This is a genomic window from Thiobacillus denitrificans (assembly GCF_001530125.1).
GTDB lineage: Bacteria > Pseudomonadota > Gammaproteobacteria > Burkholderiales > Thiobacillaceae > Thiobacillus > Thiobacillus denitrificans_C.
This window is the reverse complement of the sequence record NZ_LDUG01000036.1, coordinates 165094-219159: the sequence shown is the minus strand read 5'-3', so window position 1 is coordinate 219159 and position 54066 is coordinate 165094. Positions and strand designations below refer to the sequence as shown.

At 62.3% G+C, this 54066-nt stretch carries 50 protein-coding genes and 2 tRNA genes (1 of these 52 only partly in view); 30 read left to right on the top strand and 22 right to left on the bottom strand.

All coding sequences use genetic code 11. The annotated features are described in order from the left end of the window. The 3 genes from lpxK to ABW22_RS13435 form a co-directional block, all read right to left on the bottom strand. The coding region (lpxK, locus tag ABW22_RS13445; protein ID WP_082708830.1) for a tetraacyldisaccharide 4'-kinase at positions 1–465 on the bottom strand (465 nt) is incomplete at its 3' end. 47 nt (positions 466–512) lie between these two features. Next, entirely contained in the window at positions 513–929 is a 417-nt protein-coding gene (locus ABW22_RS13440) for an ExbD/TolR family protein (protein ID WP_059757629.1), read from the bottom strand. Between the two features lie 7 nt (positions 930–936). Beyond that, entirely contained in the window at positions 937–1542 is a 606-nt protein-coding gene (locus tag ABW22_RS13435; protein WP_059757626.1) for a MotA/TolQ/ExbB proton channel family protein, read from the bottom strand. Between the two features lie 339 nt (positions 1543–1881). On the opposite strand from ABW22_RS13435, the gene xseA reads away from it, so the two are divergent. Continuing rightward, positions 1882–3237, top strand: a complete 1356-nt coding sequence (xseA, locus tag ABW22_RS13430; protein WP_059757623.1) for an exodeoxyribonuclease VII large subunit — start codon at positions 1882–1884, stop codon at positions 3235–3237. 91 nt (positions 3238–3328) lie between these two features. Here the strand turns inward: xseA and miaA are convergent, their stop codons facing one another. Beyond that, positions 3329–4270, bottom strand: a complete 942-nt coding sequence (miaA, locus tag ABW22_RS13425) for a tRNA (adenosine(37)-N6)-dimethylallyltransferase MiaA (RefSeq protein WP_059757620.1) — start codon at positions 4268–4270, stop codon at positions 3329–3331. Between the two features lie 243 nt (positions 4271–4513). Further along, complete coding sequence (locus ABW22_RS13420) at positions 4514–6853, bottom strand: EAL domain-containing protein (RefSeq protein ID WP_059757617.1); 2340 nt, start codon at positions 6851–6853, stop codon at positions 4514–4516. A 447-nt stretch (positions 6854–7300) separates the two neighbouring features. Here ABW22_RS13420 and ABW22_RS13415 point away from each other — a divergent pair, with 447 nt between their 5' ends. Beyond that, positions 7301–8323, top strand: coding sequence for a class I fructose-bisphosphate aldolase (locus ABW22_RS13415; RefSeq protein WP_059757615.1), 1023 nt, complete (start codon positions 7301–7303; stop codon positions 8321–8323). Between the two features lie 82 nt (positions 8324–8405). Continuing rightward, positions 8406–8984, top strand: a complete 579-nt coding sequence (locus ABW22_RS13410; protein ID WP_059757612.1) for an acyloxyacyl hydrolase — start codon at positions 8406–8408, stop codon at positions 8982–8984. 78 nt (positions 8985–9062) lie between these two features. On the opposite strand, the gene ABW22_RS13405 is transcribed toward ABW22_RS13410, so the two are convergent. From ABW22_RS13405 to tsaE, 6 genes are all read right to left on the bottom strand, one after another. After that, positions 9063–9518: a hypothetical protein gene (locus ABW22_RS13405; protein ID WP_059757609.1), complete on the bottom strand. Its 456-nt coding sequence runs from the start codon at positions 9516–9518 to the stop codon at positions 9063–9065. Positions 9519–9689: 171 nt separating this feature from the next. Then, positions 9690–10052 (bottom strand): S24 family peptidase, encoded by a 363-nt coding sequence (locus ABW22_RS13400; RefSeq protein ID WP_059757606.1) that lies wholly within the window; start codon positions 10050–10052, stop codon positions 9690–9692. Positions 10053–10117: 65 nt separating this feature from the next. Further along, positions 10118–11905: a DNA mismatch repair endonuclease MutL gene (gene mutL / locus ABW22_RS13395; RefSeq protein ID WP_059757603.1), complete on the bottom strand. Its 1788-nt coding sequence runs from the start codon at positions 11903–11905 to the stop codon at positions 10118–10120. A gap of 1 nt (position 11906) precedes the next feature. After that, a complete protein-coding gene (locus ABW22_RS13390; RefSeq protein ID WP_059757600.1) occupies positions 11907–12440 on the bottom strand; it encodes a hemerythrin domain-containing protein in 534 nt (177 codons plus the stop codon). Further along, entirely contained in the window at positions 12437–13651 is a 1215-nt protein-coding gene (locus tag ABW22_RS13385; protein WP_059757597.1) for an N-acetylmuramoyl-L-alanine amidase, read from the bottom strand. Before ABW22_RS13385 ends, ABW22_RS13390 begins: the two co-directional genes overlap by 4 nt. Beyond that, positions 13633–14118 carry a tRNA (adenosine(37)-N6)-threonylcarbamoyltransferase complex ATPase subunit type 1 TsaE gene (gene tsaE / locus ABW22_RS13380; protein ID WP_059757594.1) on the bottom strand — a complete coding sequence of 162 codons (486 nt, stop codon included), beginning with the start codon at positions 14116–14118 and terminating at the stop codon, positions 13633–13635. The genes ABW22_RS13385 and tsaE overlap by 19 nt, the downstream gene beginning before the upstream one ends. Between tsaE and queG the strand changes: the two genes are divergently transcribed. Next, positions 14113–15174, top strand: coding sequence for a tRNA epoxyqueuosine(34) reductase QueG (gene queG / locus ABW22_RS13375; protein ID WP_059757591.1), 1062 nt, complete (start codon positions 14113–14115; stop codon positions 15172–15174). The genes tsaE and queG overlap by 6 nt on opposite strands. A 99-nt stretch (positions 15175–15273) precedes the next feature. Here queG and ABW22_RS13370 read toward each other — a convergent pair whose 3' ends face one another. Then, positions 15274–15894, bottom strand: a complete 621-nt coding sequence (locus ABW22_RS13370) for a cation transporter (protein WP_059757588.1) — start codon at positions 15892–15894, stop codon at positions 15274–15276. A 140-nt stretch (positions 15895–16034) separates the two neighbouring features. On the opposite strand from ABW22_RS13370, the gene murI reads away from it, so the two are divergent. Next, positions 16035–16829 (top strand): glutamate racemase, encoded by a 795-nt coding sequence (gene murI, locus ABW22_RS13365; RefSeq protein ID WP_059757585.1) that lies wholly within the window; start codon positions 16035–16037, stop codon positions 16827–16829. Positions 16830–16845: 16 nt separating this feature from the next. Then, positions 16846–17268: an alternative ribosome rescue aminoacyl-tRNA hydrolase ArfB gene (arfB, locus tag ABW22_RS13360; protein WP_059757582.1), complete on the top strand. Its 423-nt coding sequence runs from the start codon at positions 16846–16848 to the stop codon at positions 17266–17268. Between the two features lie 229 nt (positions 17269–17497). Here arfB and ABW22_RS13355 read toward each other — a convergent pair whose 3' ends face one another. Beyond that, positions 17498–19483 carry an ATP-dependent DNA helicase gene (locus ABW22_RS13355; protein WP_059757579.1) on the bottom strand — a complete coding sequence of 662 codons (1986 nt, stop codon included), beginning with the start codon at positions 19481–19483 and terminating at the stop codon, positions 17498–17500. A gap of 121 nt (positions 19484–19604) precedes the next feature. Here ABW22_RS13355 and ABW22_RS13350 point away from each other — a divergent pair, with 121 nt between their 5' ends. Both ABW22_RS13350 and ABW22_RS13345 read left to right on the top strand, forming a co-directional pair. Then, entirely contained in the window at positions 19605–20459 is an 855-nt protein-coding gene (locus ABW22_RS13350) for an alpha/beta fold hydrolase (protein WP_059757575.1), read from the top strand. Further along, positions 20456–22729 carry a putative bifunctional diguanylate cyclase/phosphodiesterase gene (locus ABW22_RS13345; RefSeq protein ID WP_059757572.1) on the top strand — a complete coding sequence of 758 codons (2274 nt, stop codon included), beginning with the start codon at positions 20456–20458 and terminating at the stop codon, positions 22727–22729. Before ABW22_RS13350 ends, ABW22_RS13345 begins: the two co-directional genes overlap by 4 nt. A 9-nt stretch (positions 22730–22738) precedes the next feature. Here the strand turns inward: ABW22_RS13345 and ABW22_RS13340 are convergent, their stop codons facing one another. Then, positions 22739–24418, bottom strand: coding sequence for an ABC1 kinase family protein (locus ABW22_RS13340; protein ID WP_059757569.1), 1680 nt, complete (start codon positions 24416–24418; stop codon positions 22739–22741). Between the two features lie 224 nt (positions 24419–24642). Then, positions 24643–25329: a DUF6781 family protein gene (locus ABW22_RS13335; protein ID WP_059757565.1), complete on the bottom strand. Its 687-nt coding sequence runs from the start codon at positions 25327–25329 to the stop codon at positions 24643–24645. 74 nt (positions 25330–25403) lie between these two features. Here ABW22_RS13335 and ABW22_RS13330 point away from each other — a divergent pair, with 74 nt between their 5' ends. From ABW22_RS13330 to ABW22_RS13305, 6 genes are all read left to right on the top strand, one after another. Next, positions 25404–25883, top strand: coding sequence for a C40 family peptidase (locus tag ABW22_RS13330; protein ID WP_059757562.1), 480 nt, complete (start codon positions 25404–25406; stop codon positions 25881–25883). Positions 25884–25941: 58 nt separating this feature from the next. Then, on the top strand, positions 25942–26532 hold the full coding sequence (locus ABW22_RS13325) for a hypothetical protein (RefSeq protein WP_237763348.1): 591 nt from the start codon (positions 25942–25944) through the stop codon (positions 26530–26532). Positions 26533–26629: 97 nt separating this feature from the next. Continuing rightward, positions 26630–27637 (top strand): extracellular solute-binding protein, encoded by a 1008-nt coding sequence (locus ABW22_RS13320; RefSeq protein WP_059757559.1) that lies wholly within the window; start codon positions 26630–26632, stop codon positions 27635–27637. 144 nt (positions 27638–27781) lie between these two features. Then, the gene (locus tag ABW22_RS13315) at positions 27782–29371 is read left to right on the top strand and encodes an ABC transporter permease (protein WP_059757556.1); all 1590 of its coding nucleotides are present in this window, start codon (positions 27782–27784) and stop codon (positions 29369–29371) included. A 6-nt stretch (positions 29372–29377) separates the two neighbouring features. Beyond that, positions 29378–30445, top strand: a complete 1068-nt coding sequence (locus ABW22_RS13310; protein ID WP_059757554.1) for an ABC transporter ATP-binding protein — start codon at positions 29378–29380, stop codon at positions 30443–30445. Positions 30446–30449: 4 nt separating this feature from the next. Next, positions 30450–33068, top strand: a complete 2619-nt coding sequence (locus ABW22_RS13305; protein ID WP_237763347.1) for an ATP-binding protein — start codon at positions 30450–30452, stop codon at positions 33066–33068. Here ABW22_RS13305 and ABW22_RS13300 read toward each other — a convergent pair. From ABW22_RS13300 to ABW22_RS13285, 4 genes are read right to left on the bottom strand one after another with little or no spacing between them, the layout of a single operon-like run. Further along, on the bottom strand, positions 33065–33829 hold the full coding sequence (locus tag ABW22_RS13300; RefSeq protein ID WP_059757551.1) for a 3',5'-cyclic-nucleotide phosphodiesterase: 765 nt from the start codon (positions 33827–33829) through the stop codon (positions 33065–33067). The two genes, ABW22_RS13305 and ABW22_RS13300, sit on opposite strands and share 4 nt — an antisense overlap. Positions 33830–33846: 17 nt before the next feature. Then, positions 33847–36063 carry a CHASE2 domain-containing protein gene (locus ABW22_RS13295; protein WP_059757548.1) on the bottom strand — a complete coding sequence of 739 codons (2217 nt, stop codon included), beginning with the start codon at positions 36061–36063 and terminating at the stop codon, positions 33847–33849. Next, positions 36060–37001: a M48 family metalloprotease gene (locus ABW22_RS13290; protein WP_059757546.1), complete on the bottom strand. Its 942-nt coding sequence runs from the start codon at positions 36999–37001 to the stop codon at positions 36060–36062. Before ABW22_RS13290 ends, ABW22_RS13295 begins: the two co-directional genes overlap by 4 nt. Continuing rightward, positions 37001–37531, bottom strand: a complete 531-nt coding sequence (locus ABW22_RS13285; protein WP_059757543.1) for an SH3 domain-containing protein — start codon at positions 37529–37531, stop codon at positions 37001–37003. Before ABW22_RS13285 ends, ABW22_RS13290 begins: the two co-directional genes overlap by 1 nt. 66 nt (positions 37532–37597) lie before the next feature. Here ABW22_RS13285 and ABW22_RS13280 point away from each other — a divergent pair, with 66 nt between their 5' ends. The 5 genes from ABW22_RS13280 to ABW22_RS13260 all read left to right on the top strand — a co-directional run bounded on the left by ABW22_RS13280 (position 37598) and on the right by ABW22_RS13260 (position 41260). After that, on the top strand, positions 37598–38392 hold the full coding sequence (locus ABW22_RS13280; protein WP_059757541.1) for an MlaE family ABC transporter permease: 795 nt from the start codon (positions 37598–37600) through the stop codon (positions 38390–38392). A 26-nt stretch (positions 38393–38418) separates the two neighbouring features. Next, on the top strand, positions 38419–38841 hold the full coding sequence (locus ABW22_RS13275) for a hypothetical protein (RefSeq protein ID WP_059757538.1): 423 nt from the start codon (positions 38419–38421) through the stop codon (positions 38839–38841). Continuing rightward, positions 38838–39785: an MlaD family protein gene (locus ABW22_RS13270; protein ID WP_059757536.1), complete on the top strand. Its 948-nt coding sequence runs from the start codon at positions 38838–38840 to the stop codon at positions 39783–39785. The genes ABW22_RS13275 and ABW22_RS13270 overlap by 4 nt, the downstream gene beginning before the upstream one ends. After that, entirely contained in the window at positions 39782–40456 is a 675-nt protein-coding gene (locus ABW22_RS13265; protein ID WP_059757533.1) for a hypothetical protein, read from the top strand. Before ABW22_RS13270 ends, ABW22_RS13265 begins: the two co-directional genes overlap by 4 nt. A 294-nt stretch (positions 40457–40750) precedes the next feature. After that, entirely contained in the window at positions 40751–41260 is a 510-nt protein-coding gene (locus ABW22_RS13260) for an SCP2 sterol-binding domain-containing protein (RefSeq protein ID WP_059757530.1), read from the top strand. A 379-nt stretch (positions 41261–41639) separates the two neighbouring features. On the opposite strand, the gene ABW22_RS13255 is transcribed toward ABW22_RS13260, so the two are convergent. Both ABW22_RS13255 and ABW22_RS13250 read right to left on the bottom strand, forming a co-directional pair. Beyond that, positions 41640–42125 (bottom strand): FKBP-type peptidyl-prolyl cis-trans isomerase, encoded by a 486-nt coding sequence (locus ABW22_RS13255; RefSeq protein WP_059757527.1) that lies wholly within the window; start codon positions 42123–42125, stop codon positions 41640–41642. A 132-nt stretch (positions 42126–42257) separates the two neighbouring features. Then, positions 42258–43700 (bottom strand): DUF4139 domain-containing protein, encoded by a 1443-nt coding sequence (locus ABW22_RS13250; protein WP_059757725.1) that lies wholly within the window; start codon positions 43698–43700, stop codon positions 42258–42260. A 103-nt stretch (positions 43701–43803) separates the two neighbouring features. Here ABW22_RS13250 and ABW22_RS13245 point away from each other — a divergent pair, with 103 nt between their 5' ends. From ABW22_RS13245 to ABW22_RS18270, 9 genes are all read left to right on the top strand, one after another. Beyond that, the gene (locus tag ABW22_RS13245) at positions 43804–45096 is read left to right on the top strand and encodes an EAL and HDOD domain-containing protein (protein ID WP_059757524.1); all 1293 of its coding nucleotides are present in this window, start codon (positions 43804–43806) and stop codon (positions 45094–45096) included. A gap of 142 nt (positions 45097–45238) precedes the next feature. Beyond that, a complete protein-coding gene (locus ABW22_RS13240) occupies positions 45239–46030 on the top strand; it encodes a 3'-5' exonuclease (RefSeq protein WP_059757521.1) in 792 nt (263 codons plus the stop codon). 81 nt (positions 46031–46111) lie between these two features. Continuing rightward, positions 46112–47410: a 23S rRNA (uracil(1939)-C(5))-methyltransferase RlmD gene (rlmD, locus tag ABW22_RS13235; protein ID WP_059757518.1), complete on the top strand. Its 1299-nt coding sequence runs from the start codon at positions 46112–46114 to the stop codon at positions 47408–47410. A gap of 48 nt (positions 47411–47458) precedes the next feature. Next, positions 47459–48688, top strand: a complete 1230-nt coding sequence (locus ABW22_RS13230; RefSeq protein WP_059757515.1) for an aspartate kinase — start codon at positions 47459–47461, stop codon at positions 48686–48688. Between the two features lie 55 nt (positions 48689–48743). After that, positions 48744–48837, top strand: a tRNA-Ser gene (locus ABW22_RS13225). 72 nt (positions 48838–48909) lie between these two features. Next, positions 48910–48986 (top strand) — tRNA-Arg (locus ABW22_RS13220). A gap of 111 nt (positions 48987–49097) precedes the next feature. Beyond that, positions 49098–52292 carry a type ISP restriction/modification enzyme gene (locus ABW22_RS13215; RefSeq protein ID WP_059757513.1) on the top strand — a complete coding sequence of 1065 codons (3195 nt, stop codon included), beginning with the start codon at positions 49098–49100 and terminating at the stop codon, positions 52290–52292. Beyond that, a complete protein-coding gene (locus tag ABW22_RS18275; protein ID WP_157648647.1) occupies positions 52289–52711 on the top strand; it encodes a Fic family protein in 423 nt (140 codons plus the stop codon). Before ABW22_RS13215 ends, ABW22_RS18275 begins: the two co-directional genes overlap by 4 nt. Then, positions 52702–52917 carry a Fic family protein gene (locus tag ABW22_RS18270; RefSeq protein ID WP_059757507.1) on the top strand — a complete coding sequence of 72 codons (216 nt, stop codon included), beginning with the start codon at positions 52702–52704 and terminating at the stop codon, positions 52915–52917. The genes ABW22_RS18275 and ABW22_RS18270 overlap by 10 nt, the downstream gene beginning before the upstream one ends. Here the strand turns inward: ABW22_RS18270 and ABW22_RS17415 are convergent. Beyond that, positions 52914–53084, bottom strand: a complete 171-nt coding sequence (locus ABW22_RS17415) for a hypothetical protein (RefSeq protein ID WP_157648646.1) — start codon at positions 53082–53084, stop codon at positions 52914–52916. The two genes, ABW22_RS18270 and ABW22_RS17415, sit on opposite strands and share 4 nt — an antisense overlap. A 339-nt stretch (positions 53085–53423) precedes the next feature. On the opposite strand from ABW22_RS17415, the gene ABW22_RS16885 reads away from it, so the two are divergent. After that, the gene (locus ABW22_RS16885) at positions 53424–53735 is read left to right on the top strand and encodes a DUF4258 domain-containing protein (RefSeq protein WP_082708819.1); all 312 of its coding nucleotides are present in this window, start codon (positions 53424–53426) and stop codon (positions 53733–53735) included. Beyond that, a protein-coding gene (locus tag ABW22_RS17410) for a hypothetical protein (RefSeq protein ID WP_157648645.1) crosses the window boundary here: on the top strand, positions 53736–54066 show its 5' portion. It continues 383 nt past the right edge of the window; the window shows 331 of its 714 coding nt (coding positions 1–331); its start codon is at positions 53736–53738; the stop codon falls past the right edge of the window.

The following is a 54066-nucleotide window of genomic DNA, read 5'->3' as shown; positions in this document are numbered from 1 at the left end:
CGCGTCGATCACCGCCAGTTCGATGGCGCGCTGCAGGCGGTAATGCTGCAGGCCGTCGTCGGACACGATCACGTCCACCCCCGGATGGCGCGCCAGCAGGGTGCGCGCCGCGGCCACCCGGTCGCGTCCGACCACCACCGGGGCAGCCGTTTTGAGATGGATCAGCAAAGGCTCGTCGCCCACTACGGCCGGCGGACTGTCCGGCTGCACCTCGACGCAGCCGCGCGCCACGCCGCCGTAGCCGCGGCTGACCACACCCGGACGATAGCCCTGGGCGCGCAGCCAGTTCACCAGCCAGATCACCAGCGGGGTTTTGCCGCTGCCGCCGGCGGTAATGTTGCCGACGATGATCACCGGCACCCCGACGGAAACAGCCGCCAGCCAGCCGCGCCGGTACGCCAGACGGCGCAGACCGGACACGACAGCAAACAGCAAGGCAAGGGGTGAAAGCAGCAACGTGAGCACGCCTGTGCGTGCCCAGAGATGCTGTAGGAAAACCACGAAACGCCCGCTTAGGGGGCGGTCTGGGTGACGAAAGTGATGCGGGTGAGCCCGACCCGGCGCGCTGCTTCCATCACGTTCACCACCGACTGATGCGCGGCCCGCGCATCGGCGTTGATCACGACCACCGGCTCGATCTGGTCGCCAGCGGCTTTTTTCAGCGCGGCGGCCAGTTCGTCGACCGAGACTTCGCCGACCGCGATATCGTCAACCTGGTAGCGGCCGCTTTCGGCCACTGCCACCTCGATCTGCTTGGGCAGGGTCGGCGTCTGCTCGGCGCTGCTGGTAGGCAGATTGATCTTGAGTTCGGCAAAGCGCGCATAGGTAGTGGTCACCGCCAGGAAAATCACGATGACGAGCAGGATGTCGATAAACGGAATCAGGTTGATTTCCGGATAGTCCTCGCGGCGGCCTCTACGAAAATTCATGACAGGCTTACTTCCTTTCGCCGTGGACGATTTCCACCAGTTTGATCGCCTGCTGCTCCATGTCGACCACCAGCGATTCCACCTTGTTGCGGAAGTAGCGATAGAAAATCATCGCCGGGATCGCCACGATCAGGCCGAACGCCGTGTTGTACAGTGCGATCGAAATGCCGTGCGCCAGTTGGCCGGGGTTGGTGCCGCCGCCGGTCTGGGCGCCGAAGATCTCGATCATGCCGATGACCGTGCCCAGCAGACCCAGCAGCGGCGCCATGCTGGCGATGGTGCCGAGCGAGGTGAGGAATCGGTCGAGATCGTGGGTGACGGCGCGACCGGCTTCCTCGATCGACTCCTTCATGATCTCGCGCGAGTTGTGGGCGTTCTTCAACGCAGTCGCAAAAACCCGCCCCATCGCCGAACCGTCGGCCAGCCGCGTGACGAGTTCCGGCGTCACGCCGCGTTCCTGATAGCTCTTGATCGTTTCCAGCAGCAGACTGGGGGGCGCGACTTCCTGGGTGCGCAGGCTGTAAACGCGCTCGATGATGATGGCTACGGCAACAACCGACGCCAGGATCAACGGCCAGATCGGCCAACCGGCCGCCTCGATGATGGCAAACACTGAATACCACTCCACAATGAAAACACCAGGCGAAATGTAGCCCCCGCATGCGGGTTTCGGCAAGCACCAATTGCGCGGACGGCGATTTTGCCGGCTCCCCCGCGAGTTCTCCACAATTGGTGTGGATAAGTCTGTTAAGAACTGCCTGCCAGCCTCCCTAAACGCCCGCCCACAAAGGGAAACGCGTTTTGGCACAAAAAGTAGCCACCTCACTTAGTTCATGAATATCAAAGAGTTACATAAACCCATCCACCGTCAATAGGCTTATCAAGTTTTTTTTGTGAAAGCCTGATGACTGTGCATGAACCGTGCCGGCTGTAAGCCGTTATCCTTCACCCCATGGACCTTCTGGACGATATTCCCGACAGCACGCCCGGTCTGCCCGTGCTCACCGTGAGCGAGCTCAACCGCATGGCACGCCGCGCGCTTGAATCGCAATTGCCGCTGTTGTGGGTGGAAGGCGAAGTCTCCAACTTCATGCGCGCCGCCTCCGGCCACTGGTATTTTTCGCTCAAGGACGCCAGCGCGCAGGTGCGCTGCGTGATGTTCCGCGGGCGCAACCAGTTTGCCGACTTCACCCCGGCCAATGGCGACCACGTCGAAATCCGCGCCCTGCCCTCGCTGTACGAGGCGCGCGGCGAGTTCCAGTTGGGTGCCGAAGCGATCCGCCGCGCCGGTGCCGGGCGTCTGTACGAAACTTTTCTGAAACTGAAGGCGAAGCTGGATGCCGAGGGACTGTTCGACCCGGTGAAAAAGCGCGCCCTGCCGCGCTTTCCGCGCGTCCTCGGCATCGTCACCTCGCCGCAGGCCGCGGCCCTGCACGACGTGCTAACCGCACTTTCGCGCCGCATGCCAGGCCTGCCGGTGATCCTCTACCCCACCCCGGTGCAGGGCGCCGGCGCCGGCGCGCAGATCGCCGCCGCGATCCGCACAGCCGGCGCGCGCGCCGAATGCGACGTGCTGCTGGTGTGCCGCGGCGGCGGCTCGCTGGAGGACCTGTGGGCGTTCAACGGCGAAGCGGTGGTGCGTGCGATCGCCGCCAGCCCGATGCCGGTGGTGAGCGGGGTCGGCCACGAAACCGATTTCACCCTGGCCGATTTTGCCGCCGACCTGCGTGCGCCGACGCCGACGGCCGCGGCCGAACTCGCCAGCCCGGCGCGCCAGGAACTGCTGCAGCAGCTGGGCCACCTGGCGCGTCAGCTGCAGCACCACCTCGCCAACAGGCAGCACAGCGAGATGCAGCGGCTGGATTACCTGGCGCGCCGCCTGGTCCACCCGGCCGAGCAGCTGCGCCGCCGGCAGACCGACCTTCACCAGCTGGCGCAGCGCCTGCGGCAAGCCAGCGGCACCCGCCTGACGACCGAACACCTGCGCATCGCGCGTCTGAACCAGCGGCTGGTGACGCCGATTCACGTCATCCAGCGCGAACAGCAGCGGCTGGACGCGCTGAACATGCGCGCCCGGCGCGCGGTTCAGGGCGGTTTTGGGCAGCGTCAGCTCAACCTGGCGCGGCTGGCCAGCAGCCTCGACCACCTCAACCCGGAAGGCGTGCTGGCGCGCGGCTACAGCATCGTCCAGCTGGAAAACGGCGCAGTGGTGCAGAATGCCGCGGCGCTCGATGCGGGCGATAAAATCGACATCCGCTTCCATCGCGGGCAGGCCCGCGCCAAGGTGGAATCGACCACCCAAGACTAAGCCCCGTCATTGCGAGCGAAGCGAAGCAATCCAGAAATATTCGCTTAATTAAAACGCTGGATTGCCGCGCTTCGCTCGCAATGACAACCGCTCAAGCCCGCAGATGACGCGCCACCAGTGCCGTCGCCTGCGCCTCCATATCCTCCGCCAGACAATCGAGTTCCACCACGTCGGGCCATGAGCGCAGCCAGGTGAGCTGGCGCTTGGCGAGCTGGCGGGTGGCGGCGATGCCCTGCTCGCGCAGCGTCTTGAGGTCGATTCCGCCGTCTAAATAAGCACAGGCCTGGCGGTAGCCGACCGCGCGCATGGCCGGCAGGTCGGGTTTGAGCGCATAGGTCCGGCGCAGGGTTTCCACTTCATCGAGCAGGCCCTCGGCGAGCATGACGTCGAAGCGCGCGGCAATCCGCTGATGCAGCACAGCACGGTCGGACGGAATCAGGGCGAGCTGCAACACGCGGTAGGGCAATTCGGACTGCGCCCTGTCGAGCAGGGCCGACATGGGCGTTCCGCTGAGCTGAAAGATTTCCAGCGCGCGGCCGATGCGCTGGGAATCGTTCGGCGCCAGCCGCGCGGCGGTGACCGGGTCGACCTGGGCCAGTTCAGCGTGCAGCGCGGGCCAGCCGCGCGCTGCCGCCTCCACCTCCAGCTTGTGCCGCAGTGCCGGATCGGCGCGCGGCAGGTCATCCAGCCCCTGCAGCAGCGCGCGGAAATACAGCATGGTGCCGCCGACCAGCAGGGGCACCTTGCCGCGCGCGACGATGTCGGCCATCAAGCGTCGCGCATCGTCGCAAAACGCCGCGGCGGAATAGGCTTCGGTGGGGTCGCGGATATCCAGCAAATGATGCGGCGCACGCGCCAGGGTGGCGGCATCGGGCTTGGCGGTGCCGATGTCCATGCCGCGATACACCAGCGCCGAATCGACGCTGATGATTTCGAGCGGAAAGCGTTCGACCAGGCTGACTGCCAGCGCGGTCTTGCCCGAGGCGGTCGGGCCCATCAGGAAGATGGCGGGGGGATGGCTGGGTGCAGACATGGGGGCGATTATCCCCCAGCTTGGTGGCTGGCTGCAGCCGCTGACGGCCGGCTGTTGCGTGCATTATGGCCCGCGATGATGCGCAGCAGTCAAGGTCCAGGTCATGCGTGTCCGCAACAGCCCGTGGCGTTGAACCGGCCGCAGGTGAGCGACCAGATTCATCGATACCCGACCGAAAGCGCGCCCAACGCGAAAACCTCGGGCAGCATGCGTTCAAGGCCGCCTATTCTGCGTCGACCTGCCTCATTCAACCAATTTTCCGTGCGTATGAATCCAGGTTATGGTCTCGCTCGGAATCGTTTTGGATTCAGCGACAAGCCGAGTATTTTTGGACAACACGCTTAACATCGCATCCGCCTCGATGGGTCGACTGACCCAATAACCCTGGGCTGAATCGCATCCCATTGCCTTGATTACGTCGAACTGTTCTTCGGTTTCTATCCCCTCGGCGATCGTCTCTTTTTCGAGGGCTCGGGCCAGCGCAATCACGGCACGCACAATGGTTGCGTCCTGCTTTTGTCCGAGTCCATCCACAAACGTTTTGTCGATCTTGATGGTGTTTGCCGGAATGCGCTTGAGATAACTCAACGAGGAATAGCCCGTGCCAAAATCGTCAATCGCAATCCTCACGCCCAGCGCAGACAATTTCCCCAGGATTTTCAAGCTTTCTTCCGGATTGAGCATGGCCGCGCTCTCGGTGATTTCCAGCTCGAGGCGCGCGGCCTCCAGCCCCGTTTCGCGCAGGACGATCGTCACTTTTTCCAGCAGGTGAAGGTCCTGAAACTGGTGGGTAGACAGATTCACGGCCACCCGCAAATCCAGACCGGACGACACCCACTGCTTCAATTGCAGGCAGGCTGTGCGTAATACCCATTGCCCAAGCTGAATGATCAAACCCGAATCTTCAGCCGCCTGAATAAACGCTGCCGGCGCACGCAACGTTCCATCCGGCATGACCCAGCGCACCAGGGCCTCGACCGCCACAATCTTGCCGCTCTGCATGTCCACAATAGGCTGGTAGACCAACCGGAATGCCTCGCGTTGCAAGGCATCGCGCAGTTCATGTTCCAGGTCCAGCCGCTCGCGTACCCGCAAACCCATCTGATCGGTGTAAACGGTATAGGCGTTGCGCCCCAGGCGCTTGGACTCGTACATCGCCGTGTCGGCGTGCTTCAGCAGCGTTTCGATGTCGTCCCCATGTTCGGGATACATGGCGATGCCGATCGATGGGGTAATGCGCAAGGCGCGCCCATTGACCTCGAACGGGATACTGAATGCATCCAGGATTCGACGGGTGATCAATATCGCCCCCGTCTCATTGCTGTCGGGCAAGACCAGCAGGAACTCATCCCCGCCAAACCGTCCGAGTAAATCCCCATGACGCAGCAATGGCTGAATTCTCTGCACCACCTTGATCAGGAGGCTGTCACCAATTGCGTGCCCTAGGGCATCGTTGATGCCCTTGAAGCGATCCAGATCAAGAAACAGAATCGAAAATGGGGTTTTGCCTGCGCGAGCGATGGCAATATTCGCATCCAGAATTCCATTCAGACAACCGCGATTGGGCAAGCCTGTGAGCGCATCCCGCTGAGCCTGTTCAATCAACTCGTTGCTGTGTGACCGCTCGCGTTTTGTGACGCGAGCGGCAATCACAACAAAAATCCCGAAGAACGCCAGGAAACTGATAAAAATTGGGGCGTTATGCCGCCACCAACGTATAGTCACATAGGATGCCGGCACCGAGACATAGGCATATAAATCCATACCCAAAAGCTTGGTAAATGCACCAATCCGCTGTTTGTCTCCCGTCACCCAGGGCGAACTGCCCGAGAAATAGCCCTCCGTAATACCCGGATTCGCCTTAATGATGTGCGCAACCGGGCCGGGCGATAGCCGTCCGTAAGTGGCATTGGCGTCCGTCACCGGAAAGCGGGCCTGCTGATAGCCATCGGCCCGTAACAAACCGACGTAACTGGTGGACGGGACCGGAAGCTGGTGCAAGAACGTGCCTTCCTTTTCCAGCGGCACGGCGGCCTGGACCAGAAATTTTGGCTTGCCGTCACGGCCCCTCACCACATGGCGAACGGTAAAACGCCACCGCTTGATGGCCTTACCGAATTCCGGTGGCCCCACAGTGTAAGGCGCCGGGCTGGCCATATCAGCGAGCAGTTGCCTGATGTAAGGGGGGTCCAAACGGAAATCGGGAGTCGAATCACCTGGCTTGACCGCCGTGTTGAGCAGCATTTCGCCGTCCGGCGCGAATACTGCGACAGCACGTACCTGCGGATGTCTATTCTGAAATGTAGCCAGATACGGCCGCAAGGTTTCCGGGTTAACGTATAGCTCGGGCCGGTCAAGCAATTCGCCCAATGGCGCCAGACCATTGCCCAATTCATCGAAGAACGCCTGCGAGGCCGAAGCAAGGAAGCCGGAGAACGTTAAGAGGTTATCGTGGGCATCCCGCTTTTCACGTTGCCAGCCGTACACCCCATAGGAGAAGAGCGCGACGGTGCCAACGAGAAAAAAAGTCAGCAAAGCGTTACGGAGCAACCGTGAAAATGCTGCAACCTCAGGCAAACGCATCCGAGTCCAAAAGTGGAATGAATAATGCGTCATCGACAAGGATGGAAAATTCTTTAGAAACGACCGCATTTGTCGAAGGCAGCTCACAGCGTTGTGCATCCCTATATAGGGCACTTCTATAAATCCGTTATTTCTGTCATTGCGAGCGAAGCGAAGCAATCCAGCGCATTGAGGATCGCCACGTCGCTTCGCTCCTCGCGACGACGATTTATAGAAGTGCCTATAGAGGGTGTGGGCGAACGTCCCCACTCATGGCATCTGACCGAAGGCGACCCAACGTGAAAGCATCATCAGGCTGGTTTCTGCCAGCTTGGCAGTCGCGCCGATGCGGCCGGAGGTTCAGCGCGTTTCGGCCAGGCGAAGCGTAAAAACCAGGGTCTAGAGTGTAGGGAAGGGGTATCAACGAACCACCCCTGATCATCTATCCTTACCGGAGAGTCGCTGACCATGAACATCGAAGAACTCAAGTCCGTAGCAAGCGCCATCGTCGCGAAGCAGAAAGGCGTGCTGGCGGCAGATGAAAGCAACCCCACCATCAAGAAGCGGTTTGCTTCGATCCAGGTGGAATCCACCGAAGAAAACCGCCGGCGCTACCGCGAGATCCTGTTCACCACCGGCGGCATCGAGCGCCATGTCGGCGGCGTCATTCTGTTCGACGAAACCCTGCGCCAGAGCACGCGCGACGGCATCCCTTTCCCCCAACTGCTGTCGAGCCGGGGTATCATCCCCGGCATCAAGGTCGACCAGGGCGCCAAGGCGCTGGCGCTCCACCCGGGCGACAAGGTGACCGAGGGGCTGGACGGCTTGCGCGAGCGGCTCGCCGAATACAAGCAACTGGGCGCGCAGTTCGCCAAGTGGCGGGCGGTGATCGAAATCGACGAGCGCGACATTCCGTCGCCGTTCGGCATCCGCGCCAATGCCCACGCGCTGGCGCGTTACGCCGCACTGTGCCAGGAGGCCGGCCTGGTGCCGATCGTTGAACCGGAAGTACTGATGGACGGCGCCCACAGCATCGAGCGCTGCGAGGTGGTGACGGCACAGGCGCTGCAGGCGGTGTTCGCCGAGCTCGACGCCCACCGGGTGCTGTTCGAGGGCATGCTGCTGAAGCCGAACATGGTGATTGCCGGCAAAAAGTGCGCGCAGCAGGCCAGTGTGCTGGAGGTTGCGGCAGCCACGCTGCGCTGCCTCAGGCGCTACGTGCCAGCGGCGGTTCCCGGAATTGTGTTCCTGTCCGGCGGGCAGAGCGCGGAGGACGCGACCGACCATTTGAATGCCATGAATGCGATGGGGCCGCAGCCGTGGGGAGTCAGTTTCTCCTACGGGCGAGCCCTGCAGGCGCCAGTGCTGGCGGCGTGGCAGGGTCAGGAAGACAACGTCGCCGCCGCACAGAAAGCGCTGTTGAACCGTTGCCATCTGAACGGCCTGGCCCGTGCCGGTAAATATGCCCACACCATGGAAGGCGCCGCGTGACCCGTGCAGAGGCACGGCGACCCGGTCGACAGGGAATCGGTGCGGGATCGGTCTCCCGTTCCCATGGATAGGCGCCAGAGCCATGCCAAACCGGCTTCATCGGCCGCTTGTCGAGCACCTGCCAGGCCTGTGGCTGGCCATCGCGCTCAGCCTCCATGCGTCGGCTTACGCAACGGAAATCGACAGGAACAGCAAACGGACGCTGGCAATTGGCGTGATCGCGCACGATCGTGGACCGGCGGGCGATCACCACGAGAATGGGGTCGATCTCAATCTGGAGGTGCTGTTCGCGCCGATTGACCTCGCAGGCACGCTACGCCCCCACCTCGGCGCCACGCTGAATTTCGTGGGCGATACCAGCATGGCCTATGCCGGCCTGAGTTTCCGCGTGCGCGAGACAAGGCAATGGTTCGCCGACCTTCTGCTCAGTGTGGCGGCGCACGACGGCCCGCTACACAAGGATCCGGAAGGCTGCCGTCTATACAGCGACTGTGGCTTCGGCATCCGCGTCATGCCCCGCTTCGGGCTGGAAATCGGCTACCGGCTCAGTCCCGCCAAGTCGATTACCCTCTTTTTGGACCACATGTCGCACAAGTGGATCATCGGCGGCGAAAACGAGGGTCTCGACCATATCGGGGTACGCTACCTGCGGGCCTGGTGACCCATGCTTTCCCGGAAACCCAGCCACAAAAAAAGCGGCGGGGTTTCCCCCGCGCCTTGGCTTCGCCTGCTGCGGCGATCAGGCCGCGTCGGCGTATTGCGCCTTAGCCTGGCGCGCCGCTGCGATTTCGTCGGGGCCGTAGGCCTTGCCGGACCACAGCATTTCGTAGGCAATTTCCTCGTTGCCGTTCTCGCACAGGTCCAGCACTTTCTGGAACAGGGGCTGGAAGGTTTCCGACTGGTGCGATTTCTCGTGGTTCTCGAAGGTGGTCCAGAAGGTCACGATCAGCGCCTCCTTGCCCTTCATCGGGCTTTCGACCGCCTGGCCGATGGTCGAGCCTTCGTTCGACACCTGGCCGGAATTCAGCGAGACGAAGCCACCGACGAAGCCGGTATCGGAATGGTAGGTCTTAACGTTTTCACACAGAAAAGCCACCCGTTCCTGCAAGTCATCCACCGAGTACTCCGGCTTCAGCACCACGCGGTTGACGGTCACGATACCGTCGGATGGGAAATTGGCGATCAGTCCACTCATGGTTTATCTCCTGTTTGGGAAGGGTTGAACAGGTTCCCAGTCTATATACCTGAGTGAATTAGTCAACTAATTTATTCAATTCACAAATACTTCGATAAATTATTTTGATGAATAGGATAAATCAATATAATTTATATATATCAATATGATGGATGAAAACGCTCAGCATGCTCAGAGGTAGCTCTTTTGCTCGCTGCGTTTGCCGGGCCGCTTTTTCATGATGACCACGCCCTTGGCCACGTCGATATCCGCCACCGGAATGTTCTCGTACATGGGATTGAGCGGCTTCAGCATCCAGCCATCGGCGTGCTGCACGAGTTGGCGAAAAATAAATTCGTCGTTCACAAAAGCCACCACAAAGGAGCCGTCCTTGACCAGGCCGGACGGCTCGACAACGATGATCTCGCCCTGTTCGAATTCCGGCATCATGGAATCACCCAACACCATCAGCGCATAGGGTTCGGCGCTGGAGCAGTTGCTGGCCTCGTTGAGTTCCTGAATCGGGATGGTCTTGCGTTCGCTGCGTTCGTTCATGATGGTCTCGTTAATACCTGACTAATTAACTCGGGATTATAGCCAAAAGCGCCGGCTGCAAAAAATCATCGGCCGCGCATGAACATGGCGTCGAGCTCCCGGAGGCTGACCTGGAACCAGGTGGGCCGGCCATGGTTACACTGCCCGCCCCGCTCAGTGGCTTCCATCTCGCGCAGCAGCGCGTTCATTTCGGGCAGGGTCAGGTGGCGGTTTGCGCGCACCGCGCCATGGCAGGCGAGCGTCGCCAACAGTTCGTTGCGGCGCTCGGCCAAGAGGCGCGCGACGCCGAATTCCGCGACTTCGCGCAATACGGCGCGAGTCAACTCGACCGGATCGGCATTCTTCAGGAGCCACGGCACCGAGCGCACCGCCACCGAGGTCGGCGAAGTGACCGACAGTTCGAAGCCGATTTCACGCAATGACTCCAGATGCGGGCTGATTTCCGCCGCGTCGCGCGCGTCCACGGTCAGCGCGACCGGAATCAGCAAGGTCTGCGCCGGCACCGCGCGGGCATCCAGGGCGGTCTTGAGCTTCTCGTAGACGACCCGTTCGTGCGCGGCGTGCATGTCGACCAGCACCAGCCCCTGCGCATTCTGCGCCAGCACGTAGACGCCGTGCAACTGCGCCAGCGCATAGCCAAGCGGCGGCGCATCGCCGTGACCGCTTTCAGGGAAAGGCTGCGCGGCAAGCGCAACACCCTCCCCTGAATCCTGGCCCCTGAATCCTGACCCCTGCGCCGCGAGCGGCGCATAGAACGCCATCGCCTCGTTCACCTGCAAGGGCATCGACGCCTGCTGCGGCGCGACAAACCCCGGCCGGAACCCCGGGACGGCGAGCGTACTGGCCGCCTCGGGAACAGCGCAGCCCGTCACCGGCGCCGACAGCAAGCGCTCGACCGCATGAAACAGAAACTGGTGCACACCGCGGCTGTCGCGGAAGCGAATCTCGGTCTTGGCCGGATGCACGTTGACGTCCACTGCATCCGGCGGCAGGCTGATGAACAGGCAATACGCCGGATTCAGCTGATGGTGCAACACGTCGCGATAGGCTTCCTTCAGCGCATGGACGATCAGCTTGTCGCGCACGTAGCGGCCATTGACGAACACGTGCTGGCTGTCGCGGCTGGCCGTCGCGGCGCCGGGACGGATCACCCAGCCGGACACCCTCAAGGCCCCCGCGGCGGCATCGACCGCAATGGTGTTGCGCTCGAACGCCTCGCCCATCACCTGCCGCACCCGCGCGGCGGCGGAATCGGCATTGAGGCGCAGCTGCACCCGGCCGTTGTGGCTCAGGGTGAAGGCTACCTGCGGGTTCGCCAACGCCAGCCGCCGCACGGTTTCGGCGCAGTGGGCGTATTCGGTGGCCTCGGCCTTGAGAAACTTGCGCCGCGCCGGGGTGTTGAAGAACAGATCCTGGATGTCGATCGTGGTGCCGGCAGCGCGCGCCGCCGGCGCGGGTTCGCTCAGGCGCCCGCCCTCGATCCGCACTTCCCAGGCATGCTCGGCGTCCGTGCCGCGGCTGCCGAGCTGCACCCGCGCAATGGCGGCGATCGATGCCAGCGCCTCGCCACGAAACCCCAGGCTCGCCACCTGTTCGAGGTCGGCCAGGCTGGCGATCTTGCTGGTGGCGTGGCGGGTCAGGGCGAGCGCGAGTTCGTCGCGCGCGATGCCGCTGCCGTTATCGGCGACCCGGATGCGCTTGATGCCGCCCTGTTCCAGATCGACCTGGATATCGGTGGCACCGGCGTCGAGACTGTTTTCGAGAATTTCCTTGAGTGCGGCGGCCGGGCGTTCGACCACCTCGCCGGCGGCGATTTGCGAAATCAGCACATCGGGCAATACGCGGATCGACACGTCAGATCACAAACGTCACGCCGCGCCGCGCCGCCATGGCGCGGCCGAGGCGTTCGATCTCGGCCGCACCGAGCACCTGGCGCGCCAGCGGCAATACATGGGTGTTCTCGAATTCAAGGTGATTGCGATTGAGGGCGATGAAGCGGTGCGTCAGCGCCGCGTCCAGTGCGGACGCAGCGCCTGTCCCGATCTGCTGCAGTTCCACGCGCAGCCGCCGCCACAGCAGCGCCAGTTCGTCGTGTTCCAGCGTCAGGGCCTCGACCAGATCGCAGGCACCGGGGGCGCCGGCCTGCTCCAGCAGCGGAAACAGGTTGCGCTCCTCGTCGTCGTGGTGATGCACCGCCGCGGTGTCGAAGTAGGCCAGCACCGCGCGCGCCGCCTGCTGCGCCTGCGCGTCGGCGCCATGCACGGGCAGATGCGCCAGCAGCTTGTCCAGGGTGTTGCACTGTCTGGCGATGCGGCCGTGACAGGCTTCAAGCACTGCCAGCGGCCGGTCGAAACCCGGGGCCGCCGTGTCCAGCAGACTAACGCTCATGGATTGAGCGTCAGCCGCGACGGCGCGGTCAGCGGATGCGTGTCGAAGTAATTCCTGACGCCATTCACAATGGCGGCCACCAACTGGTCCTGATAGGCGGAGTCGTTGAGGCGTTTTTCCTCTTCCGGATTGGAAATGAACGCAGTCTCGATCAGGATCGATGGAATATCCGGCGCCTTCAGCACCGCGAACCCGGCCTGCTCGACACGCGGCTTGTGCAGGGTGTTGACGCCGCCGATTTCCTTCAGCACGGCGTTCCCGAGCTTCAGGCTGTCGTTGATGGTGGCGGTCTGCGACAGGTCAATCAGGGTACGCTTGAGGAAGGGATCCTTGACGTCAATGTTGATGCCGCCCACCAGGTCGGCCTCGTTTTCCTTCGTGGCCAGCCAGCGCGCGGCAACCGAGGTGGCGCCGTTCTCGGACAGCGCGTACACCGACGATCCGTGCGCATGCGGCTTGATGAAGGCATCCGCGTGAATCGACACGAAGAGATCAGCCTTGATCGCGCGCGCCTTGGTGACCCGCTGCCCCAGCGGCACGAAATAGTCGCCGTCGCGAATCAGTACGGCGCGCATGTTTTCCTGTGCGTCGATTTTCTGTTTGAGCTTTTTCGCCAGCGCCAGCGTGATGTTTTTCTCGTACGAACCGTTAGCGCCGATGGCACCGGGATCTTCACCGCCATGGCCGGCGTCGATCGCCACGGTGACCAGCCGCGCGTATTGCGGAACACCCGGTTGGGCAGGACGCTGCTGCTCAGCCATCGCCGGTTGTGGGAGTACAGCCGGGCTTGACGCCGTATCGGCGACCTGAACCGGATACAGGTCAACCACCAGCCGGTGGCCATACTCGCCCAGCGGTGGCAGCTGGAACACGGACGGCCTGACGGCGGCTTTCAGGTCCAGCACCACCCGCATCACACCGGGGCGGTTCATGCCCACCCGAATTGCAGCGATGTAGGGATCGTCTGCGGAAAGTTGTGCGGCCAGTGCATAGAGCGCAGCGCCTGCCTCCACGCCCTCGAGGTCGATCACCAGTCTCTCCGGATTCGACAGGGTGAAGTATTTATGCGCGACGGGCTGCGCGGCCTCCAGGGTGATCCGGGTGTAATCGGGCGACGGCCACAGTCGCGTGGCGGACACCTGCAGCGCCTGGGCCCAGCTCGACGCCAGCAAACCACATAGCAGGAAAATCTTCAGCAGAGCGTGCAAAATGACTCCAGATAATGTGCGCCGCGCGGGCTTCTCGCTTCACATTCGATTTCGCGCGCCTCGTCCGCAATTGTCAGCCGGATGATCACGTCCGGTGGCGGCAGCCAGCCCGCGGCCTTTTCCGGCCATTCGATCAGGCTTACCGCCTGGCCGTCGCTGATGTCGCGAAACCCGGCGTCCAGCCATTCGCGCGGGTCGTGCATACGATACAGGTCAAAGTGATATAGCTCAAACGCGGGCAAGCTGTAGATTTCGGCCAGGGTATAGGTCGGGCTCTTGACCCGCCCGCCGTGTCCCAGCGCCCGCAGCAGTCCGCGCACCAGCGTCGTCTTGCCCGCACCCAGATCGCCCTCGAGGTAGAACGTCATGCCGGGAATCAGTTCCCGCGCCAGTTGCGCGCCGAATGCCAGAGTGGCCGCCTCGTCGGGCAGATGGCGGCGGCAACGCACGGTATCATCGACTGTATGCATGAACGGGATTTAAGACGATTGGCTGGACAAATCAAGCACTGGGGGCGCGAGCTCGGCTTTGCCGCGGTGGGCATTGCCGACGGCGATCTGAGTGCGGCCGAAGCGGGCTTGCAGGAATGGCTGGATCGGGGCTTTCATGGCGAGATGGATTATATGGCCGCGCACGGCACCAAGCGCAGCCGGCCGGCCGAACTGGTGCCGGGAACCGTTCGCATCATCAGCGCACGGCTGGACTATTTTCCGCCGGCGTCGGCCGACCCCCATGAAGTGCTGAATGACGCCGACGCTGCCTATGTTTCCCGCTACGCGCTGGGACGCGACTACCATAAAGTTTTACGCAATCGCCTGCAAAGCCTGGCCGAAAAAATCGGCACGGAAGTCGGCGCGCATCATTTCCGCGTCTTCACCGACAGCGCGCCGGTGCTGGAAGTCGAACTCGCCGCGAAATCCGGGCTGGGCTGGCGTGGCAAACACACCCTGCTGCTGAACCGGCAGCATGGCTCGTGGTTTTTTCTCGGCGAGATCTATACCGATTTGCCGCTGCCGGTGGACGCCCCCGAAGCCGGCCATTGCGGCACCTGCTCCGCCTGCATCGACATCTGCCCGACGCAGGCGATTGTCGCGCCCTACACGCTCGACGCGCGGCGCTGCATCTCCTACCTCACCATCGAACTCAAGGGCAGCATCCCGACCGAGCTGAGACCGCTGCTGGGCAACCGCATCTACGGCTGTGACGACTGCCAGCTGGTGTGTCCGTGGAACCGCTTCGCACAAACCGCCGCGCTGCCGGATTTCGAGGTAAGAAACGGGCTCGACAGCGCGCAACTGGTGGAGCTGTTCGCCTGGAGCGAGACCGATTTCAACGATCGTCTGGCAGGCTCGCCGATCCGCCGCATCGGGCATGAGCGCTGGCTGCGCAATATCGCGGTCGCCTTGGGCAACGCGCCGCCCGCGCCCGCCACACAGGCCGCGCTCGGCGCGCGTGTGGATCATCCGTCCGAGCTGGTGCGCGAGCATGTGGCGTGGGCACTGGCACGCCAGCAAACAACGCCATAAATGGGCCGCGCACACAGAAAAACCCGGTAGGAGCGGCGCCCTCGCCGCGAATGCAGTGGTCATGGCGTCGGCACGTAAATCGGGGCGAGGGCGCCCCTCCTACAAGCCGTTCGTTCGCAATTCCTGCTTTGCGTGGCGGATCACCGACGCGCCCGAAGTCAGCGCCAAGCCGGCCAGCACCAGCGCCACCGCGATATCCGGCCAGCCATGCGCAGTCGCCCACACCCCGGCCGCCGCGCCCATCACCGCGATATTGCCGAGCGCGTCGTTGCGCGAGCACAGCCACACCGAGCGCGCCTGCGCGTCACCCTGGCGATGCGCATACAGCAGTGCCGCCACACCGACGTTGACCGCCAGCGCCAAAAGGCTCACCCAGCCCATGATGAACGGCTCCGGCACGATGCCGGCCGACCATTGCCAGGCCGACATGCCGAGCACGAACACGCCGAAGCCCACCATCAGCCAGCCTTTCCATAGTGCGGTGCGCGAGCGCCACACCGGCGCCAGTCCAAGCACGAACAGCGCCACGCCGTAGTTGCCCGCATCGCCCAGGAAGTCGACCGCATCGGCCAGCAGCGACACTGACTGCGCCTGAAGGCTGGCAACGATTTCGACGCCGAACATCAGCGCATTCAGCACCAGCGCAATCCACAGCGCGAGCCGGTAGCCCGGATCGGGCGGCGCCGTGTTGCACACCGAATCGCAACCGCACTCGCTCATGCCGAATGCCGCCCCGACGAATGCGGTGCAATGCAGCGCTGCGGGTAAAATGCCATCTTTCTCATTCCGCCATCCTGCCACGCATGTCCACGAATGCACACTCCCTCTCCCCAACCCTCTCCCAGAGGGAGAGGGAGCAAATGCTAAACCCAAACCAGCCAATTGGCGTATTCGATTCCGGCATCGGCGGGTTGACCGTGGTGCGCGCGCTGATGGAGCGCCTTCCCTACGAGAACATTGTCTATTTCGGCGACACCGCGCGCGTGCCCTACGGCGTGAAATCGGTCCAGACCATCGCCCACTTCACCACCCAGATCGCGCAGTTCCTGCTGGAAAAGGACGTCAAGATGCTGGTCATCGCCTGCAACACCATGGCGGCGGTGGCGGCGCAGGTAGTCAAGGACCTGTCGCCGGTGCCGGTGGTCGACGTCATCGACGCCGGCGCGGTGTCGGCGCGCGGCGGCAAGAAAATCGGCGTCATCGGCACCCCCACCACCATCAACAGCAACGCCTACGCGCGCGCCATCCACGAATACGCGCCCGACTCGCGCATCCATTCGCAGGCCTGCGCGCTGTTCGTGCCGCTGGTGGAGGAAGGCTGGCTCGACCACGAGGTCACCCGGCTCACCGCGCAGGATTACCTGAAACCGCTCATGGCCGAGCACATCGACACCCTGGTGCTCGGCTGCACCCATTACCCGCTGCTGAAGCCGCTGCTGCGACAGGTGGTCGGCGACGACGTCGCGCTGGTCGATTCCGCCGAAGCCATGGCCGAGCAGGTTGCTGCGGTCCTGGCCGAAAAAAAGCTCGCCAATCCCGGCCCCGCCCAGCCGCGCTACGACTTCTATGTCACCGACGTGCCGCTGCGCTTCCAGACCATCGGCGAGCGCTTTCTGGGGCGCACGCTCAACAACGTGCACGTGGTGAAGTGGTGACCACAAGTCCGCCGAGATGATCCGGGTCAACGCCGAGATCGAGCTCGACGAGCGCGAAATCCAGGAGGATTTCGTGCGCGCCTCGGGCCCCGGCGGGCAAAACGTCAACAAGGTATCGACTGCGGTGCAACTTCGCTTCGACGTCGCCCGCTCCCCTTCGCTGCCCGAACCAGTGCGCGTCCGCCTCATTGCCCTGGCTGGCCGTCGCGTCACCCAGGATGGCGTGCTGATCATTGAGGCCGAACGCTATCGCAGCCAGCGGCGCAACCGCGACGACGCCCTCGAGCGGCTGATTGAACTGATACGTGAAGCCTGCGAGGTGGACAAGCCGCGCCGCCCCACGCGCCCCACGCTGGCGTCAAAAAAACGCCGGCTGGACAGCAAGCAGCGGCGGGGCGAAACCAAGAAACTGCGGACGGTGAAACCGGGAACAGATTAGCAGAAGCGTTGCAGCACAAAATGCAGCCCGCTTTGGCCGGTGCACTCGAATCGCCTTAAGGAAGCGCTGAACAATTCAATATGGCCGTCATTGCGACCGCGAGCGATTGCCGGGTTCGGCGTCGGCTCAGGCGAGGGCGTGCTGCTGCAGCCGGGAGAGTCGCCGCGTGTGGTGGGCCGGCTGGACTTCGGCGTCTCGGGCGCCAGCACGCACCCGACGCCGCATGGTGCTATAGAACGTGTGGAACCGGCTGCGCCGCTTCGCCCTCAATGACGGGTGACGCCAGCGGTGACGCAAAGAAGCGCTCCACCACTTCCAGCTTCCTTGTCCGCGTCATCGCCGGCAGCGCATTCAGCAGCAGGCGCCCATACGGCTTGTCCGCCAGCCGCGTATCGCAAATCATCAACACTCCGCGATCGGTCTCGGTGCGGATCAACCGCCCTGCCCCCTGCTTCAGGCTGATCGCCGCGTGTGGCAGCTGGTAGTCCATGAAGGGCTTGCCGCCGTTCTTCTCGGCCTGGGCGATGCGCGCGGCGACCACCGGGTCGTCGGGCGGCTGGAAGGGCAGCTTGTCGATGATCACCACCGACAGCGCGTCGCCCGGCATGTCGACGCCCTCCCAGAAGCTCTGGCTGCCCAGCAGCACGGCGTTGCCGGCTTTCTGGAAGCGCGCGAGGAGTTCGTTCTTCGGCGCATCGCCCTGCACCAGCAAGGGGTAATCCCAGCCGCGCGCCTTGAAGGCATCAAACAACAGGCCGCGCGCTTTTTCCAGCGCGCGCAGGCTGGTAAACAGGATGAAGGCCCTGCCGCGGCTGACTTCCAGCACCGGCAGGGCGGCATTGACGACGGCGTCGGTGAAGTCCGGCGTATTGGGTGCAGGCAAGCCCTGTGGGACGTAGAGCACGCCCTGACGCGGGTAGTCGAAAGGGCTGTCGACGCACAGGGTTTCTGCGGTCTCGATGCCGAGGCGCGTTTTGAGATGGGTGAAGTCGCCGCCGACGGCGAGCGTGGCGGAAGTCAGAATCCATGCCTGCGCGCGTTCGGTGAGCTTGGCGCCGAACATCGCGCCGACCGACAGCGGGGTCGCATGCAGCAGCAGCGAACTCAGCGTGGTTTCCAGCCAGTGCACGCGGGGATTGTCGGGGTCGTCTGCGCGCTGCCAGCTGGCCAGGGTGGCCTGCACCGCCTGCGCCCGCTCGAAGCAGTTTTTCAGGTCGGCGTCGCGCTCGGCCTGGGTTTCCAGCAGCTTCGCCGTTTCGTCCAGCGCCGACGACAGGGCTTTCAGCGCGTCCGGCCATTTGTCGTAGCGCGCCAGTTCCGCGATGGTTGACTTGACCGGGTTCTGCGGAAACGCCAGGCGCAGGTCGCGCGTCACTTTGGCCAGGTCTTCCGCAGCGCGGCGCAGCGCGGGAAAGTCGCCCGCCTTCACCGCCGCGAGGCGCTTGGTGTCGCCCGCCAGATCGAGCAGTTGCGCGGTGGACAGCGTTTCGCCGAAAAACTGGGCGGCGGTTTCGGCCAGCTGATGCGCTTCGTCGAGGACGACGGTGTTGCACGCCGGCAGCAGCTCGGCGACGCCTTCGTCCTTCAGCCACAGGTCGGCGAAGAAGAGATGATGGTTGACCACCACCACTTCGGCGTCGAGCGCGGCCTTGCGCGCGGCCATCACGAAGCAGTCCTTGAAATGGCTGCATTCGCTGCCCAGGCAGGTGTCGCGGCTGGAGATCGCGTACTGCCAGGCGGTGGCATCCTCGGGGATGCCTTCGGCTTCGGCACGGTCGCCGCTGCTGCTGGTTTCGGCAAAGCGGGCGATTTTCTGCAACCATGCGGCATCGTCGCGATGGGCGAAACGGCCGTCGGCGAGGTTGCGCTGCAGATGATGGTGACAGACGTAATTGGCGCGGCCTTTCAGCAAGGCCACCTTGACCGGCGACTTGAGCGCGCGGCGCGCGGCCGGCAGATCGCGATGAAACAGCTGATCCTGCAGTGCCTTGGTGCCGGTGGAGATCACCACCTTGCCGCCCGACAGCAGCGCGGGGATCAGATAGGCCAGCGTCTTGCCGGTGCCGGTGCCGGCTTCGGCCAGCAGCACGCTGTTGTCGGCGATCGCACGCTCGACCGCCTCGGCCATGGCGAGCTGCTGCGGGCGCGAGCGCCAGCCCGGCAGCACCGTGGCACACGCGCCTTCAGGGGAAAATAGGCTTTTCAGATCAAACATTTTTGGACTGGATTTCGAGGCGGAGTGTAACATCCACCCGCGGCCGAACTGATTGCACCCCGCTTCAGTTTCATTGGTTTGCTGCCGTTAGTTCTAAAGTTTCCGTCTATCCCGCCCCGCCATGCGCATATACCTGTTCTGCTTGCTGATATCGGTATTCCCTGCTGCGGCCCATGCAGTGATTGCCCAGCAGGAGATGCGCCCCGGCATTCCCGCCAACGCTGACTATCTGATCGGCGAGCCCGGCAAGCCCGCCGTGCTGCTGCTGCACGGATTTTTGCAGACGCGCGATTTCCCCACCGTGGCCACGCTGACCCGTGGTCTGCAGGATGCGGGCTATACAGTACTGGCGCCCACGCTCAGCCTGAACATTCCCAACCGCGCGCAAAGCCTGGCATGCGAAGCGGTGCACCGCCACAGCCTGGATGACGATGTGGCCGAAATCGGGTACTGGGTGGGCTGGCTGAAATCGCACGGCCACCGCTCCATCGTGCTGGTCGGCCACAGCTTTGGCAGCCTGCAGTTGCTGGCCTATCTGTCGCTCAAGCCGGATGCGGCCGTAAAAGCCTATATTGGCACTTCGCTGATCGAAGCCCAGATCGGCACCACTGCGCGCGCTGCCCTGATCGCGCAACTGGAAGACCGTGTACTTGGCAAGCAACGCGCACTGGTCAACCAGCCCTTGTCTTTCTGCAGAAAATATCCTTCGACGCCGGAGGGTTTGCTGTCGTATGTACGCTGGGATCAGGCTCGTCTGCTGGCTGCATTGAGGCAATCGCCGGTGAGCGTAAAGCTCATCATGGGTGATCAGGACAACGTGATGAAACGCGGCTGGCTCAAGGCATTGGCGCTTGTACAGGTGCCGATGGTGATCGTGAACGGCGCCAACCACTTCATGGATGGCGCGCATGAGTTTGATCTGCTGGAACACACGCTCAAATCCCTGGACACGATTCAACCGGTTCCATCCCGATGAAATGGTTTACCTCCTTTTCCATCAAGCAGGTCGCGCTCGCTTTCATCGCCGGGCTGCTGGTGCTGGTGAGCCTGGTGGGGAGCTTTGCAGCCTATCAAACGCAGGCCGTCACGCACAGTATGACGCTGCAAAATGAGAACGCGGCGCAGTCCGAGTTGGCAGCCGCCGTCCAGCGTCTGCTGAGCCAGACCGAAGATCAGTCCGTCAAGCTGGCGAGCTGGGATGAAACGCGGCAACAACTGGTGCTGCCCGAGTACTACACCTATTGGCGGGATCAGCGGGTATACGAAAGCGGCATGCTGAACAATCGCCATGTTCGGGCGGCGTTATACGACCCATCAGGCATGTTGCTTGAACCCAGCCCTGCGGGAATCAGCATACCGGCGAGGCTACCGGCCGGCACCCCGCCGCATCAGAACGCCAGCTGGTTGATCGACGATGCAGGCACCGTTGCGTTGTATTACGCGTTCCCGGTTTACAGCGACGAGCAGCGGCAATCCCTGCTCGGCCACGGCCTGATCCGGCTCGATTTCATGCCGGCCCTGTTGCGCCAGGACGCGCTCCATTTCACCGACATCGCCAGCGTCGGCCTGGCACTCAAGCTGGGCGAAACGCTGGCCACGTCGGACCTGTTTTCGCGCCTGAGCTTCAGTGCCCGCCCCAATCCCGACCAACTCCGGTTCCAGACCATCCTGTCGCGTACCCTGCTCGTACTGTTTGTATTGCTAGCGGCCATGGCAGTGCTGGGTTTCATGGCGTACAACCGTCTGCTGGTGCGTCCGCTGGGGTGCCTGTCGCAGGTCATCGATGCCATGCAACACGGTCGTTTCAGCCCTAATCCGTCGCGCTCGCAGAGCATGCGCATCCGCGAACTGGAAAATATCCGCCGTTCGCTATACGACTACCAACTGCAATTGCGTGAGCTGCACGGCTCGATGGAACACCAGAACCGTGAATTCCACACGCAGGCGCGCCAGGATACGCTCACCGGCTGCCACAACCGGCGCGCCTATGAAGAAGACTGGGAACGCTTCCGTCAGGAACTGAAAACCGCACCGCAGGGCGTAGCCTTTCTGCTGTTCGACTGCGACCGTTTCAAGACCATCAACGACACCTACGGCCACGCCAAGGGTGATCGCGTGCTGTCGATCATTGCCGATGCGCTGGTGATGGCATTGCGTGCCAACGATCGCCTGTATCGCATCGGCGGCGACGAATTCGCCACCTTCCTGTCGCGCACCACGCCGGCCCAGGCCAAGCAGGTCGCGCAACGCTGCCAGAGCCTGATCGACGCGGCAGGCTTTGCCGATCTCGGAATCGTCGAGCCGGTCGGCCTCAGCATCGGCATTGCCTTCTGCGCGGCCGATCAGCTTGAACAGGTCGACGAGCTGCCCAAGCAGGCCGACATCGCCATGTATACCGCCAAGCAGCCCGGGCGCACCCGCATCGCGCTGTATGGCGAGGATACCGAGCGTGCCTCGCAGACACTGGTGGCCAGCCGCGAAACCAGCGCCCTGTTCCAGGCACTGGCCAGCCCCGGCATGATCGAAATGCACTATCAGGCGATTCATGCCCTGCCGGGACGTCAGGTGGATTATTACGAGGCACTGGCGCGCATCCGCTACCACGGCAAACTCATCCTGCCGGAGGCGTTTTTGCCGGTGGTCAGCAGCCGCCGCCTGGAAACCGAATTCGATCTGGCGGTGTTGAACCAGGTTGACGCCGACCTGTCGTCAGGCCAGTTGCCGACCGGATGCGGCCTCTCGATCAATTTGTCGGCGCAGAGCATTTCGCGCCCTGAAGTCGTCTCGCAGCTGCTGGAGCTGTCGCGCCACAACGCCCGCCACCCCTTGATGCTGGAAATCACCGAAACCTCGCTCATCACGCAAATGGTCGAGGTGCGCACCTATCTCGACTTGTTGCGCACGGTGAATTACCGCATTGCGATGGATGACTTCGGCACCGGTTATTCGCCGCTGCGCTACCTGGTCGACTTGCCGGTGGATGTGGTCAAGTTCGACATTTCACTGGTGAACAAGCTGGGACAGGACAACCGCGCCGGCCAGGTGGTGGCCGACTTCGCCCGCATGATGAGCGGGGTCGGTTACTCGCTGGTGGCCGAGGGGGTGGAAACCGAGGCCGTGCTGCGCAAGGTCGAAAGCCTGGGCATTGCCCATGCGCAGGGTTATTTGCTGGGGCGGCCTATTCCACTGTCAGAGCTGGCCGCCAGCTTCGCCGCCGAGGGCGCCAAGGCCACGTGTAATACTTGAGGCCAGGCCTCAGTGCTTGCCCGAGCGCCAGATGGAAAAGATGATCCACAGGCTGTTGAAAAACGCGATCAGGAATCCCAGCAGACCGAACAAGGGCAGGCCGAATAGCTGAGGGCCGCCTTCCACCGTCATGATGATGCTGGAGCCCACCACCAGCGAGGCGGTCAGAATGCCCATGGTTAGCCGGTTGCTGGCGCTGTCCAGCTGGTGGCCAAAATGATCCAGCCGCTTCAGGTCGAGATCAACCCTCACCCGCCCTCGTCGCATATCCCGCACCAGGTGCTGCAGGTCGCGCGGCAAATCGGCCACCACTTCCAGCGCCTCGCGCATGCTCTTGCGCCCACGCGCCAACAGGGCTTGCGGGGTATAGCGCTGCTTGATGATGCGTTCCACAAACGGCGTCACCTGGTCGATCATGTGGAATTCGGGGTCGATCTGCTGCCCCAGCCCTTCCAGCGTGATCAGCGTCTTGAACAGCAAGGTCAGGTCGGCCGGCAGCACCAGGTTGTTGTCGCGCATCAGGGCCGTGACGTCATTCAGCAGCGCGCCGATCTTCACGTCCTTGAGTTGTAGGTCGTCGTAGTTTTGCAGCAGCTCGGTGACGTCGTAGGCCAGGCGGTCTTCATCGCTCACCAATTCGCCACTCCAGTCGAGCAGCACCTGCAGCATGGCCTGCTCGTCCTTGCGCGTCAGGGCATGCAGCATGTCGACAATCTGGTCGCGGCGGTGATGGGTCAGCATCCCCACCATGCCGAAATCGATGATGCCGATGCGGTTTTCAGGCAGGAACAGGATATTGCCGGGGTGCGGATCGGCATGAAAATAACCGTGCTCCAGCACCATGCGCAGCACCGTATCGGCACCGCGCGCCGCAAGCAGCTTGGGGTCGAGTCCGCTGGCACGCAGCTTATCCGGGGCCACACCCGCCATGCCGACAATTTCTTCCTGCACGTTGACGCGGTCATTGGTGAATTCCCAATACACCCTGGGAATTTTCACCAGCGGGTCGTCGGCGAAGCGGCGCGCGAACTGGTCGATGTTGCGCGCCTCCTTGGCCAGGTCGAGTTCGCGATTCAGCGAGCGACGGAACTGCGAGACGATATGCACCGGATCGTAGCGCCTGGCATCCGGAATTTCGCTTTCCAGCAATTTGGCAGCGTGATCCAGAATGCGCAGATCGGCCCGGATCACGTCCTCGATGCCGGGACGGCGGATCTTGACGACGACCGGCGTGCCGTCCTTGAGGGTAGCGCGGTGCACCTGTGCGATGGACGCTGCCGCCAGCGGCAACGGGTTGAATTCGGCAAACACCTCGCCGGGCTCGCCCTTGATGGCGGCCACCAGGTCGGGGTACAGCATGTCGTAGGGCACCGCCGGCACCTGGCTGTGAAGCTTTTCGAATTCGGCAATCCACTGCGGCGGAAACATGTCGACCCGCGTCGCCAGCAGTTGTCCAAGCTTGACGAAAGTGGGCCCAAGTTCTTCCAGTGCGCGGCGGATGCGCACCGGCGCGTCGAGCTGGCTGATCTCGCTGGTGCTGTGCCAGTGCAGCACCCGCCCGGCGCGTTCCAGCGCGCCGCTGATGCCGAGGACGCGCACCAGATCGCCCCAGCCATAGCGAATCATCACCGAGGCGATTTCATGCAATCGCGGCAGGTCGCGCACGACCGAAATGGTTTCCCAGAGCATCGTTGATTGGTTTTTGGAATCGGTAACGCTAGGAGTGTACCCGCAAGGGGCACGCCGGATTCGTAAGCCGCTAAAGCGGCAACGACTCCGCAGTACCCGCAAGGGGCACGCCGGATTCGTAAGCCGCTAAAGCGGCAACGACTCCGCAGTAGCCGCAAGCGACGCGCCGGCCGCGTTTCCACTGCCGCCGCGATCAGGGCTGGCACCGTCAGGAACGGCCGCGGTCAGGAACGCAAGCGTTCGCTCTGCCGTTTGAGCGAATCGGACAAGGCCGCCAGAATACCGCTCGCCACCTGGGACAGGCGCGCGGTGGCCGTGCTGGCCGATTCACTCAGCCCGGCGCGCCCTGCCTCGCTACCGGCTTTCACGCCGCCCGCCAGCTGTTGCAGCGCCTCCCGCACCTGCTCGCCGGTGCGGGAGCCACTGTGTTTAAGATGGTCGCTCAGATAGCCGAGCTCTTCTTTCAGCTTGCCGCCGGACTGGCTGGCGGTCTGCTTCAGGCTGTCGACAAGCTGCGTTTCGAGGTCGCGCAGCTGTTCCAGGCTGGCTTTCAGTTCGTTGTCCTTGAAAGCCTTCCCCTGAGCGGCGGCTTCCTGCAGGGCGTAGGAGGCCGCCTGCGCGGCACTGCTGACGGCGTCGTCGATGCCGGCCATGGCCTGCTTGAGGCCATCCTTCATCTCGCCGCCGCGCGCGGCCAGTCCGCTACCAACGCCGGAAGTGATCGCGCCGACGATTTCACTCATGTTTTGCAGCGCCAGGCGGCGTTCGTGCAGCGCACGCGCGGTCAGTTCGCGCACCCGCTCGTGCAGGTCGGGTTCGGCCGCCGCAGCCGCAGCCGCATCGTGCAATTGCTTGAACTGCGCATTTTCGAGGATACTGGTTTCACTTGTGGGAGCAGGGGTGTCATTCATGGTGCGGTCCTCAAGGTCAAGATTCGCCGGATTTGGCCGTTTTGTAGTTTAACTATAGAGCAGATTGTTATCCCATGAAGCCTGTCGCGCTGCTGTCCCTGTTGGCTTTGCTGCTGGTGCTGCCCGCACACGCCACCCCCCCGCCTGAAGACATCCCGATCTATGCCGTCAGCCTGGTCGGCAGCCCGTATCGCCTGGGCGGCACGTCGCCCGAAACCGGGCTCGATTGCAGCGGCTTCGTCGGTCACGTGTTCAGGCAGACAACCGGCATCATGCTGCCGCGCGATAGCCGTGCGATTAGCCAAGCCTCGCTGCCGCTGGCGCAAGCCGAACTTCTGCCGGGCGATCTGGTCTTCTTCAACACCCTCAACCGCGCGTTTTCCCATGTCGGTATTTATCTGGGCGATGACCGTTTTGTGCATGCTGCGAGCAGCCGCTCGGGGGCAGTCATGGTCTCCAATCTCAACACCCGCTACTGGCGCGAACGATATGACGGCGCACGTCGCATCACGCCGCCGGAAATTGTTCAACTCACCGATGTGGTGCCCGACTAGTTCCGGCTCACACCTGATCCGGCGCGGCCTGCTGGGGGCCGCGATTGTGTGTGCGGGCATGGCACATGCCGCGACAGATCTCAGTTTTGAAAGCGCAGACGCCGTCAACGAGGGGCCGTTGCAGTTCCTCGTCAGCTTGCCCGCCAAGCCGGTTCACCATCACCAGAATCACATCCGCATCGAGCCTGACAGCCTGGCTTCCGGCTGGGTCAGCCTGTCGCAATGCCACGACCATCTCGACGCGGTACCCAGCGCGCAGATCACCTTCCGCGAGGGCTTCGTGCGCGACCTCAGGGTGGACGCTTTTAGCCACATCAAGGATGCCTGGATCGAAGGTTCCAGCGTGCAATTGCGCCAGGTCGAGCCGGGTGCGCGGCTGTGCCTGTCCGCGCAAATCCGTGCACTGCGCAACACCGGAAATGGCTATTTCAATCTGATCAACGGCCCCTATATGCGCAAGTTTCTGGATGGTTATTACCCCATGCGGGTCACGCTGGCTATCGACTATCCGGCGCAGATACTGACCCTGCTCGACATCTCACCGCCGGTGCAGCCTGGGTTGGTCATTGTCGAGCAGCCAGGCGCCATCCGGATGGAGGCGGTGTTCGAGGGTGAACTGCAGACCATGATCCAGTTCGAGCGGAACTGAAGCAGGAAGGTATTTTCATTTTTTTAACATAGTATTGATAACGGTTATCATTTGCAGTACGATTACCAACATTGAATACTTTAAGGATCAACCCATCATGAATCCGACCAAACTGCTTGCCGCGCTGACCCTCGTTGCATCCGCCCTGCCCGCGCTGGCTGAAGAAGTCGTGGTGTATTCCGCGCGCAACGAACAGCTGATCAAGCCGCTGTTCGACACCTATACCCGAGATACCGGGGTGAAGATCAAGTTCATCACCGACAAGGAAGGCCCGCTGATGGCGCGCCTCAAGGCCGAGGGCAGGAACACCCCGGCGGATGTCCTGCTGACGGTCGACGCAGGCAACCTGTGGCAGGCATCCGAAGAAGGCCTGCTGCGCCCGATCCAGTCGAAAACCCTGCAGGCCAATGTGCCGGCCCACCTGCGCGACCCGGACAACGAATGGTTCGGCCTGTCGGTGCGCGCCCGCACGATTGTCTACAACACCCGCAAGGTCAAACCCGCCGAGCTGTCGACCTACGAGAATCTGGCCCACCCGAAATGGAAGGGCCGCCTGTGCCTGCGCACCTCGAAAAAGGTCTACAACCAGAGCCTGGTGGCGATGATGATCACCGAATACGGCGAGGGCAAAACCGAAGACATGGTGCGCGGCTGGGTCAATAACCTGGCGACCTCGCCCTTCCCAGACGACACCAAGGCGATGGAAGCGGTGGCCGCTGGCCAATGTGACGTCACCCTGGTCAACACCTATTACTTCGGCCGCCTGATGGAGAAAAGCCCTAATCTGCCGCTGACGATTTTCTGGCCCAACCAGGACCTGAAAAAACAGGCGTCCGGGGTGCACGTCAACGTCTCCGGCGCCGGCGTCACGCGCCACGCCAAGAACCCGGATGGCGCGCAGAAGCTGATCGAGTGGCTGTCTTCCGAGAAGGCGCAGAACCTGTTCGCCGATGCCAACCTGGAATACCCGGTCAACCCGAAAGTTTCGCCGGACAAGGCCGTGGCGGCGTGGGGCAGCTTCAAGCAGAGTCTGATCAACGTGAAAGAGGCTGGCAGCCTGCAGGTCCAGGCCGTAAAATTGATGGATCGCGCCGGTTATAAATAAAGTTACAAATAAAGTTACAAATAAAGCCAGCTAAAGAACCCATCGAAGTGATTCATCTTGCCTGATCCCGTTGCCGCACCCACAAAAACGCCCTCAGCGGGCGTTTTTGTTGTATCCGGCGGCCGCCCCCGCATCAGCGGCTGGATGCTATTCGCCCTCGCAGTCGCCGCACTGGTGCTGGTACCGGTGGTGGTCACCTTCTCGTCGTTCGCCCAGGTCGAGCGCGACATTCTTTCACACCTGATCGAATTCGCCCTGCCCGAACTGGTGGGCAACACGCTGTGGCTGGTGCTGGGGGTGGGGCTCGGCGTCAGCGTGTTGGGGGTCTCGCTGGCCTGGCTCACAGCGATGTGCGAATTTCCCGGCCGCCGCGTGTTCGGCTGGGCGCTGCTGCTGCCGCTGGCGCTGCCGGCCTACGTCACCGCCTTCGTCGCGATCGGCCTGCTCGATTTCACCGGCCCGCTGCAGACCTGGCTGCGCGACGGCTGGGGCATCACCGGGCTGCCCGAAATCCGCTCGCGCGGCGGCGTCATCCTGGTGATGTCGCTGGCGCTCTATCCCTATGTCTACCTGATCGCCAAAAATGCCTTCGCAACACAGGGCGCGATTGCGCTGGAAGCGGCGCAGTCGCTCGGGCTGTCGCGCACGCAAGGCTTCTTCCGGGTGGCGCTGCCGATGGCGCGACCGTGGATCGCCGCCGGCCTGATGCTGGCGTTGATGGAAACCCTGGCTGACTTCGGCACCATGGCGATCTTCAACTACGACACCTTCACCACCGCCATCTACAAGGCGTGGTACAGCCTGTTCTCGCTGGCGGCGGCGGCGCAGCTGGCGTCGATCCTGATCCTGTTCGTGCTGGTCGCGGTGGTATTCGAGCAGCGCTCGCGCACGCAGATGCGCTACAGCACGGTGGGCCGCAGCGCCGCGCAGCGCCGCATCAAGCTGTCACCCGCGCTGGCCGGACTGGCCCTGCTGTATGCCGGGACGGTGCTGGCGGTGGCCTTCATCATCCCGGTTACCCAACTGATACTGTGGACGCGCGACGTCATGGCCGACGATCTCGACGCCCGCTACTGGGCATTTGCCTGGCATTCGGTGCTGCTGGCCGGCATCGGCGCGCTGATGGTGGTGGCGGTGGCCCTGCTGCTGGCCTATGCCGGGCGCCAGCGCCCCGGCACCGCGATGATGTGGACGCAGCGCCTGGCCACCCTCGGCTACGCCTTCCCCGGCGCGGTGCTGGCGGTGGGCCTGTTCATCCCGGTGGCGGCGCTGGACAACTGGCTAATTGACGCCGGCCAGGCGTGGTTCGGCTTCGAAGGCACCGAAATCCTCAAGGGCACCCTGCTGATCATGCTGCTGGCCTACCTGGTGCGCTTTCTCGCGGTGGGCTTCGGCCCCATCGACAGTGGCCTGCACCGCATCACCCGCAACGTCGACGAGGCCGCGAAGAACCTCGGCACCGGCGCCGCCGGCCTGCTGGCGCGGGTGCACCTGCCGATGCTGCGCGCCAGCCTGCTGACCGCGGCGACGTTCGCCTTCGTCGACATCATGAAGGAAATGCCGATCACCCTGATGACCCGGCCGTTCGGCTGGGACACGCTGGCGGTGCGGGTTTTCGAGATGACTTCGGAAGGCGAATGGGAGCGCGCCGCGCTGCCTGCGCTGGCCATTGTCATTGCCGGTATCATCCCCATCATTCTCCTGACCTGGCGCGAAGCGCGCTCACTTGACTAAAACCCTATGGCTGAATTGATCCTCGACTCGGTCTCGCAGTCGTACGCCGAACGGCAGATCATTGCCGACCTGACCTTCACCCTGCCCGAAGGCGCGATCGGCTGCCTGCTGGGGCCGTCGGGCTGCGGCAAGACCACGGCGCTGCGCTGCATTTCCGGCTTCGAGCCGATCCAGAGCGGCGAGATCCGCATCGGCGGCGAAGTGGTCAGTCGCCCTGGCTGGATGCTGGCCGCCGAAAAGCGCCGCGTCGGCATGGTGTTCCAGGATTACGCCCTGTTTCCGCACCTGACGGTGGCGAAGAACGTCGGCTTCGGCTTGCGCAACATTTCCAAAGAAGTAAGGCAGGCGCGCATCGACGAACTGCTGCAACTGGTCGGCCTCGCCGCCCATACCGGGCAATACCCGCACCAGCTTTCCGGCGGCCAGCAGCAGCGGGTGGCGTTGGCGCGCGCGCTGGCGCCACGCCCACGTCTGATCCTGATGGACGAGCCGTTCTCCAACCTCGACGTCGAACTGCGCGAGCGCCTGTCGCTCGAGGTGCGCGACATTTTGAAGCGCGAAGCCACCACCGCGCTCATCGTCACCCACGACCAGCACGAAGCCTTTTCCCTGGCCGACTGGGTCGGCGTCATGCACCAGGGCCGCATCCAGCAGTGGGACACGCCCTACAACCTCTATCACGAGCCGGCCAACCGCTTCGTCGCCGACTTCGTCGGCCAGGGTGCGCTGGTCACCGGTGAGGTCATCAACGACCATCAGGTGGAAATCGAACTCGGCGTGCTGGACGGCCACATCCCGGTCGAATGCGACGCCAGCGGCTGCGACGAATGCGTGCGCAACTGCCGTGTCGACGTCCTGCTGCGGCCGGACGACATCATCCACGACGACGACAGCCTGCTGCTCGCCGAGGTCGAGAACAAGGCCTTCCGCGGTGCCGAATTTCTCTACACGCTAAAGCTGCCGAGCGGCCAGCGCGCGCTGTCGCTGGTGCCCTCGCACCACAACCACGCCATCGGCGAAAGGATCGGCATCCGGCTGGCGGTCGATCATGTCGTGGCGTTCCGCCGCGAGTAAAGCCGTGTCACCCATCACGTCCGTTGATGCAGCGACCACGCCCGCAAGCGGGCAAGTGGCTGCCTACCCGCTGCGCGGCCTGCTGTTCAATGTGGGGATCGGCTTTGCCGCCGCCATGCTGCTGATGGTTGCAGTGATCGGGCTGGGGGTCACCCAAATGGCACACCTCAATAACGAACTGGCCAACGTCGTCTCGGTCAACAACGTCAAGACCCGGCTGGCCTCGCAAATGCGCGACGCCCTGCGCGACCGGGCGATGCTGATGCATAACATCGTGGTGTCGATCGACCCCTGGGAAAAGGATGCGATGTTCATGCAGTTCCTGGAATACGGCGAACGCTACGCCAAGGATCGCGGCCAACTGGTCGCCATGCTCAGCACGCCGGACGAAAAAAGGCTGATGGATGAACTCGACAGCGTCATTGCCAGCAACCAGCCAGTCATGTTAAGCGTGGTCGAGGCGGCGCTCGACGAGAACAATTACGGCGCACTGACGCAACTGCAGGACGAAGCCATCCCCCTGCAAAACCGCCTGGTCGAAGCGCTCGACAACATGACCCGACTACAGCGCGAGGCCAACGAAGCCGCACTCGGAAAAACCTTCACCGCCTACCAGGCCACCCGCAACCTGATGCTGGTGCTGGGCATCGTCGCCACGCTGCTGGCCGTGCTGGTCGCCGTGCTGGTGAGCCGCCGCATGCTGACGCAGACACGGCAACTGGACACGGAAAAACAGAAGTACCAGACCCTGTTCGAAACCAATTCAGACGCTGTCGTCATCCTCGACAACCAGGGATTCACCGATTGCAACCCGGCCACGCTGTCGCTGTTTGGCATGGACTCGGTTGCCTCGTTCCTGCGTCTCCCCATTTCGCAACTCGGCACCCCGGTCCAGGCGAATGGCATGACGGCCTACGACCACGCCAAGCGCACCATAGACCAAGCCAAAAGCCAGGGGCATGCGGTGATGGACTGGCATGGACGGCGCCAGGACGGCTCGGTGTTCTCGGCCGAAATCGCCCTGCACGCGATGCAACTGGAAGACCGGCCGGTGATCCAGGCGATCATGCGCGACGTCTCCGAACGCCGCGCCGCCGAGGCCGCCAAGGAGGCCGCACGCGAGGCCGCCCTGCAAATGGCGCACGCCAAATCGCAGTTCATCGCCAACGTCAGCCACGAAATCCGCACCCCCATGCACGGCATTCTGGGCATGAGCGGTCTACTGCTGAAAACGCCGCTCGACGGCCGCCAGCGCGAATATGCGTCCACCCTGAAAAGCTCGGCGGAGAACCTGCTCACCATCATCAACGACATCCTCGACTTCTCCAAGATCGAGGCCGGCAAACTGGCCATCGAAGCGATCGCCTTCTCGCCGGTCGCGTTGGCACAGAGCGTAGTCGCACTCTTCCAGGCGCACGCGATGGAAAAAAACCTGCGCCTGACGCTGACGCTCCCCGATAATCCACCCGCCGCCCTGCTGGGCGACCCCACCCGCATCCGCCAGATCCTGCTCAACCTGGTCGACAATGCCATCAAGTTCACCCACCAGGGCGAGATCGAACTGCATGCGACATTCGAAGCGACGGACGGCACGGTCAATTGCCTGTTCAGCGTGCGGGACAGCGGTATCGGCATCAGTGCCGAAACGCAGACGCGCCTGTTCCAGGCCTTTTCACAGGCGGATTCGTCGACCACGCGTCGCTACGGCGGCACCGGACTGGGGCTCGCGATCAGCAGTCAGCTGGCCGAGCTGATGGGCGGACAACTCAAAGTCGAGAGCGCCCCAGGCAAAGGCAGTTGTTTCACCCTGGCGCTGCGCCTGCCCACCACCACGCTGCCGCCGGTTGAACTGCCTGCACAAACAGCCGTTCAACTGCAAGGGCGCATCCTGGTCGTGGAAGACCATCCGGTGAACCAGAAAATGCTGGCACACCAGCTGCGCGAAATAGGCCTGCAGTACGCCCTGGCCGGCAACGGCAAGCAAGCGCTGGCGCTGCTGGAAACGGATGACTTCGACCTGGTGCTGATGGACTGGCAAATGCCGGAAATGGATGGCCTGGAGGCCACCCGGCAGATTCGTCGCCTGCCGACGGGCACCCGCCACATCCCCATCATCGCGCTGACCGCAAATGCCAACGCCGGCTTCCGCGAAGCCTGCCTCGCAGCCGGGGCCAACGATTACCTGAGCAAACCCTACACCGAGGCAGCGCTGGCCGCCCTGCTGCTGCAATGGCTGTCAGCGGCCGAGCCGGCAGCCTCTCGCGCCCCGCTGCTCGATCTGCCGGCCCTGCATGCGCGTTATCCCGGCAATCCGGGGTTGGTGAAGGAGCTGGAAGCGGTCTTTCTCAGCACCACCGCAGCCAGTCTGGCTGCGCTGAAACAGGGGATCGAGCAAGGCCAGCCCGAGCCCTGCCGCAAGGAGGCCCATGCCCTCAAGGGCGCTGCGGCCAGCGTGATGGCCCGCGCCATCCAGGCGGGCGCCGCACGTATCGAGGCCAGTGTGCAAGGTGGCGATTTCGCCGCTGCTGCGGCCGAATTGGCGGCACTGGAAAGCTTCTTCGCACCCACGCCTGACGTCGCGTCGCGGCGTGCACAGGGTGCCAAGGCGAACGAAGGACTTTAAAGCTCGATCACCTGTCCCTGCATCAAGGCCTCCAGACCCCAGTTGGGCGCGGCGGCGCGCAACTCGTTCATGATCGCCGCCTCGTTGCCCGGTTTCAGGTGGGTGATCCAGAGCTCGGGGCGCACGCTGAGCGCCTGCAGTTCTGCCGCCAGCGAATCCGGCCAGTGATGCTTCGACGCCTGCGCGATATCGACCAGCGCGTTCTCGAACGAGGTGTCGATGATGAGGTGGCACAGGTCGGGAATGGCGTTGAGCGCGGCGACGAAGGCGTCGCTGTGCGTGGTGTCGCCGCTGAACACCAGGCTCCCCGCCGTCGTGGCCAGATGGACGCCGCACGCCGGCACCACATGATTCACCGGCAGTGGCCTGAACGTCCGCCCCTTCAGCGTGAGCGCCTCGCCAAAGTCCAGGGGCGCAAACCGCAGCCACGGCGACTCCGCACTCGGAATCTCGCGAAAATCCGGCCACAAATGCCAGTTGAACAGGTGGGTAGACAAGACCGCCAGCACCTCGGGCAGCGCATGCACCGTCAGCGGGGTGGCGCGCAGGTCGCCCACGCTGTCGAGCAGCAGCGGCAAGCCAAGCGTGTGGTCGAGATGGGCATGGGTGAGGAACACGTGATCGATCGCCAGCAGCTGCTCGAAGTCGAGCGTGGTGATGCCGGTGCCGGCATCGATCAGCACATCGTCGTCGACCTTGAGGCAGGTGGTGTGGCGCCCGCTGCCGATGCCGCCGCTGCAACCGAGGATGGTGAGTTTCATCGCTGTTTTTATCGTGGCTATTTGGTGGTGTAGACAAACACGCCGTCCCAATCTGCGGACGGCGGCACTTCGCGGAAATGCGCGATGCGCTCGAGGTAGATATCGTACAGTGTGCGCGGCGCACGGGCGTTGAGCGCGCGCAAGGCGGCTTCGGCAGCATCCCAGTCCTGCGCCTGATAGCGTGCAAACGCGGCTTCGAACTCGGCCGCATCCTGGCGCACCGTATCGGCGAGGCCGTCTTTCGGCCCCAGCGGTTCATAGATCGCCACCGGGGTTTCCTTGCCCTTGACGCGCACGTCGTCGACCTTCATGAAGGCGTGAACGGGATCGGCCTCGACCGTGGTCTGGGTGACGAGGATGCCGACGCCGTACTGCTTAGTGATGCCCTCCAGACGCGAGCCGAGGTTCACCGCATCGCCCATCACCGTATAGGCCATGCGGAATTCGGAGCCCATGTTGCCGACGCTCATGCGCCCGGTGTTGACGCCGACGCCGATCTTCACGTCGGGCCAGCCGCGCGCGGCGAATTCCTGATTCAGCTGCGCCAGCGCTGCCTGCATGTCGAGCGCGGTCTGCACCGCGCGGGTGGCGTGGTCGGCGAGATCCACCGGCGCGTTCCAGAATGCCATGATGGCGTCGCCGATGTACTTGTCGATGGTGCCGCGATGCTGCTGCACGATGCGCGTCATCGTCGAAAGATAAGCGTTCAGCACTTCGGCGAGTTCGGCCGGTGGCAGCTTCTCGGAGAAATTGGTGAAACCGCGGATGTCGGAGAACAGCACGCTCATGTCGCGCGACTGCCCTTCCATCGTGTAATGCGCCGGATTCTGGCTCATTTCTGCAGCCAGTTCGGGCGGCACGTACTGGCCGAACAGCTTGGTGATCTGGCGCTTGCTGCGCGTCGCGGCAAAAAAGCCGTAGGCGGTGTTGAGCGCATACAGGCCGAGCAGCGTCAGCATCGGCGCCGCCATCGGCACCACCCAAAAGCGCGACCATGCCGCGCCGTAGGCTGCCAGCAGCAACGCCAGCAGCACCATGCTGGCGGCCAGGCCGACGGTCGGCCCGAAACGCAGCAGCACCGCAGTCAGCAAGGCACCCAGCAGCAGTACGGCGGCCAGCCGCGCGTCGTCCGCCCACGGCGGCGTGGCGCGGATGGTGCCGTCGAGCATGCCGGCGATCAAATGCGCATGGATCTCTACCCCCGGGAAGGCATTGGAAAACGGCGTCACCCGCAGGTCGGCCAGACCCGGGGCGGTCGACCCCAGCAGCACGATACGGTTCTCCAGTTGTTCCAGCGGCGCCTTGCCTGCCAGCACGTCAGCCGCTGACAGGTAGGGAAACGGCGAACCGGCGCGATACGGCACATGCACAGTGCCGTCCGCGCTGAGCGGAACGCGAATGCCGCCTACTTCCAGCCACGGCGACAGGTATTGCCGGCCGAGCACCGACTGCCTGTCGATGCCGGCAAGCGCCGGATCGCCACCGAACGCCACCCGCAGCGTGGAAGCCGACAGCGCCAGGTAGTAGCCTGCGTCATACAGGCTGACCAGATTCATCTGGCGTGCCGTGCCATCCTCGTCGGCCCGCATGTTGAAAAATCCTGCACCCTGCGCCGCCTGCTGGAAGGCGGCCAGATTCGCACCATAGCCGGTGGGCGGCGGCGTACCGGGCTGCAACGGGCCAAACGCAGCGGCAGGCAGCGACGGCGGCGGCAACATGCCGGTTTTGGCGTCACCGTAGCCTTGCGGAATGAAGTAATAGCCCAGCGACAGCGGACGTTCGGCGAGCACCCGCGCAAAGCGGGCGTCGTAATCGAGGCGCGGCGCAAGCTGTTCGAGTGCCGCCCTGAAATCGCGGCTGCCCGCCAGATCGCTGGACGCCAGCTGTTTGAGGGTATCGAGGCCCGAACTCGTGTCCGGTTCGGCAAACACCACGTCGAAGCCGACCGCCGCCACGCCATAGCGGTCGAACAGCCGCTCGACCAGCGTGCTCAGGGTGTCGCGGCTCCACGGCCAGCGGCCGAGGCTTTTCAGGCTGGCCTCGTCGATGTCGAGGATGGCCACGCGATCATCCACCCCGGCCGGCGCAGTGCGAATCAGCCAGGCGTCATACAACCAAGCCTCGGCGCGCTGCATGGGGGCGATATGGATCAGACCCACAACGTGCGCCGCGATCAGCAAAACAAACAGCGCAGACAGCCCTGCCTGCGCCAGCCTGGATAAAACGCGCTTCACTTGATACGGTAGAAACGGTCGGCCAGTTCCTTGCCGCGAACGGCATCGAGACGCCCATCCACCGCCTCGCCCAGCGCTGCAAGGCGATCAGCCGGGTGCGGGTGGGTTTTGTAGAGCAGGCTGGTGCGGTTGTCCCCCGCGGGCAAGGCCGCCATGTCCTGCAACACGCTGGGCAGCCCCCACGGGTCGTAGCCGGCGCGCGCGGCATACACCATGCCGGCGCGATCCGCCTCGTGTTCGGCGTTCTTGTCGAGCCCGCGCGCCATGATTTCTGCGCCGTTGCCGATCAGGTTCTGCACCACCTGGTCGCTGCCTTTCGCCTTGCTGCTGGCGGCTTGCCCCAGCGCCCCGATCAGGCTGGATTGCTTGAGCACCTTGAGGTGATGCTTCTGCGTGACGTGGGCGATTTCATGCCCCAGCACGCCAGCCAGCTCGGCCTCGTTGTTGAGCAGGCGATACAGGCCCTTGGTCACGAAGATGTAGCCCCCCGGCGCGGCAAAGGCGTTGATGGCCTCGGTGTCGAGAACGCCGAAATGCCAGGTGACATCCTGGCGTCCGCTCTGCAGCGCCACCCACTTGCCGACCAGGTTGACATAGTTCTGCAACTTGTTGTCGCGCACCAGCGGCACCGCACCCAGCAGGTTGCCGGAAATCTGTCTGCCGATGCGGTTTTCCTCTTCAAGCGAGTAATCGCCGAACAGCGCAAAGCCCAGTTGCCGGGCATCGATTTTCTGATTGGCTGGAGGCGGGCTCGCTGCGGCGCTTTGTGCCGCAGCGGGGGCCGGGGTCGTTGTTTGAGCCGGTGTCGGCTGCGTCTGCTTATCCTTGTTCAGTTCCTTGCTCAAGCGCTCTTCGAGCAATTTGCCGAAGTCGAATCCGGCTGACGCGCTGCTGAAGGAAACCAGCGAAACGGCCAATAGCATCAGTTTGATTTTCATCAGTTGTCCCCCCACGGCGAAGATGACTGCTCGGGCTGGGGCTTGGGCAATTCCGCCACATTGACTGCGGCCAGACCGGACTGGCGGGCAAAGCTTCTGGCCTGCGCCGCCATCACGCTCAAGGCATCCAGACGCGCCAGTTCGTCGGCATTGAACTGGGCCCGCTTCAGGTCTTCGTCATTCAGGCCCCGCAGGCCGGCCACCGCGACCACGCGGCTGGGGTCGGACCGCGTGGTCGCGGCTCCCACCACATCGCCCACCCTGGTTCCGCCCAGCCCGCCCGCCCCCGCGCGCACCGAGAGCAGCCGGATCCAGCCGGTGGTTTTGCCTGAGGTCACGCGCAGCCAGCCACCCTGCTTGGCGAGGATGCCGACGCTGGCCCCTTTGGCCACAGTCCCTGCCACCTTGGCGCTTGCACTGGGCTGACTATAGAGCTTTTCATTGCGCAAGACCGTGCCGGGCGCAGCCCAGGCAGATGCTGCGGTCACGCACAGCACCAGCACGGCTGCCGGAATCAAGAATGTTTTCATCGTGTGACTTCTCCATCTGACTGCAAAACTGTATGGCCTGCCATTCTATGGCGTTAAGATGCCGCAATGAATTTTCTTACGGCTTCCATCGAATCGCTCGGCGCCAAGGTCGTCGGCTGGTTCACCGTCGGTTACGCCATGTTTGCCTTTCTGGCCAAGGCCGGCTTGCTGCTGCTGGATCGCACCACCTGGAACCGCGCCACCTTCGACGTCGTCGTGAAGCAGGTTTACTTTACCGCCGTGCAGATTCTGCCTGTTTTCCTGGGCTACGCACTGGTCATTTCGTGGCTCATCATCACCATCATCCTGTCCACCGCACGCGATTTCGGCCTCACTGCCTTCGCCAGCGAAATGACCATTCGCGTGCTGGTGCTCGAACTGCTGCCCTTCCTGACTGCGCTCTTTATCGCCTTGCGTTCCGGCAGCGCGATCAACACCGAAGTCGCCCTGATGCAGGTCAACAACGAATTGGATGCGCTGGCGCACTGTAAGGTTCCGCCGATGCAGTTCGAGTTTCTGCCACGGCTGATCGGCGGCGTGGTCTCGGTCGTCATCCTGGCCGGCCTGGCCGGGCTGCTCGCCCTGTTGATGGGCTACCTCACCATCTACGGCATGAGCACGGCGGGCTTTGAACCTTATACCCAGACCATCGCAAAAATCTTCGATTTTACAATCATGGCTGGACTGCTCGTCAAGTGCGCGCTGTTCGGACTGGCGGTCACCCTGATCCCGGTCACCGCCGGGCTCGAAACGCCGAAAAAACTCTTCATGGTTCCGGTCTCCGTGCTGCGCGGCATGATGCGGGTGTTCTTCGCCATTGTGACAATCGAGGTGGTGTCATTAGCGCTCAAATACATCTGACTTCGTTTGCCGATCGCTCCGCGCTGATGGCTGCTGTTGCCGTCCTGCCCGATGACGTGGCGCGTGTCGCACTCGATCTGCCACTGCGGGCGAATCTGTCGGCGCTTGAAAACATTGCGCTGATTCCGCTCTATCAGCGCCATTACAACGCAGTCGAATCAACCCGGCAGGCGCAGGCCATGCTGGACCAACTGGACCACACCGAGATTGCATTGCTGCGCGACTCCGACATGACGCCGGCCCAGCGCTTTGTCACCAAGCTGGCGCGCGCGCTCATCCTCAAGCGCCCGCGTCTGGTGATCGACCGTCCCGGCGCCATGCTTTACGATGTGCCCTACCCCGCCTTCATCGATCAACTGGCGTCGCAGGCAGACATGACCGGCACCTGGGAAATTTACGACTTCAGCTGGAACCAGGTTCTATATAACCAGGCATTGCATTCAGAATGAATAAACTGCATTTCAAGGTCGGATTGTTTGCCGCCGCCTCGCTGCTGCTGGCGGGCGCATTCGTGGTTTATCTGCTGCATGCGCGCGGATTTTTTGAAGACACCTTCCACCTGCAACTGGCCGCAGCCAGCGCCGATGGCGTCGCAGCCGGGGTGCCGGTGGTGTTTTCCGGTATCGAAATCGGCCGCGTCACCACGCTGGGGCTGAATGAAGCGGGCGGCATCATCATTCACGCCACCTTCTTTGAACGCAATGCAAAATGGCTGAGGGAGAACAGCACCTTTACCCTCGACAAACCCATCGTCGGCGGCGCCAAGATTCGCGTCGACTCGCCCGATCTCGACGCCCCCGCACTGCCCGACAACGCCACGGTGCTGCTGCTCACCTCCGACATCAGCAAGGAGCTTCCGGCACTGGTCGAACGGGTCAAGGCGGTGCTCGACAACGTCGAGCACCTCACCCGCAAGGACGGCGAAATCAATGCCACCCTGGCCAACTTGCAAACGGTGACCGGACGCATGACCGGCGAATACGGCATGCTGGAAAGCATTCTCGGCAGCCCGGAAAAGGCCCGCGCGGTGACCGAGTCTCTCGATAAAACCCGCGTCCTCATCAGCAGGCTCGACAGCCTGGCGCTGAAAATGGACGGCATGGCCGCCAAAGCCGATCAATGGCTGTTTGCACCAGACGGCGTGGCCGAGCAAACGCACGAATCGCTGGCCCAGATACGACTGATGCTGAATGACGCGCAATCCAGCCTGACAAAAGTCGATGCCCTGATGACCAACGCGGTGGCGATTTCCGCCGACGTCAAGGAAGGGACGCAAGACATTGCCACGCTGCGCACCGAGATCGACGATGCGGTGCGCAAGGCTAGCGCGCTGGTCAACGAGATCAACAAGAAATGGCCGTTCAAGCGCGACCCCGAGGTGAAACTGCCATGAGGACCCTGCTCGCCCTCGCCTGCCTGGTTGCGCTTACGGGCTGCAGCGGCGGCCCACCGCCGCCCGACTGGAAAACCGATGCAGCTGATCTCATCGAGCGTTATCAGAAGCATGCCCTGCTGGGCGAAAACACGCTGGCCGAGCGCTATTTCCAGCAGGCTGTCACCGCCACCGGCGGCGCCGGCCGCGTCACCGAGACCGCGCGCCTGTGGCTGGTGCGTTGCGCCACCCGCCGCGCCATGCTGATCGACGATGCCTGCGCCGAGTACGCCGAGCTCGCCGCCATCGCGCCGAACGCGGCGGATCATGCCTACTATCAGTTCCTCGCCCTGCGCTGGGACGCCCTCAATGTCGCCCTGCTGCCCAGCCAGCACCGCGACCTGGTGCGCACGCCGGCCGAGAGGCGGCCTGAAACGCTGAGCCGGATCGCCGACCCGCTGGCACGCCTGCTCGACGCCAGCCTGCTAGTGATACGTCAGGAAGCCGATGCCGCCACGCTGGAAGTGGCTGTTGAAACCGCCTCGGAACGCGGCTGGCGCCAGCCCCTGCTGACCTACCTGAAGCTGCAGCAGGAACAGGCCGCAGCCCAGGGCAATCTGACCGAACAGGCCCGGCTCGCCCGGCGCATTCGGCTGGTTGAACAGAGCCTTCTTCTGCCGCCCCCCAAATAACCCTAAGGAGACGCTGATTAATCCGTCTTTGCGAGGAGCGAAGCGACGCGGCAATCCAGAAATGCCTGCTTAATCAATGCGCTGGATTGCCGCGCTTCGCTCGCAATGACGGTTATATCGAATTAATCAGTGTTTCCCTAAGCCGTGCCGGCAGGTTCTGTCAGGACGGTTTCCTGGAAAGCCGGCAGCCGCATTGACAAGCCCATAGGGCGCGACTATTGTCCAGCTTCCCGTAAACATAGTATTTGCATACCAACAAGCTGTAGTCCGTTATCCAACCAAGAGGAGGTGCTTATGAAATACACGACCATCGCGCTGGCTGCCCTGGCAATGCTCTCAACCGCTGCGCACGCAGCACCCGCCATGATGTCCACCGAGTGGACCGCGCAGGCTTGCGACGCCTGGAACAAGGACGCCACCCTGACCGACGGCCTGAGTGACCAATGGATCAAAAACAACAGGGACCGCGGCTACAAGATCATTCACCTGTATCGCACCGACTGCGGCGAAGCAACCCAGACCGAGCTGAAAATCGCGGACAAGAATGGCAAGGCCATGTGCGTTTATGGCGGCGCCGTGCAGAACACCAAGATGGATCACGCGGTCGACTACACCATGCACGCCACCACCGAGCGCTGGAATGAAATGGGCGCGGGCGAATACGGCCCGATGAAGGCCATGATGTTCGGCCGCCTCAAGTTCACCGGCCCGAAAATGGAAGCCATGGGCGTGATGGGACCATTCGGCGCCTTCCTGCAGTTGCCGGGCAAGATTCCGGGCGACCAGGCCTGCCCTGCGAAGTAAGCGGCTTGCGCCACAAAAAAGGCCGGGAGCGATCCCGGCCTTTTTGCGTCATTGAACCGTACTGGTTTTAATGAACCGGTTCAACCTAGAAACCGCAGTTGGACGCGCTCGATGGTGCGTCTGGGCGGGTGGATGCCGCGAAGCGAGGAGGCGGCAGGCCGGGGCCTGCAACGACGTGCGTGGTTGTTGCCGCTTTAGCGGCTTTACAACCACGGCCTACCCCTTGCGGGTGGGGCGACCAAGGCAGGCGCACGACCAGGCGTGCCAGCGGGTGCGTAACGAACTCACCCTGTAGGTGGGCGTGGTCGAAGGCAGAAAAACCAATATCCATGCTGCATTCCTCAGGGTGATGCGCGGTCAACTGCGGTTTTTAGGTTTTTTAATGAACCGTACCGGTTTTGACGTCGAGCGGCCGCCCGTTGCGGATTTCCTCCGGCGTGGCCTCGCGAATATCCATCACGTTCACCAGGCAGGTCACGCTCTGTCCGGCCAGTGAAGGGTTGCCGTCCAGCGTGAGCTTGTCGTCCTCGATCGCGGTGACGTAAAACACCTTGGTCTCGCCCGTATCGTTCTCGAACATGACTTCAGCGCCGACGCGCCTGAATTGCGGCGGCACGTTCTCGATATCGTCCGTAAACACCAGGCTCTCGTCGCGCAGACCATACCCTTCTTCGGGCGTCAGCGTGATCTCAACCCGCTCGCCCACCTTGCGGCCCACCACCGCCGACTCGATCGCCGGCAAAATGCCGCTGTTGGCGCCCTGCACATAGCCAACCGGAATATCGTACTGCTCGACGACCATGCCGCGCGCGTCAAGGATGGAATAGGTGATGTATACGAGTTTGTTCTGTGTCACGGTGACCATGCTGTCTCATCCTAAGCGTCGAAAAAAATGCTGCGTCCGCACCTGTTTGGCGCCTGCACACATGCTTATGATACCCATGAAGGTTGCCCCCGCAAATCGACCTGATCACCGTCCACCGCCGGCCACGCGGGCTCAGTACCTGACGCGCACGCGGTAGCTGAGCGTCGCCTTGCCCCCGACGGGCACCGATACCCGCCATTCGGCCATGCCGGACGCCGCCTTGGTGTGCGGCTGCGATTCGCTCACCATCGTCCAGTCGCCCGGCATCGGCTCGCGTACGATGACGGTCACCGCTTCCGGCTTGGCGTTTTTCAGCACGATTTCATAGGCCGACTCGAACACGTAGTTGTAACGGCTGGTGCCGGCCAGTTTCTGGAAGGCGGTCTGTTTCTTGTCGGCCGTCACGTCGAACGCATCACCGAGCTTGAGGCGCACGGTTTCGTTCTTCGGCGTGTGGTCGATGCGGTCTTCGCCGACGAACTGCGCATTGCCCTGGCTGTCCTGCTTGTACAGGCGGATCACGCCGCGGGGCAAGGGCATGCCGAGGCCTTCGCCCTTGTTGTCGAACTCGACGAACACCCCGACCTTGATTTTCTGCCCCAACTCGCCGTGCTGCCCGGTGTAATAATAATTCGCGCCTTGGAGCAGAAATTCCTTCTTCACCGGCACCCGGCTCGCCGACATCAACGCCACCTGCTTGGTCTGGTTTTCCGCCAGCGTGGTGGGGCGCTGCAGCGTGTAGAGGTGATACTCGAACAGCGATTCCTGCTGCATTTCGGCTGCATCGGCCACCTTGGCCGCCATCGCCATCGTCGCACGCGGCATCGGCTCGGCATCGCGTACCCGGTTGAGATCGCCCGCCACCAATTGCAGCCTGGCATTGGGGTAAGCCGCGCCGCTCTGGTTGGTCAGCGTCACCCAGCCATTCAGATCAAGCCGGTCGTCGCGCTCGTTTAATTCGGCCACATAATCGGCGCGCCACGACAACCCGCCGGTCAGATAGGACAGCTCCAGGTTCTGTGTGCCCGCTGTCGGATTGACCAGCGAGATGACCAGCGTGGGCGTGTCGCGCAGCGTATCGGGCACGTCCGGAAACGCCAGCCGCCCCGGCACCCCGGCTTCGATGTGATCGGCAAACTGCAGCACCACGCCGCTGTGGGTCGACAGCACGGTGGCGGTCTCGCGGGTTTCAGCCCCGGTGCTGGGATGAGTGCGGATCACGCCGACTTCACGTCCGACGTATTTTTCGAGCAGTTTTCCGGGCGTCAACCGATCAAAATCGAAGGTCTGTTCCTGTAGCCGGAACCCCGCTGGGTTCGACACATTGCGCAGTTGCGCGGTTTCCGGCCGCATCTGCGCCGATACGTCGCGCCACGCCAGTTGGTTGATGTCGCGCGCAAGCCTGACCCGCCTGGCATCCTTGATCAGCGCCAGGTTGTCGCTGTAAATGGTGACCGCCACACTTTGCTGGTCGGCTGCGCTACTGGCGATTTCTTCGCGCGGCGCGGCCCAACTGGCATGGGATGCGGCCATCAGCCCGGCGATCATCGTATTCAGCAGTTTTTTCTTCGTCATGTTGGGCTCCTGCACACCTTGCGGCAAAGCGCCATGATGACCGAACCGCACCAAAAATGGTTCGCCGCGCTAGAATGATCGTACTACCCCCGCAGTGAATGACATGACCTCAGACGATCCCCATCCATCCCGCATCGTCGGCGGTGGCATCAACACCCGCAAATCCGAACAGCCCGTGGTCGTGACGCAAATGCTCGGCATCGACAACAGCACCCCGGTTCGCGAGGAGGCCCTGCGCGCGCGCTTTTTGTCGTTTGATCCGTTGTTCGACGCCGCCTCCAACCTGGTTGCGCATCAGCTGGTCCTGCGCGGCCGCGCCGCGCCCGCCGATGCCCCGCCCGAGCTGCGGCAAATGGAAGAGGATATGTTGCTGACCGGTCTCTATTCATTGACGCAGGGCGGCCTGACCGGCAAGCTGCCTTTGCTGGTGCGGATCAGTGCGGGGGTGCTGTTCAGCGACATCCCGCAGCAAATCAATCAACGCCAGCTGATCTGGTGCGTGGACATCGACAACGAACAGCATCTGGCACGCACCCTGGCGTTGCGGGATGCCGGCCTGACGTTCTGCCCCACGCTCAATCGCAACAACGCGATCGTGCAGGACAGCGCTTCTGCCTGGTCCTACCTGACCTGCCACGCCGACGACACGCCGCCCGTGCTTGCTGCGCGCCTGATCGTGGAAGGCGTGCGACATTCGCATACTCAGGCCCGCTGGCCCGAGAACGCCTGGTTCAAGGGCAGCTTCTTTTCCGGCGACACCCAACCCGCCGAAATCAGCCACGAGCAGGCAGTTCAGCTGGACTTGCTGGCCATCACCCTGCGCGAGTCGGTCGACACCCTGGTGCAGTTCTTCCGGCTGAATCCGGATATGACACCGCGTATGCTTGCCATTGCCAATTCCCAGGTCGGCGGCTTGAGCCGGCCCGCCGAATCGGCAGCCCATGCATTGGTCATGCTGGGGCCACAACGCGCCCGCCGGGTCGCGGCACTGCTGGCGCTGACCGGCAAGCAACCGACCGAGTCGATGCGCCACTATGCCGTGACCGCACTCACTCGGGCGCTGTTCATGGGCAAGATCACCCGCCTGGGTGCCCCCGCCGAAAGTGCCGCCGACGCCTTCGAAATCGGCTTGTTATCGATTGCCCCGCGCGCGCTGTCGCTGCCGGTGGAAACGCTCATCCGCAAGCTGGGGCTATCGGCGACAAGCGCACGCGCATTGAGCGCGCATCCCTCACCCGAAGGCGTCATGCTGCAGCTGGCGTATGCCTGTGAAAACAACGACGCCGAAACCCTGGCCGCGCACGCGCAGCAACTGAAGATTCCGCTGCACCAGATTTCCGTGGCCTATCTGGATGCCCTGATTGCCGCCTCGGCGCTCGACGAAGCCCTGCACTGACAGCATCAACTTCCAGCTCAGAATCAGAAATGGCGCGAAGCCGGGCTGCAGACAGTGCTGGAGCACGACGAGGCGAGCACGGCAAAGCAGGTTTTGTTTTTGAGTTGGCATAAAATGGCGGTTTTTCTCGCTCACTGACCTTATGCATCCCACCCTGGTTTTCGACATTGAAACGGTTCCCGACCTCGCTGGGTTCGCCGCAGTCAACAGCATAGACACGGCGGCGCTGCCGCAGGCCGAGCTTGCCGAAATGACGCTGCTCGCCCGACGCCAGAAAACCGGCAGCGACTTCATGCCGCATCACCTGCACCGCATCGTCGCCATTTCCTGCGTGCTGCGCCGCTCTGATCCAGGCGGCGGAGACCAGTTGAAGGTTTGGTCACTGGGCGAGCCCGACAGCAGCGAAGCCGAGTTGATCCAGCGCTTCTATGACGGCATCGAGCGCTACACCCCGCAGCTGGTGTCGTGGAACGGCGGCGGCTTCGACCTGCCGGTGCTGCACTACCGCAGCCTGGTTCATGGCATTGCAGCGGCGCGCTACTGGGACTGGGGCGACGACGACAAGGATTTCAAGTGGAATAACTACCTGTCGCGCTACCACACCCGGCATCTGGATCTGATGGACGTGCTGGCGATGTTCCAACCGCGCGCCAATGCCCCGCTCGACCAGATGGCCAAGCTGTGCGGCTTTCCCGGCAAGCTGGGAATGGACGGCTCGATGGTGCTCGACGCCTTCCAGCAGGGTGAGATCGACGCCATCCGCAACTACTGCGAAACCGACGTGATGAATACCTGGCTGGTGTACCTGCGTTTCCAGAAGATGCGCGGCACGCTTTCCGAATCGGCTTACGCCGCCGAAATCGAACTTGCGCGCAGCACCGTGCAAGCCCATGCCGCCCCGCACTGGCAGGAGTTTCTGGCAGCCTGGGGATAAACCTTTTCACCACAGAGGCACAGAAAACACACGAGGTTTTTCTCCCTGCCTCTGTGTCTCTGTGGTTAATGTATTGAACCCATGAATCCCATCGTCGACATTCTTTCCCTCGACCACGCGGGTCACGGCATCGCCCGCATCGACGGCAAGGTCACCTTCGTCGACGGCGCGCTGGCGGGCGAGCGCGCGGAAATCGCCGTATACCGCGAGCACGCCAAATACAACTCGGCCAACGCCATCGCCATCCTCAAAGCGAGCTCGCAGCGCGCCGAGCCGCGCTGCAAATATTTTGGCCGCTGCGGCGGCTGCTCGATGCAGCATCTGGAAGCTAGCGCCCAAGTGGCCGCCAAACAGCGCGTGCTGGAAGACACCCTCGCCCGCATCGGCAAGGTCAAACCCGATGTGATGCTGCCCGCCCTGCACGGCCCGAGCTGGGCTTACCGCACCCGCGCGCGGCTGTCGGCGCGGTGGCTCGACAAGAAAGGCGGCGGACTGGTCGGCTTCCGCGAAAAGCGCTCCAGCTTCATCGTCGACATGACGAGCTGCGAAGTCCTCACGCCCGACGTATCAAAGCTGCTTCTGCCGCTACGCGAGTTGATCAACGCGCTATCGAATGCAGACCACATTCCGCAGATCGAGGTTGCCGTCGGCGAGCATGTCACCGTGCTGGTGTTCCGCCTGCTCGCACCCTGGACCGACGACGATGCCGTCAAGGTTCGGGCCTTCGCCGACCAGCATCGCGTACAGATTTGGGAACAGGCCAAAGGCCCCGACACCGTGCGTCCTTTCTGGCCCCACATCGCGCCCGAGCTCAGCTACAGCCTGCCCGAATTCGGCCTGGTGATGCCATTCAGGCCGACCGACTTCACCCAGGTCAATGTCGCCATGAACCGCGCGCTGGTCAGCCGCGCGCTGCGCTTGCTGGCCCCGCAGCCGGGCGAACGCATCGCCGACCTGTTCTGCGGGCTGGGCAACTTCACCCTGCCGCTCGCCAAGAGCGGCGCCGCGGTGCTGGGCATCGAGGGCAGCGCCGAACTGGTCGCGCGTGCACGAGAAAACGCGCTACACAACAATCTGGCCAACGCCCGCTTCGCGCTCGACAACTTGTTCGAAATGACGCCAGAGAAGTTCGCCGCCCTCGGACCCTTCGACAAGCTGCTGATCGACCCGCCGCGTTCCGGCGCCATCGAAATGGTCAAATCCCTGCCCGAAGCGGGCGCGCCGCAGCGCATCGTTTATGTCTCGTGCGACCCCGCCACGCTGGCGCGCGACGCCGAGGTACTGGTACACACCAAGGGCTATCGGCTCGAAGCGGCCGGGGTCGCCAACATGTTCCCGCATACCGCGCATGTGGAATCGATCGCGCTATTCGAGCGCTAATCCATTAATATCCCGCCTTTACCTAGCCCCTAACTCCTAGCCCCTAACATGGCACTCATCGTACAAAAATACGGCGGCACCTCGGTCGCCAACGTCGAACGCATCCGCGCGGTGGCGGAGCGCGTCGCCAAGTTCAAAATGCTCGGGCACCAGGTGGTCGTCGTGCTCTCCGCCATGTCCGGCGAGACCAACCGGCTGATCGCGCTGGCCAGGCAGATTCAGGCCAGCCCCGACCCGCGCGAACTGGACATGATGGTGTCGACCGGCGAACAGGTCACCATTGCCCTGCTGGCGATGGCGCTGAAGGACCTGGGCCTGAAAGCGAAGAGCTATACCGGCGCGCAGGTGCGCATCCTCACCGACAACGCCTTCACCAAGGCGCGCATTCTGTCGATCGACGAAGCCCGGATGCGCGCCGATCTGGATGCCGGCCACGTGCTGGTAGTCGCCGGCTTCCAGGGCGTCGACGAACAGGGCAACATCACCACCCTGGGACGCGGCGGCTCCGACACCACGGGCGTGGCGCTGGCCGCCGCGCTCAATGCCGACGAATGCCAGATCTACACCGACGTCGACGGCGTCTACACCACCGACCCGCGCATCGTGCCCGAGGCGCGGCGCCTGAAGACCATCACCTTCGAGGAAATGCTCGAAATGGCGAGCCTCGGCTCCAAGGTGCTGCAAATCCGCTCAGTCGAATTCGCCGGCAAATACAAAGTCAAACTCCGCGTGCTGTCCAGCTTTCAGGACGAAGGCGACGGCACGCTCATCACCTTCGAGGAAAACAACACCATGGAACAGGCCGTCATTTCAGGCATCGCCTTCAACCGCGACGAAGCCAAAATCACCGTGGTCGGCGTGCCCGACCAGCCCGGCATCGCCTACCAGATCCTCGGCCCGGTCGCCGACGCCAACATCGACATCGACATGATCGTGCAGAACGTCAGTCACGAAAATACGACCGACTTCACCTTCACCGTACACCGCAATGACTTCGCCCGCGCGATGGACATCGTGAAGGCGACGGCAACCAGCATTGGTGCACGCGAAGTCACCGGCGACGACAAGATCGCCAAGGTCTCCATCGTCGGCGTCGGCATGCGCTCGCACGTCGGCATCGCGCGCAAGATGTTCGAAACCCTATCGAAGGAAAACATCAACCTGCAGATGATCTCCACTTCGGAAATCAAGATATCGGTGGTGGTCGAGGACAAATACATGGAACTTGCAGTGCGCGCCCTGCATCAGGCCTTCGAACTCGACAAGGCCACCGCTTAAACGGCCTGCCAAGGTGGCTTTCCGCCGCGCATTCCGCTACAATTCGCGGCGGTTCGGAGACGTGGCCGAGAGGTTGAAGGTACTCCCCTGCTAAGGGAGCATGCGGGCTTAAACCTGCATCGAGGGTTCGAATCCCTCCGTCTCCGCCAAACTATGATTGATTGCATCTGCCATTGATGCAAAAAAATGTAAAAAACTGCGTATAATTCGCAACCTTCAAAGCGCCGGTAGCTCAGCTGGATAGAGTACTTGGCTACGAACCAAGGGGTCAGGGGTTCGAATCCCTTCCGGCGCACCACACATTAAAAGCTCGGTCATTTGACCGGGCTTTTTTCTTTTCCCTGCCTGGATTTCACATCCATCGCGAGCGGGTTTCACCTGTCACGCTCCGATACTATAAACTCGCCGCATGAACCCTGCGGCGCTCAAATCCTATCTTTCCGGCATTGAACAGGCGATCAGGGCAGGCAATGCCACCGAGCACACCCACCGGCCCGCGCTCAAAGCATTGATCGAGCAGATTGCAGCGGGCATCACTGCCACCAACGAACCCCGGCGGATCAAGTGCGGCGCACCCGATTACATTGTCACGCGCGGCACCATTCCGCTGGGCTATATCGAGGCCAAGGATGTCGGTGTCCCCCTGGATAGCATCGAATCCGGCGAGCAGCTAAAGCGATACCGCGAAAGCCTGGCCAACCTGATCCTGACCGACTATCTGGAATTCCGCTGGTACGTCGCGGGTGAGCACCGGCTCACGGTCAAACTAGCCAAAGCCGACAAAACCGGCAAGCTGAAACTTCTCCCCGATGCAACTGAACAACTCGGTCGGCTGCTGGATAGCTTTCTCAATGCCGATATCCCCGTCATCAACAACCCGCGCGACCTGGCCATCCGTATGGCCGCAATGGCGCGGCTAATACGCTCAATCATCAGCAAGACATTTGCAGACGAAGGGGATGAAGGGTCGCTTCACCAGCAAATGCAAGCATTCCAAAAGGTGCTGTTAAACGACATGACACCCGAACAGTTTGGCGACATGTACGCACAAACTATTTGTTACGGACTGTTTGCTGCACGTTGCAACGCCCCCTCTGCGGAACGTTTCACACGTGCTCATGCTGCCTACGATCTACCAAAAACCAATCCGTTCCTGCGCAAAATGTTCGGGCACGTTGCAGGCCCTGAACTGGACGACCGCATCGTATGGGCGGTTGACGACCTCGCAGAACTGCTGGCCAGAAGCGATATTGGCGCAATCCTCAAGGATTTTGGTCGCCATACACGGCAGGAAGACCCCGTCGTTCATTTCTACGAGACCTTCCTGGGGCACTATGACGCGAAGATGCGCGAGGCGCGCGGCGTCTACTACACGCCAGAACCCGTGGTGTCGTATATCGTGCGTAGCGTGGATCACCTGCTGAAAAGCGATTTCAAACTGGCAAAGGGCTTGGCTGATGCAACCAAGATCAAGATCAAGTGCCCGATAAGGGCCAAGAAGACAGGCAAGACTGAATTCGTCACCGTCGAAACCCACAAGGTTCAAATTCTCGACCCGGCCACCGGTACGGGGACATTCCTTTACAGCGTCGTCGAACACATCCGAGCCACTTTCACTGGCAACGCAGGGATGTGGCCGGGTTATGTAGCTGAGCACCTGTTGCCAAGGATTTATGGGTTTGAGCTGCTGATGGCACCCTATGCCGTAGCACACATGAAGCTGGGCTTGCAGCTGAAGGAATCAGGCTACGACTTCGAAGCCGATGAGCGACTGCGTGTCTACCTCACCAACACGCTGGAAGAAGCACACGAAATGACAGGCCTGCCTCTGTTTACCCAGTGGCTGGCCGAGGAAGCCAATAGCGCAGCAACTGTTAAACGGGATTCGCCCATCATGGTGGTGCTGGGCAACCCGCCCTACTCAGGACACTCCGCCAACACGGGCGAATGGATCGCCGGCTTGCTTCGCGGCAATGACCGGGCCACCAATCAAAAAACAGGCAACTACTTCGAAGTGGATGGCGGACCACTGGGCGAGCGCAATCCCAAATGGCTCAACGACGACTACGTGAAATTCATCCGCTTCGCCCAGTGGCGCATCGAGCAGACCGGCTACGGCGTGCTGGCCTTCGTCACCAATCACGGCTACCTGGACAACCCGACCTTTCGCGGCATGCGCCAAAGCCTGATGCACAGCTTCGACGACATCTACCTGCTCGACCTGCACGGCAACAGCAAGAAGATGGAAAAGGCGCCGGACGGCGGCAAGGACGAAAACGTGTTCGACATCCAGCAGGGCGTCGCCATCGGCATCTTCGTCAAAAGACTCCCCTCGCCCTCGGGGAGAGGGGCTGGGGGTGAGGGTGCCACCGTGCGCCACGCCGACCTGTTCGGCGAGCGCGAAGGCAAATACCGGTGGCTCGCCGAGTGCGACCTGAAATCCACGACATGGCGCACCCTCCAGCCGCAGGCGCCGTTCTACCTGTTCGTGCCGCAGGACGAGACCCTGCGCGCCGAATACGAGCAGGGCTGGAAAATCACCGACATCATGCCGGTCAACAGCGTCGGCATCGTCACCGCGCGCGACGCGCTCACCATTCACTGGAACCGCGACGATGCCTGGCAGACCGTGAAGGATTTTGCCGCGCTGCCGCCCGAGGATGCGCGCGAAAAATATGCACTGGGCAAGGACGCACGCGACTGGAAAGTATCGCTGGCGCAAGCCGATCTGCGAGCGAGCGGCCCGAACGAAACCAGGCTAGCTCCCATCCTCTACCGACCATTCGACGTGCGCAACACTTACCACACAGGAAATTCAAGAGGCTTTCATTGCATGCCACGTGGCGAAGTAATGCGGCATATGCTGACGGGAAAGAATGTTGGATTCCATCTCTGCCGTCAGATTTCAATACAGGATTGGGCACACATCATGGCAACCAATCTGATAACAGACGATTGTTATGTTTCAAACAAAACAGCTGAACGCGGTTATACGTTACCGCTCTACCTCTACCCCAACGCTCACAAAAGCGATCTTTTCGATGAGGGCAACGGCGACAGCCGCAGCCCCAACCTGTCACCCGCCTTTCTCGCCGCACTCACCGATCAACTGGGCTCCACGCCCACACCGGAGGACTGCTTCCACTACGCCTATGCGGTGTTTCATTCACCGACTTACCGCAGCCGTTATGCCGGTTTTCTGAAAATCGATTTCCCGCGCCTGCCGCTGACATCCGACGCCAAGCTGTTCCGCAGCCTGTGCGCGCTGGGCCAGCAACTGGTGGCGCTGCACCTGATGGAAACCGCCGCCCCGGCGATCTGCCGCTATCCGGTTGCGGGCGACAACAAGGTGGAGACGGTGCGCTACGCCGATGGCCGGGTGTACATCAACGCCGAGCAATACTTCGAAGGGGTGCCGGACGCGGTCTGGAGTTTTCACGTCGGCGGCTACCAGGTGGCGTACAAGTGGCTGAAAGACCGCAAGGGGCGCCAGCTAAACTATGACGACCTGACCCATTACCAGCAGGTGATGGCGGCACTGGCAGAGACCATCCGCCTGCAAGCCGCGATCGACCAAGCCATTACCAAGTGGCCGATCCAATGACGCCCTCCCGCTACGACACCGGGCACCTCACCGAAGATCAGTTTGAACCAGGTTCGCGCGGGCGTGTCCTGAGGAATTTGCAAGGCATCCGCGGCAAGCGCGCAATGGATGCGCTAGAAGCCACAACACTGGCCGAGGCAACCGATTGGGCGATTCGCCACGTTACCGCCGAGCAGCGTTTCACCGCAGCCGATATTTGCCAGTGGCATAAACAATGGCTGGGTGCTCTGTATGAATGGGCCGGAGAATACCGCCAGGTCAATATCAGCAAGGGCGGTTTTCCGTTTGCGATGTCCCCTCAAGTACCGCGTTTGATGCAGGAGTTTGAACGGGATGTGCTGGCGCGTTACACGCCTTGCACATTCGATGATCCAGAAAAGGTATTGGAGGCGTTGGCGATTACGCAGAAGTGGTGCTGATCCATCCATTCCGTGAGGGGAACGGGCGCGTGTCGCGCTTGCTGTCCACGTTGATGGCATTGCAGGCAGGACTGCCGCTACTCAATTTTGGCGTGATCAAAGGCAAGCAGCGCGAGGCTTACTTTGCTGCGGTGCAGGCTGGAATGGACAGGAACTACGAACCGATGCGGGAGATTTTCAGGCGGGTGGTGCAGGCCAGCAATTAGCGGGCTTTTGCTGGCTGCTTGTCAGCAGCAGGGGGCAGCGCGCGTTCCGCTGCTTTTTTCACACCTTCAATCGCCGTAGAAGAAAGCACGTTAGTGCGCAATGCGCGCTGGTAGTCCTGCTTATTGCGCAAATGGGGATTCTGCTGGAGCAAGGATTTAGGAGCCATGTACGCACTATATGGAACCTGGGGCGATTATTCAACCGTCGCAAACGCTTGCGCACTTGCAAGGCGAGGCTACAGACTGGCACGCCAGACTGTGCTGATTTAATTGGCACAAAGGCGATGCTCTTGTGCGGGGCCGTAGTCGAGGATTGCCAAGCCAGACTACAGTGATTTTTGGTCGTGCAATATTTTGCCTAAACAACACCGGTACATTTGCTGGTAAATTGGAGACAGACGTATCCACGACCCCGTGTTACTTGAACGGGGGGGGAACGACGGCCCCACCTCCAAGACCTATCATTTTGATAGATGAACAACTACAATTGTTGAAACAGCTATACAATGCCAAGCGCTTCTCTATCAAAAAATGAAGTTTTAGATGAATTGCGACGGCTTGTTAGACGTGGAAAGATCGCTTGGACAACCCACGCGGAAGAGCGTCTCGCCCAGCGAGGCTTCGACCGCAGCCAAGTTAAGGATTGCCTGCTCTTGGGATTTTTCACCGAACCTCCGACGATTCCAATTAGGTCCGGTCCAATCGGGTACAAATTTACGATGAAAGCACATATAGACGGCGATGCAATAGCAGTAGCTGCTTGCCTCTATCCAGAAAAAAATGTTGTTGTCATTTCCGTCATCGATGTTTCAAACTAAATGGCCATGATTACTTACCCACATTTTGCATTTACACAACTGCGCTTAGTAAATGGTTACCACGAACTCGATACCGAGGATGGCCTTGCGCGGGAATATGAACGTGAAGATGAACTCGAGCATTGCATTCGTCGACTGGTCCTTCGCAGACCAACTTCTTTGCGCGGGTCCGATTTACGCTTTCTAAGGCGTGGCCTAGAAATCACCCAAGCGTCGTTTGGGAAAATGGTCGACAGAGATGCGCAAACCGTTGCTCGGTGGGAAAAATCGTCAGAGACCGTACCAATGTATGTAGATCTAACGATTAGGATGCGATTTGCTGCGCGTTTTG

Bases quoted from the DNA above. Each gene is read 5' to 3' on its own strand.
- ABW22_RS13440 (WP_059757629.1), bottom strand. From the start codon at position 929: ATGAATTTTCGTAGAGGCCGCCGCGAGGACTATCCGGAAATCAACCTG.
- xseA (WP_059757623.1), top strand. From the start codon at position 1,882: ATGGACCTTCTGGACGATATTCCCGACAGCACGCCCGGTCTGCCCGTG.
- miaA (WP_059757620.1), bottom strand. From the start codon at position 4,270: ATGTCTGCACCCAGCCATCCCCCCGCCATCTTCCTGATGGGCCCGACC.
- ABW22_RS13420 (WP_059757617.1), bottom strand. From the start codon at position 6,853: ATGCGTTTGCCTGAGGTTGCAGCATTTTCACGGTTGCTCCGTAACGCT.
- ABW22_RS13415 (WP_059757615.1), top strand. From the start codon at position 7,301: ATGAACATCGAAGAACTCAAGTCCGTAGCAAGCGCCATCGTCGCGAAG.
- ABW22_RS13410 (WP_059757612.1), top strand. From the start codon at position 8,406: ATGCCAAACCGGCTTCATCGGCCGCTTGTCGAGCACCTGCCAGGCCTG.
- ABW22_RS13405 (WP_059757609.1), bottom strand. From the start codon at position 9,518: ATGAGTGGACTGATCGCCAATTTCCCATCCGACGGTATCGTGACCGTC.
- ABW22_RS13400 (WP_059757606.1), bottom strand. From the start codon at position 10,052: ATGAACGAACGCAGCGAACGCAAGACCATCCCGATTCAGGAACTCAAC.
- ABW22_RS13390 (WP_059757600.1), bottom strand. From the start codon at position 12,440: ATGAGCGTTAGTCTGCTGGACACGGCGGCCCCGGGTTTCGACCGGCCG.
- queG (WP_059757591.1), top strand. From the start codon at position 14,113: ATGCATGAACGGGATTTAAGACGATTGGCTGGACAAATCAAGCACTGG.
- tsaE (WP_059757594.1), bottom strand. From the start codon at position 14,118: ATGCATACAGTCGATGATACCGTGCGTTGCCGCCGCCATCTGCCCGAC.
- ABW22_RS13370 (WP_059757588.1), bottom strand. From the start codon at position 15,894: ATGAGCGAGTGCGGTTGCGATTCGGTGTGCAACACGGCGCCGCCCGAT.
- murI (WP_059757585.1), top strand. From the start codon at position 16,035: ATGCTAAACCCAAACCAGCCAATTGGCGTATTCGATTCCGGCATCGGC.
- arfB (WP_059757582.1), top strand. From the start codon at position 16,846: ATGATCCGGGTCAACGCCGAGATCGAGCTCGACGAGCGCGAAATCCAG.
- ABW22_RS13355 (WP_059757579.1), bottom strand. From the start codon at position 19,483: ATGTTTGATCTGAAAAGCCTATTTTCCCCTGAAGGCGCGTGTGCCACG.
- ABW22_RS13350 (WP_059757575.1), top strand. From the start codon at position 19,605: ATGCGCATATACCTGTTCTGCTTGCTGATATCGGTATTCCCTGCTGCG.
- ABW22_RS13345 (WP_059757572.1), top strand. From the start codon at position 20,456: ATGAAATGGTTTACCTCCTTTTCCATCAAGCAGGTCGCGCTCGCTTTC.
- ABW22_RS13340 (WP_059757569.1), bottom strand. From the start codon at position 24,418: ATGCTCTGGGAAACCATTTCGGTCGTGCGCGACCTGCCGCGATTGCAT.
- ABW22_RS13335 (WP_059757565.1), bottom strand. From the start codon at position 25,329: ATGAATGACACCCCTGCTCCCACAAGTGAAACCAGTATCCTCGAAAAT.
- ABW22_RS13330 (WP_059757562.1), top strand. From the start codon at position 25,404: ATGAAGCCTGTCGCGCTGCTGTCCCTGTTGGCTTTGCTGCTGGTGCTG.
- ABW22_RS13325 (WP_237763348.1), top strand. From the start codon at position 25,942: ATGGCACATGCCGCGACAGATCTCAGTTTTGAAAGCGCAGACGCCGTC.
- ABW22_RS13320 (WP_059757559.1), top strand. From the start codon at position 26,630: ATGAATCCGACCAAACTGCTTGCCGCGCTGACCCTCGTTGCATCCGCC.
- ABW22_RS13315 (WP_059757556.1), top strand. From the start codon at position 27,782: ATGCTATTCGCCCTCGCAGTCGCCGCACTGGTGCTGGTACCGGTGGTG.
- ABW22_RS13310 (WP_059757554.1), top strand. From the start codon at position 29,378: ATGGCTGAATTGATCCTCGACTCGGTCTCGCAGTCGTACGCCGAACGG.
- ABW22_RS13300 (WP_059757551.1), bottom strand. From the start codon at position 33,829: ATGAAACTCACCATCCTCGGTTGCAGCGGCGGCATCGGCAGCGGGCGC.
- ABW22_RS13290 (WP_059757546.1), bottom strand. From the start codon at position 37,001: ATGAAAATCAAACTGATGCTATTGGCCGTTTCGCTGGTTTCCTTCAGC.
- ABW22_RS13285 (WP_059757543.1), bottom strand. From the start codon at position 37,531: ATGAAAACATTCTTGATTCCGGCAGCCGTGCTGGTGCTGTGCGTGACC.
- ABW22_RS13280 (WP_059757541.1), top strand. From the start codon at position 37,598: ATGAATTTTCTTACGGCTTCCATCGAATCGCTCGGCGCCAAGGTCGTC.
- ABW22_RS13275 (WP_059757538.1), top strand. From the start codon at position 38,419: ATGGCTGCTGTTGCCGTCCTGCCCGATGACGTGGCGCGTGTCGCACTC.
- ABW22_RS13270 (WP_059757536.1), top strand. From the start codon at position 38,838: ATGAATAAACTGCATTTCAAGGTCGGATTGTTTGCCGCCGCCTCGCTG.
- ABW22_RS13265 (WP_059757533.1), top strand. From the start codon at position 39,782: ATGAGGACCCTGCTCGCCCTCGCCTGCCTGGTTGCGCTTACGGGCTGC.
- ABW22_RS13260 (WP_059757530.1), top strand. From the start codon at position 40,751: ATGAAATACACGACCATCGCGCTGGCTGCCCTGGCAATGCTCTCAACC.
- ABW22_RS13255 (WP_059757527.1), bottom strand. From the start codon at position 42,125: ATGGTCACCGTGACACAGAACAAACTCGTATACATCACCTATTCCATC.
- ABW22_RS13250 (WP_059757725.1), bottom strand. From the start codon at position 43,700: ATGACGAAGAAAAAACTGCTGAATACGATGATCGCCGGGCTGATGGCC.
- ABW22_RS13245 (WP_059757524.1), top strand. From the start codon at position 43,804: ATGACCTCAGACGATCCCCATCCATCCCGCATCGTCGGCGGTGGCATC.
- ABW22_RS13240 (WP_059757521.1), top strand. From the start codon at position 45,239: ATGCATCCCACCCTGGTTTTCGACATTGAAACGGTTCCCGACCTCGCT.
- rlmD (WP_059757518.1), top strand. From the start codon at position 46,112: ATGAATCCCATCGTCGACATTCTTTCCCTCGACCACGCGGGTCACGGC.
- ABW22_RS13230 (WP_059757515.1), top strand. From the start codon at position 47,459: ATGGCACTCATCGTACAAAAATACGGCGGCACCTCGGTCGCCAACGTC.
- ABW22_RS13215 (WP_059757513.1), top strand. From the start codon at position 49,098: ATGAACCCTGCGGCGCTCAAATCCTATCTTTCCGGCATTGAACAGGCG.
- ABW22_RS18275 (WP_157648647.1), top strand. From the start codon at position 52,289: ATGACGCCCTCCCGCTACGACACCGGGCACCTCACCGAAGATCAGTTT.
- ABW22_RS17415 (WP_157648646.1), bottom strand. From the start codon at position 53,084: ATGGCTCCTAAATCCTTGCTCCAGCAGAATCCCCATTTGCGCAATAAG.
- ABW22_RS16885 (WP_082708819.1), top strand. From the start codon at position 53,424: ATGCCAAGCGCTTCTCTATCAAAAAATGAAGTTTTAGATGAATTGCGA.